Here is a 54,618-nt window from a genome sequence, read left to right on the forward strand (position 1 = left end):
GCTACAACACCCGCAGGAGACACTCCACGCTCAGCTACCTCAGCCCCATCGACTACGAGCAGCAGACCACCGCTAGAGTGCTGCTCGCCGCATGACAGCCGGTGTCCACGCTTCGGGGTGAGCCCCCCGCGAATACAACGTCAAGAAGCTGCGCCGGACGCACAAGGGTCGGATCATCGCGGGTGTCTGCTCCGGTATCGGCGAGTTCGTCGGGATCGATGCCAACCTGGTTCGGATCGCGCTGGCCATCGCGACGCTGTTCGGCGGGGCGGGCGTCGGCGTGTACGCGATCGGCTGGCTCCTCATGCCCGATGAGAACAGCGACACCTCGATCGTCCAGGACCTGATCAACAAGCAGCAGAACCGGACGGACTGGGGCGGCCAGCACAAGCCCCAGTCGTGATCAGGCAGTGGCGGGCACCGGTTTGCGAGACTCGGCCCAGATCAGGGTGAGCACGGCCGCGCTGATCAGACCCGCGATGCCGGCCAGCGCGACCACCGGCTCCGGGCCGAGCCTCTCCGCCGCAAAGCCGCCTGCCAGGATCCCGATCCCCTGTACGGCCATCAACCCCGACTGTACGAGACCGAACGCCTGGGCACGCTGCTCCGGTGGCACCCACTGCACGAAGGCCGCATTGGCCGCAAGCTGGTAGGCACCCCCGATCCCGCACAGGAACCACGCCACCAGCACCACGGCCAGCGGCGGCCGCAACGCGGTCACGACCAGGGGTGCGCAGCTCAGCATGGCCAGCCACCCCATCAGCCGCATCCGCCGCGGCGGCGCCACGAACCTACTGAAAAGGAACGCCCCCACCACCGTCCCGGCCGGCATCGCCGCCATCAGCAGCCCGGTGATCACGGGAATCGGCAGCCCACCCGTGTGGAGCTTGGCCGCGTACGGAACGGCGATCCCCTCCGGCAGGATGTAGAAGCCGCACAACCACGCGAACAGGACAAGTGTCCGCAACTTCCGCGACCCGAACACGAGCCTGGCTCCGGCCCTGGTCATCGTCCACATGGACGGTTTCGAACCGTCGCGGTTCGTGGCCGGGCGCCGGCGTACGCCGGAGATCAGGATCAGCGCGGACGCCAGGAACGTCGCGGCGTCCAGCGCGAGCGCACGATATGGGCCCAGGGTCGCGATCACGGCTCCGCCCGCCGCGAAACCGAGCATCTGCACGGCCTGGTTCGTCATGTTCTGCAGCGCGGAGCCCAGGACGTACAGGTCGTCTTCGAGCACCTCCGGCAGGAGCGCCGCCCGGGCGGCCGAGAACGGCGCGCTCAGCAGCACCACCAGGAACACCAGCGAGCAGAGCGCCCAGAACGGCATGCCCGGCAGGGCCATCGCGCCCACTAGCGCGGCCCGGATGAGGTCGCAGGTCAGCATGACGCCCCTGCGCGCGAACCGGTCCGCCAGGCCCGCCAGCAGCGGCCCGCCGACGATCGAAGGCAGGTAGGTCAGAGCGTAGACGGCCGCGGTGGCCAGGGGCGACCGCGTGCGATCGTAGACGAGGACAGCGAGCGCCACCTGCGCGAGCTGGTCGCCGAGGAGCGAGAGGCCCTGGCCGTACCAGAGCGCCCTGAACTCCCTGATCGCGATGACTTCCCGATATGTGGCTTGGCTTGCGTCGGCCCGGCGATGCCGTCCGTGCGGCCGTTGTGCCCGCATGGCCCCCATTGCACTCCGCTACGCCTGACTGAGTGTGCTCGCTATGTCACCTAAGGTGCCTGATCACCATAGCAAGCCGCAACCGAAAGCAGTTAACCAAAAGCAAAGGGTTACCAGCCCAGCTCGTGAAGCCGCGCGTCGTCGATGCCGAAGTGGTGACCGACCTCATGGACGACCGTGATGCGTACCTCGTCGACCACGTCTTCCTCGGTATCGCAAATCTGGCATATCGGATTGCGGTAGATCTCAATGCGGTCGGGCAAGACAGCCGAGTACCAGTCGCCGCGTTCGGTGAGGGGGACACCGGTGTACAGGCCGAGCAGGCGGGGCTCCGGCGGATCATCGACCACAGTGACCACGACGTTACTCATGGCGCGCGTGAGCTCGGGGGGAATCGTGTCCAATGCCTCGGCCACGAGTTCCTCGAACTTCTCCCGCGATACCTCGATCACCCTTGCCATTCTGCCCCGTCGGTCGGGTAGGCAAGAAACTGTATGAAGTTCGCCCAGAGATCGAAGGCAGTCATCCGGTCGCGGTCCGCGAGGGCCGCGGTGATGGTCGTGGCGGTGCTCGTCGTAGCCGGGGTCGGCGCCTGGATGGGCATCTTCCTCAGCGGCACCGTACGCGCCCAGATCGGCCCGGTGGAGACCGGCATGTCCCTGCGCCCGGCCCTGCACGGCCAGACGGTCGTGGACGCCAGCCCGCTGGGCACGCTCACCTTCCGCACGCACGAGGCGCCGCTCCAGCTCCGCATCACGCTCGACAACATCGACCAGGAACGCGCCAAGGCCCTCATCGAGGACCCGCGCCTGGCCGACCGCCTGCCGGGGCTCATCGAGAGCGACCTGCTCGACGGCGTGCGCGCGCTCGCCATCCGCTCGCTGCTGTGCGCGGGGGCGGGGGCCCTCATCGCCGTCCTGCTGGTGTTCAGGCGGCCTCGGGTGGCCCTCCTGGGCCTGCTGGCGGCCTCCGTGGCCCTGGCCGGCACGGGCGCCCTCGCGGCCGTCACCTTCCGCCCCAGCTCTCTCGTCGAGCCGCGCTACTCCGGACTGGTCGCCGCCGCGCCGTCCCTGGTCGGCAGCGCGGAGTCGATCGTGACGCGCTTCGAGTCGTACCGGTCGCAGCTCACCAAGCTCGTGACGAACGTCTCGAAGCTCTACGAAACCGTGTCCACCCTGCCGCTGTACGACGCCGACCCCAAGTCCATCCGGGTCCTCCACGTCTCCGACATCCACATCAACCCCATCGCCTGGAACGTCATCCGCTCCCTCAAGGACCAGTTCGCCGTGGATTTCATCATCGACACGGGCGATATTTCCGACCACGGGACTAATGCGGAGAACAAGTTCGTGGACGAAATCGGCACCCTCGGCGTCCCATACGTCTACGTCCGCGGCAACCACGACTCCGCGACCACCCAGAAAGCGGTCGAAAAGCAGAAAAACGCCATAGTTCTGGACAACAAGGCACGAAACGTAGCAGGGCTCAATATTTACGGCCTTGGCGACCCCCGCTTCACCCCGGACAAATCCGTAAGTGTCGACTCGGACCCCGCCGCGCTGGCCCAGTTCGCCCGAGACCACCTGCCGCAGGTCAAAAAGCCGGACGTGATCGCCGTACACGACCCCGATGTCGGCAAGGGCTTCAGCGGCGCCGCCCCGCTCATCCTGGCCGGACACACCCATGAGCGCAGGACCACCATGCTCCCCACCCACACCCGCATGCTCGTCCAGGGCTCGACGGGCGGCGCCGGCCTGCGCGCCCTCGAACACGCCCAGCCCACCCCGGTCCAGGCCTCCGTCCTGTATTTCGACAAGGAGACGAAGCGCCTGCGCGCCTGGGACGACGTCACCCTGGGAGGACTCGGCGAGCAGTCGGTGTACATCCAGCGTCACGTGGAGCCCAACCCGCAACGTATGATTTCCCCGGAGCCAACGACCGCCCCGTCGCCAACGGGATCGATCACTGGCACCTCGACGCCGACCGCCGGTTCGCCGCTTTGGCATCAGGGGCAATCGTCCCCTATGCTTCAAAGGTCTCCGACGGAAGGCGACAGGGAATCCTGAGCCCCCATCGTCTAGCGGCCTAGGACACCGCCCTTTCAAGGCGGCGGCACGGGTTCGAATCCCGTTGGGGGCACTGCGAGCACTTAGCGCATCGGCAAAATGGCTGGTCGAAGACCACCGAAGAGCTGATAAACTAAGCGAGCGCAACAGCAAGACAGCAAGGTCCTGTAGAGCAGTTTGGAGTGCTCGCCACCCTGTCAAGGTGGAGGTCGCGGGTTCAAGTCCCGTCAGGACCGCTCTGGGTCAGGTAGCTCAGTTGGTACGAGCGTCCGCCTGAAAAGCGGAAGGTCGGCAGTTCGACCCTGCCCCTGACCACCAGCTTTGAACAGCCAAGATGCCCCGTAGCGATCATCGCTCCGGGGCGTTTTCGTGTCTGTGACAGCAACGTCGCGATGGAGCATCGGGTTGGACCACGACATGAGTCCCGCGCATCTCGCCGTGGAGATGGGTATGTCCAGTTAACGGCTCTGCCCCGTAATCGGTGGTGGCGTTGAGTGATCTTCACTGCAGCGGGATACGGTGACGCAGCAGGTCGAACCCGGCACGGCCGTGCATCTGCCGCATGATCCTCTTCGTCGGGTGTTGACGCCTTCGGTCCGGCTGTTGTGGTGCGGAAGGATGAAGGCGGCGTTCACGGCGTCGCGGTCGAGTTCGAGACCGTTGGCGAAGCCGTGCAGGTAAGGCAGGTCAGCGGCTCGGACGCTGGTGACCCAGGCGGTGAGCTTGGTGTCGTTACCTTCGGCTGGGTGAGGATTCGGCGAAGTCGCGGACATGCCGGGCGAGCTCGGCCAGTTCGAGGCAGGCTGCGGTGAGCTCCTGCCGCAGCTGGATGTCGCTTTCATGCACCCGGTCGAGGTGGGTGAGCAGGAGACGGGCCAGGCAGCGCGGGGTGGTGAACCCGTTCCAACTCACCGGTGATCGCCGCGCGTAGGTAGGGGCCGTGCCGGTCAGCGGCCAGAGTGATCGAGACAGGTCGCTGCGGGGGCAGTCCCTGCCCCCGCGCGGCGCACCGGGCCGCGAACACGTCGGCACCGTCCCTGCCGTCCCAGAAGGTGCTACAACCAGCACTAACGCAGTCCAAGGCAGGGGACAGACCCCCTGGAGGGCTGTCCCTGCGGTCCCTCTGAATGGTGCTTCGCACGCCCTTCCGAGCGCGCTGCGCGCGGAAGACAGGCTGTAACACCCTGGGCAAGCGCCCCGGTGTTACAGCAGGTTGGCCCTGACGGGTCGCCCAGGAGGGACGCCAGGCAGACGATCACGACCGATGGTGGTGCACCATCTTCCGCCCGATACCAGGGGCCAGGGCGGGCCGCTCACCTCCTGCACCCACCAGCAAACTCGCCGGCCTTTCGCCTCGGGAGGGTTGCGCCTTCGGCAAGAAGAGTCGCTAGGCCATCGATTGGGTACTCCTTGCAATCCTCGATCGGACTGGGCACGATCATGTCAGGCCTTGGGCATATGGGAGAATGGCTCTTGCCGCTCGCGGAGCCTGGGGGCTGGCTTCATTGGCACCGTCAGGTCAGTCTGGCACGGTCAAACCCAGATAGGCCCGCGGATGCCGGCCGTAGGGACGCGCTTCAGATGATTTCCTGACAGGAGAAACTCATGGCAGAGTCGAACGACAATCAGAAACGTGTCACCATCGCGCTGGGTTTCGTGAACTGCAATCAATCCCAAGACAAACGGGGATCCGACATGCTCTGCGTCGCGGGCGGAGCGGTCACCGGCCCCCGGTCCGGCTCTAAGAGCATGGCGGTTCTGACCACGCCGGTCCCCCTTAGTAGCGACGATGGAAATGAATTCGATTCTGCCGAGTCTGTAATCTTCGACAACAACATATATATCGATGACTTCATCGAACTCGGCCTTCAATTCCGGCGCGCCAGCGACGACTACAGCAATAATTATTTCGCCGCGAATCGCTCGGCGGTGCTTTCGGCGCTTACCGCAGACATCGGAACTGCGCTCGACTCCCTGTCTACTTCCGTTGAGTACGCGGTCTCCGGAGCGGTTCTTTCCGCCACGTCGCTGGCTCTGGCCAAGGCTCCGGCCTTCAATGAGCATGGCGTCCTAGGGGTGGTGCAAAAGAGACTGAATGTTGCCGATTATCCGGATGATAATAGCGGGCCGTGCATCTGGAAGTTTGCGGATAGGTGTCCAGCCAACTCTGACGGATTGAGGTGGAGTGAGTATGACTACGAGATCGAATACACCATCGAGGTGGGGCCTGCTCGGTGACCTGAACCTCGGACGGCTTCGACCTGTTCGCAATGACCGCGTGACAGACGTCGGCATCGGCTGAGCAGCCCAGCGCGCCGACTGTGCGGGCCTTGCGCGGTCGGCGGCGTGCCACCAGGTCGTGATCATAACTGGTGAGCACGACCGGGTGCCGTCGGGGAGTCACAGACCTCCTCCGTGGGCTCTGTGCCTTTGCCCTTCGGTTTCACGTGATACCGACTTTGACGAGCAGGAGCCGTGACCAGGACCTCGCTTTCGAGCGCTCGCGCCGCCGCCCGGATGTGGCATGACCCCCCTCGCGTTGCAGCGCTTCTCCGTGCGCAGCACGGCTCTTGAGAGCGTGCGAAGCTCCTCTTCGGTGGAGCGACTGCGTGACAAACTGAGTGACAACCACGGCAGACGATCACGGACGTTGACGGACGCTTGGGAAAGGCCGGGCCTGGTCAGCGCCGTCAAGAGCTCGGCGGGAGCGGGTGCTCGGCTTGTCTGAAAGGCGGAAGGCCGGCAGTTCGATCCTGCCCCTGACCACCAGCATTGACCAGCCAAGATACCCCGAAGCGATCATCACTCCGGGGCGTTCCCGTGTCTGTGACAGCAACGTTGACAGCAAGGGCGTCGGGCGATGGAGCATCGATGGGTCAGGGCATGAGTTCCTCGTGATCGGCCCTGCGCCCACCGCACCAGGGCGTATGGTCAAGGCGTTTCTGGTCAGAAGCGCGGGGACACTGGACGCGGACTTCGAGGCTGATGTCGCGGCTGGCCGTGAGGCGATTGACGATGAGATGAGAGGCATGTGGCCCGACGCCTGATCCTGGACAGGGGGGTGCTCATCGCCGCCGAGGAGGCAAAGCACCCGTGGACGCCGCGATCGACGATGCCGATGATGTGGCGATTGCGGCGATCACTGTGGCCGAACTGCTTGTCGGTGTGGAAATGGCCGATGCTGCCCGGCGACCCAATCGGCAGGCCTTCGTGGATGAGGTCCTGGCGTTGATTCCGTCGAGGAGTACACGACAGACGTCGCTCGCGCCTTGATGCGACGGCTTGATCTCTGCGCGTCCCCCGCTTGTGAATCCAGTGCGGCGCGCTTGATGTACATCATCGTGTACACTCATGACATGAAGGTGATGACTATGTCCGAATCGCGGGCCAACTACGCCGCCACCCTCGACGCCGTCATCAACGACCAGGAAGAGGTCCTGATCACCCGCCCCGGTGGAGAAGGCGTCGTCATGGTGTCGCAGCGCGAATACGAATCGATGCGCGAGACGCTCTATCTGATGGCCTCTCCTGTCAACCGCAGACGGCTGTCAGAGGCGGTCGCCCGTCTGGAGGCCGGCGGCGGCACCATCCATGAGCTGGCCGATGAGGACACCACCGCGTGAAGATCCTTTTCGACGAGCTTGCCTGGGAGGACTACTGCTACTGGCAGCGAGAAGATCGACGCATCCTCAAAAGGATCAATCAGCTGATCGCCGACATAGCCCGGAACGAGAACGAAGGCATCGGCAAACCAGAGCCGCTGAAGTACGAATGGTCCGGCTACTGGTCCCGGCGCGTTACCTCAGAACACCGGCTCGTCTACCGCATCAACGACGACGCCATCATGATCGCCGCCTGTCGCTACCGCTATGAGGAGTAGCGACCGTCTGCGTGGTTCGCACCTTGTCGGCACCGGTGAGCCTCTTGTCCCGGGCCGCGTGCCACATCCTCGCCCTCGTTCGGAACGCCCGTTTATCGGCGGCGCAGTTTGGCGAGCTCGGCGAACAAGGCGATCGTGCGGTGCTGGTCCTCGGGAAGTCCGACGGGGAAAATGATCAGCTCGGTGGCGCCGGCGTCGGCGAAGCGGCCTACGGTTTCTTCCACAAGGGTCTCGTCGCCGACGACCAGCGTGTCATCCGGTCCTGTGGAGCCCTGCCGATCGAGCAGGGCGCGGAAGGTGGGAAGTGTCGCGGCTTGCCGGAAGTCGGTGTTGACGCGCTGACGTGTCCCATCCACGTCTGAGGTCACCGCCGCGAGCAGCCCGACGGCGATGCGTGGTGCCGCTCGTCCCGCCGCGGCGGTGGTGACGGTGGGAACCACGACGTCGCCGAGGAAGCGGGGCGTCGTCCACATCGTGAGCGCGCCGTCGGCTCGTTCGCCGGCGAGGGTGAGCATCCAAAAACCATTCGCGGCGAGCAGAAGGGCGGGCGGGGCCACCCCGGGGCTGGCGACGCCGCCGACCGCTGTGATCGATGTACCGCGGATCTCTACCTCCTCGCCCCGCAGGACGGGGCGGAGGACGTCCAGCACCTCTCGCGTGTGCCGTACGGGGGGTTGCCAGGTCAGGCGGTACCTGCTTTCGACGACGGGGGCGTGGCTCGGACCTATGCCGAGCGTGAGTCGCCCACCGGTCGCGGCGTGTGCGGTCAGCGCCTGGGCGGCCAGGGTGAGCGGATGGCGCGGATAGGTGCCCACGACGGACGTGGCCAGTTCGATGCCCGGTGCGCGGTCGCCCAGTGCGGCGAACACCGCGTCAGCGGATCCCATCCGCTGTGCTCACCGAGCCAGAAACGAGAGAAGCCGTTCGCCGCCGCGCGCTCGATCTCGTTCAGGAGCTCCGGGATGGGCGCGGCGCCGTAGCTCGACAGTCCGATTTCCATGCGATCAGCTCCTCAGGCTCGCGAGGCATGACGCAGGGGCCGGGGCAGGTCGGGGTTCGGTTCGTGGCGTTGAGGCATGGTCCCTCCAGATGGATTCGGGGCGTGCGTTCCGGTTATGACTATATCGGAACGAGCGCCCCGGTTAACCAAGGGGCCTGTGCTCCGGCGCTCGCGTCCGTGCAACTTACGGAGACGCGTCGGCCGAGCCCGGCGCTGCCAGCCCGGTCCGGATCACCGGGTAGACGCGGCGCATCAACTCGCTGTCGCCGCGGAAGCGCCGCATCGCCTGCAGGCCGACGATCAGAGTCTTGATGTCGGCCGCATCCAGGTCGGACCGTACGGTCCCCGCGCGCTGAGCCTGGGCGAGGATCTCGGCCATCAGCCCAGTGAACTCCTTCTCGGCGTCGGGCAGGGCCGCCGCCAGGTCGAAGCCGATTCCCGCGAAAGCCTCCGTGAGCCCCAGGTCGGTCGCGCCCTGTTCGGCCATCTGGAACAGGAAGGCGTACAGCCCTTCTCCCGGGTCGGCCGCCACCTGTTCGCGCGCCCGCTCGACGACCTGCCGCAACCGCTCGGCCACGATCGCCTGGAACAACGATTCCTTGGTGGGGAAGTGTCGGTACACCGTGCCCGCGCCCACTCCCGCGCGGCGGGCGATCTCGTCGATCGGGACGCCCGCACCCTCTGCGGCGAACGTCTCGTAGGCGACCTGCAGTACGCGGGCGCGATTGCGGGCGGCGTCCGCGCGCAGTGGCCGGGATTTCTCAGTCACAACGGTCTCCTTGACAACCGGGGCGCTCGTTCCGGTATGTTCCGAAACGGAACGAGCGCCCCGATTATATCTGGAGGAACCATGCCCCGACAGCGGTGGACCACCGCCGACATGCCCGATCAGCGGGGTCGCGTCGCCGTGATCACCGGCGGCAACACCGGCATCGGTTTCGAAACCGCCAAGGCGCTCGCGGCGCGCGGAGCCTCCGTGGTCCTCGCCGTGCGGGACATGAACAAGGGCGAACGGGCATCAGCCGAGATCGCCGCGATCGCCCCGGACGCCGACGTCACGGTGCAACGCCTCGATCTGGCTTCGCTGGCCTCCATTCGCGCGGCCGCCGACGAGCTGCGGGCCACCCGTGACCGCATCGACCTTCTGATCAACAACGCCGGCATCATGTACGCCCCGCGAAAGACCACGGCGGACGGCTTCGAGATGCAGTTCGGCACGAACCACCTGGGCCACTTCGCTCTCACCGGACTACTGCTCGACATGATGCTGCGCATTCCCGGCTCTCGCGTGGTCACCGTGAGCAGTGCGGGGCACCGGCAGGGCGGACCGATCGACTTCGACGACCTCAACTGGAACACCCGTGAGTACAGCCGTGTCGCCGCGTACGGAAACTCCAAACTCGCCAATCTGATGTTCACCTACGAACTCCAGCGCAGGCTGTCAGGAACGGGGGAGACCACCGCCGTCGCGGCTCATCCCGGGGGATCTGACACCGGAGGGTCCAGGACATCGGTGTCGCTTCAGCCCCTGTACTTCCGGGCACTGTTCGCCCTGGTCCGGCCATTGCTGATCCAGCCCGCCGAGATGGGGGCGCTGCCCTCGCTACGCGCCGCGACCGACCCGACCGTCCAGGGCGGCCAGTACCTGGGGCCGGACGGATTCCAGGAAAGCAGGGGACACCCGAAGGTCGTGACGTCGAGCCCACGGTCTTACGACGTGGCCGCCCAGCCCCGGCTGTGGACGATCTCAGAGGAACTGACCCAGGTGAGGTTTTCGGTGTGACTCAAGGCCCCAGCTCACCGGGATGAGAGCCGGCCCGGGAGGTCTGCGGGGTGTCGGGCGGGAAGTCCCGCCGTCACCGCTGCCGTGATCAGGTCCCGTACCGGGAGCGGCGGCGTGTCCAGGAGTGGGGGCAGGTCGCTGTGGGCGGCCTCCAGCAGTCCCGCGTTCACGTTGGCGAACGTCGAGATCGTGTGTCCCGCCTGGTACGCCTCCAGCCCCGCCAGCATTGGCCGCAGGTCGCCCAGTGGTGCCGTGCGGTACTCGACGGGCCGGTCCAGGGCGTCGGCCAGCGCCCTTGCGAGGTCGTGGCCGCCGACCGCGTCGACCCCTTCCAGCTCGTACGTCCGCCCCGCGTGCCGCCGGGGTGCGCCCGCGGTCACGTCGGACCAGGCTTCGGCCGCCACCCGAACGGCGACGGCGGCCAGGTCGGCACGGGCCACCACGGAGAGCCGCCCGTCCCCGAGCGGCGCCGTGAACACGCCGGTCCGCGCTGCCGAGGCCGCGCCCGCCAGTGCCATCCCGGCCGCCAGCTCGGCGTACAGCCCGTTGCGCAGCACGGTCACGTCGAAGGGCGCCTCCGCCAGGCGGGCCTCGGTCCAGCGGTGCGCGAGCGCGATGCTCAGCCGCTCCCCCGAGCCCGCCAGGCTGGTGTAGATCACGTGATCGACGCCGGCCGCGGCCGCCGCCCGCACCACGGCGCCGTGGCGGGCCAGGACGACGTCGTCCTCGGCGTACCCCGCCGACACGAACACCAGCACCCGCACCCCCGCGAACGCCTCCGCCAGCGTCTCGGGCCGGTCGAAGTCGGCGCGGCGTACCGTCTCCCCGGCGCCCTTGCTGCTGGCTCCGATGACCGCCTCGGCCCGCAGCCCGTCGAGAATCGCGCTGCCGAGCGCCCCGGAGACTCCCGTCACCATGATCATTAAAGACACCCCCTACTGTGAAACTCCAGGTGGACCGCGCCCAGCATGGGCCCCGGCCCGTGCTCGCCATAAGGAGGCACTTTCATGTCTGTCGCGCACACGGAGGTAAGCGCCCAGGTCAACGGCCCGTGCGGGGACGACGACTGCGGGATCCGGGACGTGCTCGACCGTATCGGCGACAAGTGGACCGTGCTGGTCCTGGTGGAGCTGAGCAAGGGGGTCAGGCGGTTCAGGGAGCTGCACCGGGCGATCCCCGGGATCTCTCAGCGGATGCTCACGTTGACGACCCGGCGGCTGTGGCGGGACGGGCTGGTCGAACGTACGGCGTACCCGACGATTCCGCCGCAGGTCGAATACCGGCTGACACCGATGGGACGCAGCCTCGCCGAGGCCGTGGAACGGCTGGCGGACTGGTCGCGCGCGTACAAGGACACCATGGCGCACGCCCGCGAGCAGTGGGACGCCGCACACGATGCCTGAAGCCCATCGAACGAGAGAAGGGAAGAGCTCGGTGTCGCCACGTCCTACGTCCCGCTGGACCGCCGATCGCGCGAAGGCGGTCGTGCTGCTCGCCGTACCGGGGGTGATGGTGCTGGCCGGCGGCGTCTCGGCGTGCGGGGCCTCGTCGGCGTCCGCCCCCACGGCGGCGAGTCCCACGGACCTGTAGCGTGGCCGGCTGGCCGATGATCGCGCTGACCGACACGGCCGGCGAGGCGGTGACCGTGCCGACGGAGAACGTCGCCCAGCCGGGCGAGTCGGTGCCCGCCGAGCTGGCCCCGGGGTCGGGGGCGTTCGCCGGGATCAAGTGGACGACCTGCGACAAGGCGGCCACCGATTGCCCGGCCGGGAACACCGTCAAGGTCGGGCTCGCGAAGGGCGGGCCGCTCGTGGCGGCGACGCTGGAGGGCTTCCCTGATCCGGAGCAGTCCGGCATCACCTTCAAGTCGCTGCAAATCGGCACCATCCAGCCCAGCAGGCAGGGCGTCGTCGCCTGGTGAACTTCCAGCCGGCCGAAGCTTCCCCTGATCGATGGCACGCCCTGCGCGCCAGCCCCTCTCCGCTCATGTCGCCGCGTTCGCGGGCCTGCCGGACCTGCAGCAGCTCGGGCGGGCGCGGGAGGGTTCCGACATGCTCGGCGTGGTAGGTCGCGGCATACTTCGTCCTCGATGCCGGGGAAGCGGGGGACGAACGGGGATCCGCGTCAGCCGTGAGGCCAGCGGTCAACCATCACTCTCCGCCGATCTCCGAAGGCCGTCCACCCGGGGTGGCGGGCGAATCTTGCCGGGACCTTGCCGAATTCGTTGCGGGCAGCATCTCACTGTCTGTGCCGGGCCAGGGTGAAATGGGCGATGTCGTGTATCAATGGAAGGCAGGAGGGCCTGAAGTGCTCGATCGGGTCCGTGACGCCGCGGGGAAGGCGCTGGTGGACGATGCCGGCGCGGTCATCGAGGCCGCCGCCGCCATGTCCGAGCGGTTCCGGGACGGCGGCAGGCTGCTGGCCTTGGGCGGGGCCGCGGACGCGGCGCACGTCGCGGTGGAGTTCACCCATCCGGTGATCGTGGGCAAGCGCGCGCTTCCGGCCTTCAGCCTGGGCGGCGAGCCCGCGCTGCTGCCGGTGCTGGGCCGGGCCGGGGACATCGCCGTCGGGATCCGGGCCGCCCGTGGCGACCTCGTCGTCGCCCGCGGGCTCGGCATGCTGACCGTCGCGCTGACGGCGGACGAGGAGTGTCCGGAGGCCGATCACGTCCTGGTCGCGCGAACCGGCGATCCGCTGGTCGCCCGGGAGATCCACATCACGATGTACCACCTGTTGTGGGAGCTGGTCCACGTGTTCCAGGAGGCGGGCGAGTGAGCGGCGGGACGGAGGACGAGGGGGTCTGTGACTCCTGCTTGACGTGCGGGGACATCGCCGTCCACGTGCGGGTCGTGAGCCTGTTGCCGGCCGGGCTGGCCCTGGTGGACACCGGCGCGGGGACCGAGGAGATCAGCGTGGCGCTGGTGGCGGCGCGGGTCGGCGACACCGTGCTCGTGCACGCCGGGGAGGCCATCGCCGTGATCGAGGAGGACGACGTGGTGACGGAGACGTCCCTGTGACCGGGCTGTACCCGTTTCTGCGGCGGGATCCGCTTGATCTGCGGGCCTCCACCGAGGCCAAGGCGCGTACGAGCCTGGAGCTGCGGCGGCGGGTGCTCGATGAGATGTCGGCCGCGCTGACGGCGGCCGCGGCGGCGATGGCCGCCGCCTTCCGGGGCGGCGGGCGGCTGTTCGCCTTCGGCAACGGGGGCAGCAGCACGGACGCGCAGTCGCTGGCCGCGCTGTTCACCGCGCGTGGCCTGCCGGCGGTGTCGCTGGCCGGCGACTCGGCGCTGATGACGGCGCTGGGCAACGACGTCGGGTTCGACGTGGTGTTCGCCCGGCAGCTCGCCGCGCTGGGCGGGGCGGGCGACATCGCCTGCGCCCTGTCCACCAGCGGCGGGTCGCCGAATGTGGCGCGTGGCCTGGCTCAGGCCCGGGCCCGGCGGATGGTGACGGTGGGGTTCGCCGGCTCGGGGGGTGGGCGGATGGCCGCGGATGGGCTGGCCGAGCACCTGTTCGTGGTCCCGTCCGCGTCGGTGCACCGCATCCAGGAGGCGCAGGCGACTCTCTACCACGTGCTGGCCGACCTGGTGACGGCAGAGACCGGGAGAAGCGGGTAGCGGCTCGCCCGACGGCGGAGGCCGGGGGAAGCGGGTGGCGGCTCGCCGGGCCGGCGGCCGGGCCGAGGTCAGCAGATGCGTGGCAGGGGGTCGCCGACCAGGACGTCCACCACCCGGGTGCCGCCGAACGCGGTGCGCAGCAGGACCAGGCCGGGCGGGTCGGATGTGACGGTGCCGACGATCGCGGCCTCCGCGCCCAGCGGGTGCCCGCGCAGCGTGTCGAGGGCCTGGTCGGCGTGCTCGCCGTCGACGATCGTCACGAAGCGGCCCTCGCAGGCGACGTAGAGCGGGTCCAGGCCGAGGAGCTCGCAGACGCCGGTGACCTCGGGGCGTACCGGGATCTTCTCCTCCTGCAGCACCACGGCCACCTCCGAGGCGACGGCCACCTCGTTGAGGACCGTGGCGACGCCGCCCCTGGTGGCGTCGCGCAGGGCTCTGACGTGCCGCGGGAGCGCCCGCAGCAGGTCCGCGACGATGCCGTGCAGCGGCGCGGTGTCGGAGGAGATCGGCGCCTCGATGTCGAAGTCGCCCCTGGCCAGCATGATGGCGGCGCCGTGCGCGCCGATCGGGCCGGAGACGATGACGGCGTCGCCCGGCCGCGCGCCCGCGGCCGACAGGGTCACCGGCTGCTCGATCAGCCCGACCCCGGCCGTGGTGATGTAGCAGCCGTCGCCCTTGCCGCGCGGGACGACCTTGGTGTCGCCGGTGACGATCGTCACCTCCGCGGCGGCCGCGGCGGCGGCCATCGAGGCGGTGACGCGCCGCAGGTCGGCGATCGGGAACCCCTCCTCCAGGATGAAGCCCGCCGACAGGTGGCAGGGCCGGGCGCCGCACATGGCCAGGTCGTTCACGGTGCCGTTGACGGCCAGGTCACCGATGTCCCCGCCGGGGAAGAACAGCGGCGAGACCACGAACGAGTCGGTGGTGAAGGCCGCCCGCGCGTTCTCCAGCCGCAGGGTCGCGCCGTCGTCCAGGGGCGCGAGCAGCGGGTTGCGGAACGCCTCCAGGAAGACCGCCTCGATCAGGGTGTGCGTGGCCTTGCCGCCGGCCCCGTGCGCGAGCGTGATGCGCTCCTCCCTGACCACGGGCTTGCGCCGCCGGATCCGCTCGATGCGGTCGAGCACCTGCTGTTCGCGGCTCATGCCCGGCTCGCCTCCCCCGCCAGCGGCTCGTCGGCCGCCGTACGCATCCGTTCTCGGGTGAAACGCCCGAAGTTGTAGTACGCGGCGCAGGCCCCCTCGGAGGAGACCATGCAGGTGCCGATCGGCGTCTCGGGCGTGCAGGCGGTGCCGAACACCTTGCACTCCCACGGCTTGAGCACCCCCTTCAGCACCTCGCCGCACTGGCACGACCTCGGGTCGGCGACGCGTACGCCGGGTAGGTCGAAGATGCGCTCGGCGTCGAAGGCCGCGTAGTCCTCCGTCATGCCCAGGGCGGAGTGCGCGATGAACCCGAGCCCGCGCCACTCGAAGTGCGGGCGCAGCCGCATCACCTGGCCGATGGCCGACAGCGCGACGCGGTTGCCGTGCCAGGGCACCACGCGGGCGTACTGGTTCTCCACCTGGCAGCGGCCCTCGGCGAGCTGGGCGAGCAGCATGTGCACCGAGGTGAGGATGTCCAGCGGCTCGAACCCGGCGACCACCATCGGCTTGCCGTAGTCGTGGGCGATGAACTCGTACGGCTGGCAGCCGATCACCGCCGAGACGTGGCCGGGACCGATGAACCCGTCCAGGCGCAGGTCCGGCGAGTCCAGGATGGCCTTGATCGCCGGGATGATCAGGACGTGGTTGCAGAAGACGGAGAAGTTCGACAGGCCCTCCGCCGCCGCCCGCAGCACGGTCACGGCGGTGGACGGCGCGGTGGTCTCGAAGCCGATGGCCATGAACACGACCCGCCGGTCCGGATTGGCCCGCGCGATCTTGAGCGCGTCCAGCGGGGAGTAGACCATCCGGATGTCGGCCCCCTCCGCCTTGGCGTCCAGGAAGCTGCCCGACCCGCCGGGCACCCGCATCATGTCGCCGAACGACGTCATGATCACGTCCGGCTGGCGGGCGATGTGGATGGCGTCCTCCACCCGGCCCATCGGGATCACGCAGACCGGGCAGCCCGGGCCGTGCACGAGGTTCACCTCGGGCGGCAGGTGGTCCTCCAGGCCGTGCTTGTAGATCGTGTGGGTGTGGCCACCGCACACCTCCATGAACGTGTACCGGCTCCCCGGCCGGCAGGCGGCGGCGATCCGCGCGGCCAGCGCCCGCGCCCGGCCGGCGTCGCGATACTCATCGACGAAACGCATCCGTCCCCCTCATGCGCCGTCCGAGGCGCGCAACGCCTCCAGCTCGTCGGCGTACGGCTGCCCGAGACCCTTCAGGTAGTCGAGCACCGCCTGTGCCTCCCGTTCGGAGATCTTGGACAGCGCGAACCCGACGTGCACGAGCACCCAGTCGCCCGGCTGGAGCCGCTCGTCGGCGAGCAGGCCCACGTTGATGCGCCGGCGCACCCCGCCGACGTCCACCACGGCCAGGTCGCTCGGCTCCTGAACGAACTCCACCAGCTCACCGGGGATGCCGAGACACACCGGGCACCTCCTCGCTGAAGGTGACCGACTCCAGGACCAGTTCGTCCCCGCCGCTGAGGTCCACGGCATCGTCGCCGCAGTGCGGGCAGGCGGCCAGCACGTCCACCGACCGGGAACGGCCGCCGCACGCGCGGCAGCCGACCGTCATCGGAGTGACGACCAGCTCCACCTTCGCATCCTGGACGAGGGTGCCGGCCGCGGCGAGCGCGAACGCCTGCTCGAACGCGGCGTCCACGACGGCGTGCCGGGCGCCGACGCGCACCCGGGCGGTCGTGACCCGCCTGCCTGCCCCCTGCTGCTGGATCAGCTCGACGAGGCCCTCACACAGCCCGATCTCATGCATGCTGCCCCTACATCCGCTCCATCTTCAGGTACCGGTGAATCTGCGGCCACTGGTGGGCGACGAGCGCCGCCAGCCCGCTGAGCACGAGCAATGCCACAACGCGTGACTTCCACATCTCACATCACCTCCGCTGCGGGGCCCGAGCGCTCGGGCCGGTGTTTTCCGCAATCATGTCCATAACCAGGGACTTCACTAGGTTCGCCGCTTCGCCGATCATCGCGCGTACCGGCTCGCTCAGCTCGAACAGCGCCTCCTCGACCGTCGCCGGCTCGCAGCAGACCACCCTGACCTGGGCGGGCAGGCGGCCGAGCGTCCTGGCCAGGCGCAGCACCCGGACGGGGTCCATGCCGTGCGTCTCCACCGGCGCGCCGCCGCCCTCGCCGTCGTCCGGGAGGTCGGGCTCAAGCACGGTGAGCGTGCCTGGGGCGTGGCCGCGCGCCGCCGCGTCCACGAAGATCACGGCCGCGTAGTCGCGTTGCAGGGCGTAGGCCAGGTCCATGCCGCGGATGCCGAAATCGACGACGTCCACGCCCGGGAGGCCGGGCTGCCCGGCCAGGTGGCGGACCACCTCCACGCCGAAGCCGTCGTCCCCGAGGAAGACGTTGCCGATGCCGGCGACCAGGATCCTGCCGGGCGGGCGAGCGCCGGGCTCGCCCAGCGGCTCGATCTCCTCGACGGAGTAGAAGAAGCGGTGGCCGGGCAGGCGGGCCTCGCCCAGGTCGCGGCCGGGGTCCTCGTCCAGGGTGACGGCGACGTGCAGGGCGCCCTCGTCGTCCTGCTCGACGCTCTCGACGATCGCCACGCGGCCGTCGAGCACGAGGTCGAAGATGTCGCCCCTGCCCGTCGGGCGCGGTCCCCTCGGGTGCTCTCCCGCCGGATGCGGGGCCGGCTCGAACGGCTCGAACGGGTCGGCCGGGTGCGGGGCTGCCGGGGGGCCGGTTTTGGGGCGCAGGCGGACCCGGCTGCCCGGGCCGACCAGCACTCCGGCCACCAGCACCTCGCCGGGGCCGCGGTCGGCCATCCGTGTCCAGAATCCGCTCATGGGTGTGCTCCCGTCCTGCGCATGAGGCCGTGCAGCCGCATCAGCTCCTCCGGTGTGAGCGCCGTGCAGCGGTCGAGGATCTCGCGGCCCCGGGGGTCGCCGGCGCGGATCTCCTGCTGCTCCTGGTCGCTGAGGGCGAGCACGCTCAGCGTGAGGAGCTGGTCGATCTCGGTGGCGTCGAACAGGTCGCCGGGGCTCTCCGGGGAGATCCGCGGGTGGTCGTAGAGGATGATCGGCGAGGCGAGCACGGTGTGCCGGTCGCCGTCCGGGCCGGCCAGCACCGGCCAGGAACCGACGTTGTGGCAGGCCCCGGTGTGGACGCGCAGCTCCGGCGGCGGGTCCATGAGCGAGACGAACCTGGCGTGCGGCGCGTGCAGCACGGTGTGCGCGGAGACCAGCGTGCGCTGCAGGGCCTCGTCGCGGGTGCCGCCGTCCCAGGGCGTGGTGTTGACCACCTCGGCGGTGAGCCTGAACAGGCCGGGGCCCAACTGCTGCGCGCCCGCCTCGATCCGGCCGCACAGCGCCTGCCAGGAGTGCGTCTCCTCCCCCGCCCGTTCGGCCGGGTCGTCCCGCCCGGCCGGAATGTCGATCTCCGTGCCTGCGGGGGCCCGCAGCAGGTCTTCCAGGACGAGTCCCGGCAGCTCCACCTCGCGCTCCCGCGCCTCCTGCTCGGGCGTGCCGCCGCAGGCGCGGGTGACCACCTGCAGGAAGCGCACGCGTACGTCCACGGTGTCGTGCGGTTCGGCCTCGACGAGACATTCGGTACGCATCAGCCACGGGTTCCCGTCGTGGGCCCGCCCGTACGCCTCGGGGTGCACGCCGCCGATCGTCCATCGGTGCCGGTTCTTCAGCGCCGAGGCCCGGTACGGCCACAGCAGGTAGCCCTCGTACAGCACGGCCTGCGCGATCTGCCTGACCTGGTCCATGGGTCGTCAGCCTCCGCTCGTCTCCAGCAGGGACCGCACCGCGTCGTCCCAGCCGAGCAGCGTGTGCCGGACCCGGTGCGCGTACAGGCGGTCGAACGTGTCGCGTTCCAGGCGGATCCAGGCGGTACGCGGGAAGTGGCGCTCCATCAGGTCCTGCCACACGGTCACCGGCATGCGGAAGTCCGCCTCGGTGTCCCACGGCAGGTGGGCCGCCTGCAGCCGGTCCCCGTCCAGGTAGAAGACGGTGCCGGTGAACAGGAAGCGCAGCGGCACCTCGCCGTCGGGCAGGTTGTGCAGGTATTTGGCCGCGGCCACGTCGAAGTCATAAGTGCAGGGGACGATGATCGGCGCCACGGTGCTGCCGGTGAAGGCGGGGACGTGGGTGACCGTCTGCGTCCACAGCAGGCTGGACAGGTTGCGGCTCCAGCTCTCCGGCTCGCCGAACAGCTCCTTGAGCCGACGCTGGGCGTCCTCGTCGTAGGCGCGGGCGGGCGCTTCGATGCGGAGCTGCGTGGACAGCGTGAGCGCGCGGATCCGCGCTCCCGGGGTGGCCTCGATGCTCAGCGGGAAGCTCAGGGCCGGCGCGGCGGCGGGCTCGGTCGCCGCCACCCCGCGGACTTCGATCCTCAGCTCGGGTGATGTCGGTGGCATCGCGATCAGGCGGGCGACAGGTTGGGCATGTCAGGGTCGATCGGGTCGTGTTTGCGGGGGTTGATTCCGGTCGAACGCTCGGCCGTGGAGCGGCCGTCCGGCAGGTGCCCGGGCTGCTCGGCGTAGTTGCCGTCGGCGTTGCCCTCCTTGACGCCTTTGACGTGCGCGGACGCGTCGGGGCGGACGTCACGGTGGCCCGTCCTGATCGGCTGTTTCCTGGTCACGCTGGGCTCCTGTCGTTGCCGGCGGCCGGTACGGTGACGCACCGGGCGTCGAGGTCGGTGAAGAATCGGCTGATGTGCTCGCGGACGTCCGGGCCGCCCGTCAGGCCCCGCCAGTGGGCCCGGATCGTGCCGGCGAGCGCGTAGCAGTCGTCCACGGGGACGATCCAGGCGCCCCGGTCGCGGTCGAGCAGCAGGGCCTCCACGTCCGGGAGCAACCCCGCGATCTCCGGGTGGGCGCTCCGCAGCAGGTCCCAGGCCGACCGGTCGACGGTGGCCCGCACCGGTCCGGCGGGACTCGGGTAGAACTGGACGATCTCTCCGGAGGTCGCGTCGTGCACCAGGAACACCATGCGTACCGGGGTGCGCAACCGGGCCCAGGTGGGATCGTCCACTGTGAACCCGCTCAGCCGCAGGCGGCGGTCGGGCAGCAGGCGGTAGTGGCCCGCGCCGGTCGCCGCGTGGTCGAAGAGCACCTGGCAGGCGCGGCAGGCGCAGCGCGGCTCGCGGGCGGGCAGCTCCAGCAGGTGGCGGTGGTCGGCGGGCAGCGGCTCGCCGCACAGCTCGCACCGCGGCCGGCGGGCCTCCTCCCGCTCGCGCGCCTGGGCCTGCTCCCGCTCGCGGGCCTGGGCGGCGAGCAGGCGCAACCGGCCGCTCACGGGGCCGACGCCCGCGGGCCGGGGCGCGCGGCCGGGCTCGGGAGCACCGTCTGGCCGGGGCCCGCGGTCGCGCCGCGGCGCACGGTGAGGCTTTCGATCGGGATCAGGGTGGGCTCCTTGGCCTCGATCTGGATCTCGACGTGCTCGATCTCCGGGGCCGCGTTCCGGACCGCCTCGCGCAGCGCCGACTCGGCCGGGGCGGAGCCGCAGCCGGTCGGGCGCAGCCGCAGGCGCACCCAGTCCTCCTCGACGACGAGCACCTCGGCGGAGGTGCCGGCCAGCGCCGACTCCACCCGGGCGCGGGTGTCCAGCGGGTGCAGGTCGTGCAGCAGGAGCAGGGACGAGACCAGCTCGTCGGCGGCCAGCCGGGCCGCCTGCTCCTCCCCCACGGCCGCCATCACCCGCGCCAGGCCGTCGCCGTACAGGTCGAGCAGCTCCTTGACGAGCTCGCTCGCCGCCGGACCCGCCTGTTCGAGCATGGACTCGATCCTGCTGATGCGCTCGTTCATTCGCCCGTCCCCTCAGCCGGAGACGCCCGCGCCGAACGTGGGCGAGTGCACCTGCTTGAGCTCCTTGCCGTCGCCCAGGTACATGTGGACGCCGCAGGGCAGGCAGGGGTCGAAGCTGCGCACCGTACGCATGATGTCGATGCCCTTGAACGAGTCCGGGCCGTTCTCCTCGAAGATCGGCAGGCCCTGCACCGCGTCCTCGTACGGCCCCGGCACGCCGTGCACGTCGCGCGGGCTGGCGTTCCACGGGGTCGGCGGGTACGGATGGTAGTTGGCGATCTTGCCGTCCCTGATCACCATGTGGTGCGACAGCACCCCGCGTACCGCCTCGTGGAAGCCGCAGCCGATCGCGTCGTCCGGCACCTCGAAGTCGGTGAACACCTGCGTGCGCCCGGCCCTGATCTCGGCCATGGCCTGCTCGACGAAGTAGACCGCCATCGCGGCCGCGTACGCGACGAAGTAGGCGCGGGCGCGGTTGCGCTCGATGGTGTTGGACCAGCGCGGAACGTTCCACGTCAACTGCATCTCGGGGAAGGTCGCGCTCTTGGGCAGGTTGATCTCCACGCCGTCGCCGGTCGCCCGCACCGTACCGGTGTCGACGACGCCGGCCAGCGCCGTGGCCCACAGCCGGGCCAGCGGGCCGCCGCCGGTGTCGAGGGCCAGGTGGTCGCCGGAGCGGGAGTCGTACCAGCGGGGGCTCATGACCCAGCTGTAGTTGCCGTGCTCCAGGTCGCGCTTCTGTGGTTTGGGGAGCGTCGTCTGGTTCCACGGGTGGCGCTGGTCGACCGGGTTGCCGAGCGGGTCGTGGGTGACGAAGGTCTCCTCGGACTGCCAGTCGTCGTAGTAGGAGCTGCCCAACAGGATCCTGATGCCGAGGTTGATGTCCACCAGTTTCGTGGTCAGCAGCTCGCCGTCCAGGACGATGCCGGGCGTGACGAACATCCGCCGGCCCCACTCGTTCATGTTCCGGTAGTCGTAGTCGACGGCCGCCGGGTCCTGGAAGGCGCCCCAGCAGCCGAGCATCACCCGCCGCCGGCCGACCTCCTCGTAGCCGGGCAGCGCCTCGTAGAAGAAGTCGAAGAGGTCGTCGTTCATCGGGACGGCCTTCTTGACGAAGTCGAGCACCCTCAGCAGGCGCGCCAGGTAGTCGGTGAACACCTGGGGCGTCGCCACGGTGCCCACGCCGCCCGGGTAGAGCGTCGAGGGATGCACGTGTCTGCCCTCCATCAGGCAGCACATCTCCCTGGTGACCCTGCTCACCTGGAGCGCCTCGCGGTAGACCGCGCCGCTGAACGGGTTGAACGCGCGCATGATGTCGGCGATCGTGCGGTAGCCGTGGATCGCGGCGTGGGGTGCCTCGGCCGTCTCCGCCCGCCGCAGCAGGTTCGGGTTGGTCTCTTTGACCATCTGCTCGCAGTAGTCGACGAAGACCAGGTTGTCCTGGAAGAGGGTGTGGTCGAACATGTACTCGGCGGCCTCGCCGAGGTTGATGATCCATTCGGCCAGCGGCGGCGGTTTGACGCCGTAGGCCATGTTCTGGGCGTAGATCGAGCAGGTCGCGTGGTTGTCGCCGCAGATGCCGCAGATGCGGCTGGTGATGAAGTGCGCGTCACGCGGGTCCTTGCCCTTCATGAACACGCTGTAGCCGCGGAACAGCGACGAGGTGCTCCTGCACTCGACCACCTCGCGGTTCTTGAAGTCGATCTTGGTGTAGATGCCGAGGTTCCCGATGATCCTGGTGATCGGATCCCAGGACATCTCCACCAGCTCGCGCGTGGTCTCCGCCTTCTGGCGCCGTCCCGTGGTACGCGTTGCCACCTTGCCGCTCTCCCTAGTTTCCCCAGCGCGGGTCGTACCCGCTGGTCAGTCTGCGGCGGTTGTGGCGCCACTTCGGCTCCTTGTTGGCCGCGTTGTTGGTGATCGCGCGCAGGCGCCGGATCAGCGAGCCGTACGCGCCGCTGAGCGCGACGGACACCGACGCACCGGGGGGTTCGTCCATGAACGGCATGAACTTGTCGGGGAAGCCGGGCATCGTGCAGGCGATGCAGATGCCGCCCACGTTGGGACAGCCGCCGACGCCGTCCATCCAGCCGCGCTTGGTGACGTTGCAGTTGGCCACCGGTCCCCAGCAGCCGACGCGCACCAGGCACTTGGGCGAGTTGTAGTCGCGGGCGAAGTCGCCCTGCTCGTAGTAGCCGGCCCGGTCGCAGCCCTCGTGCACGGTCTTGCCGAACAGCCAGGTCGGCCGCAGCATCTCGTCCAGCGGGATGGTCGGGGCCAGGCCCGCCGCCTGGTAGAGCAGCCAGGTCAGCGTCTCCATGAAGTTGTCCGGCTGCACCGGGCAGCCGGGCACGTTGACGATGGGCAGGCCGCCGGCGGAGCGGAAATCCTTGCCCAGATAGTCGGCCAGGCCCATGCAGCCGGTCGGGTTGCCGGCCATCGCGTGGATGCCGCCGTAGGTCGCGCAGGTGCCGATCGCGACGACGGCCCACGCCTTGGGCGCGAGCCGGTCGATCCATCTGTTGACGGTGATGGGCTCGCCGGTGATCGGGTCGTTGCCCATGGAGGTCCAGTAGCCCTCGCCGTTGATCCGCTCGTTCGGGATCGAGCCCTCGACCACGAGGATGTACGGCCCGAGCTCGTCCCGGTCGGCCTGGTGGAAGGCGGCCATGAAGGCGTCGCCCACCTCGGTGGCCAGGACCTTGTTGTGCAGGTGCACCTTGGGCAGCCCTGGCACCAGCCCGAGCAGGACGTCCTCGATGCTCGGCAGCGTGGCCGCGGTGACCGACACGGTGTCGCCATCGCAGCTCATGCCCTCCGATGTCCACAGGATGTGGATTTCATCCAGGGCAGTCTGAGTTCGCGTGGTTGTCATGGCCCAAGCCCCCTTCTTGGCCCGCTGTAGAGGTTTGAGACCGGCGCCTTTCGGTAGCCGTTCTGCATCTCTACGTAGCGGACATACCGCGCTGACGAAGGTTGCAAACCATGACGCAGACGCTCCCAACCCATCCCGCCCACCAGGATGAACAGCGAAAACGCCCACCCACTCGGCCTCGCCGGTCCCTGCCGAAGGCCGCCACGCGGGGTGCGATCGGCTCCATGGCGATGTCCGGTCTGCGGCAGTTCACCACGGCGTTGGGAGTAGTGCGGAAGGTGCCGCCGGAGGCTCTGCTCGAACGTACCGCTCCTGAGGTCCTCCGCGAGCTGCCCGTCGAGCGCCGACCGGCGGCGGTCGAGCTGGTCCACTGGGGGGTCGGGGCGGTCGGCGGGGCGGTGTTCGGGCTGCTGCCGGGGGCGGTGCGCGGCCGCGCCTGGGCCGGGCCGGTCTACGGAGTGGCGTTCTGGGCCTTCTTCCAGACGGTCGTCGCCCCGGCACTCGGCCTGCCGCACCGCCACCACACCGTGTCGGAACGCCTGGCGCTGCTGGCCGACCACATCCTGTACGGGGTCGTGGTCGGCGCCTCACCGTGGCCACACCAGGACCAGCCTGACTGATCGCTGTTCCGGCTCGCCGTGGCCGATCAGCGTCGAGGCGCACCCGCGGGCGCGTCACGTTCGGGTGGGCTGGTCGCCGTACAGGTCACGGGCGGCGGCGACGGCCACCTGGCCGAGGCTGATGCCGCCGTCGTTGGGTGGCACCCGGGTGTGGGTGAGCACCCGGAAACCGGCCTCGCCGAGCAGATCGACCGTGCGCCGTGCCAGCAGCAGGTTCTGGAAGACGCCGCCGGACAGCGCCACCGCGGAAAGGCCCGTCTCCTCGCGCAACCGGCGGCAGCAGCCCACGATGAGGTCGCTCACGCCGTTGTGGAAGCGGGCGGAGATGATGGCGGGGCCGGTGCCCGCCCGCAGGTCCGCCGCGGCAGCCCGCACCAGGTCCGCGCCGGCCACCACGAAGGGGCCCGCTCCGTCCGACACGGCCGCCGGGTAGGAGCCCCGCTCGGCGGGGTCGGCGAGCTGCTCCAGCTCGATCGCGGCCTGCCCCTCGTAGGCGACCGTGTCCCGCACGCCGACCAGCGCCGCCACGGCGTCGAACAGGCGGCCGGCACTCGACGTCAGCGGCGCGTCGGCGCTGCGCGCCAGTGAGGTCACGCCGGCCCACCAGCGCTCGTTGCGCCGGGCCACGGCCAGCGCGTCGCCCTCCCCGTCCAGGTAGGCGGCGGCCATCCGCCACGGCTGGCGGATCGCCGCCTCGCCGCCCGGCATCGGCACCGGGGCCAGGTGCCCGGCCCGCTCGAACGAGGCCAGGTCGGCCAGCAGGAACTCGCCGCCCCACAGCGTGCCGTCGAGGCCGTAGCCGAGCCCGTCGAACGCGACGCCGATCACCCGGCCGGACTCGCCGTTGTCGGCCAGGCAGGAGGCGATGTGCGCGTGGTGGTGCTGCACCCCGACCGGCGCCACGTCCGGCAGCAGCTCCATGGCGTACTTGGTGGCGGGGTATTCCGGGTGCAGGTCGTGCGCGACGACCTCGGGCCGCACGCCGAACAGGGTCTGGAGGCGGGCGATGCCCTCGGTGTACGCGCGCAGGGTGGCATAGTCGGCCAGGTCCCCGAGGTGCGGGGAGACGATCGCACGCCGCCCCTTGGCCAGGCAGAACGTGCTCTTCTGCGCGGCTCCGCAGCCGAGGATCTGCCGGGGCGCCCGGCCGGGCAGCATGATCGGGCGCGGGGCGTGGCCGCGCGAGCGCCGCAGCGGCATCGCCTGCCCCCGGAAGGAGCACACCACCGAGTCGTCGGCGGGCTGGTGGATGGGGCGGTCGTAGGTGAGGAACGCGTCCGCGATGCCGGCCAGGCGTTCGAACGCGTCGCGGTCGTCGTACGCGATGGGCTCGTCGGCGGTGTTGGCGCTGGTCAGCACGATCGGCGCGGCGACCTCGGCGAGCAGCAGGTGGTGCAGCGCCGTGTACGGCAGCATCACCCCGAGCCGCCGGTTGCCCGGCGCGACCGCGTCGGCCACATGCGCGTCCGCGCGCCGGGGCAGCAGCACGATAGGCCGGGCCCGGTCGGTGAGCAGGTCGGCGGCCACCGGGTCCACCTCGCACAGCCGCCGGGCCTCGTCCAGGTCTGCCACCATGACCGCGAACGGCTTGTCCGTCCGCCGCTTGCGCCGCCGCAGTGTGGCGGCGGCGGTCTGGTCGGTGGCCGGCACCGCCAGGTGGTAGCCGCCGACGCCCTTGACCGCCAGCACCCCGCCCGCGCGCAGCACCTCGGCGGCACCGGCCAGGACCTCGGCGGTGCCCGCCAGCACCCCCGCGATGCCCGCCAGGGCCCCGGCGGCGCCTGCCGGTGGCTCGCCCGGCGCGCCGACCAGGCTGAGGCGGGGGCCGCACGCCGGGCAGCAGATGGGCTGGGCGTGGAAGCGCCGATCCGCCGGATCGTGGTATTCGGCCCGGCAGTCGGCGCACATCGCGAAGCCCGCCATCGTGGTCAGCGGCCGGTCGTACGGCAGCCCGCGCACGATCGTCAGCCGAGGCCCGCAGTTGACGCAGTTGACGAAGGGGTAACGGTAGCGCCGGTCGGCCGGGTCGGCCAGCTCGGCCAGGCAGTCGGCGCAGGTGGCGATGTCGGGCGACACCAGTGCGCGGGACAGGCCCGAGGGGTCGCTCTCGACGATCAGGAACCCGCCCTCCGGCCGCGCCGCCCGTACGCCGGAGGTGACGGTCACGCGGTCGATGGCGGCCAGCGGCGGCGCGTCGCGTTCCAGCCGCAGCAGGAACTCCTCGATCTCCCGCCGGCCGCCCTCCAGCTCGACGAAGACGCCGCGGGCGTCATTGCCCACCAGCCCCGCCAACCCCAGCCCGGTCGCGAGCCCGTGCACGAACGGCCGGAAGCCCACCCCCTGCACGACGCCTTCGACCCTGACCCGCACCCCCATCGAGCCAGTGTGCAACGAAAGGCGCGGAAATCCCGGCTGGCACACCGGTACCACATGACAAGCACCATGACTGGCAGTCACCAGGGCATCCCGAGACCCCTCGGATGCCGCCGACAGGGCGTTTACCGACACACCCCAAGGATTCTTTACCGAGCCCACAACCCCTACGGATCCGGGGTTTCCGCACGTTACCCACCGCAGCCGCATTTGACCTACTTGCCACCTTTAAGTATCGATATATACCTTTTGGCAAGCGCGGCCGATGCTTTGACAAGCGTTCGTCGTAGTGTTGCCAGTTCGTTGACCAGGCCTAATCCGCACTCGGTGCGGGGCCGGGGACCCATCTTCGGGGGTGAATCGCCCGCCGGCTCAGACCGGCGGGCGTAGGGCACTTCCAGGCCCGAACCCGTCAGCTAACCCGGTAGGCGCGTGGAAGCAAGGAGTCACCGCCCTCATGCTGAACCCAAGCAAACGCTTCAGCCTCGCCATCGCCGGCGTTCTCCTGGCCGGCACGACCGCCGCCGCGGCCGGCACCGCGCTCGCGTCCGTCACCGACAACGACGAGCCGCTGGTGCCCGCGGCCCAGGCGCAGCCAGGGCAGCTCACCTACGGCCAGGACATCTCCAACCACCAGCCGCTGTACAACTGGACCACGAGCTCCGCCCAGTTCGGCATCATCAAGGCCACCGAGGGCCTCGACTTCCGCGACGCCTCCTTCGCCCGGCACTGGCAGGAGCTGGGCAAGAAGGGCATCGTCCGCGGGGCGTACCACTACGGTCACCCGCGCAACAACCCGATCGCCGAGGCGAACTTCTTCCTGGCCACGGTGAACGCCCAGCCCGCCAAGCGCGGCGACCTGCTGGTCCTGGACCTGGAGACCACCGACGGCAAGACCGTCTCCGAGGTCAACGACTGGGCCAGGACCTGGCTGTCGTACGTGAAGGACAAGACCGGCGTCGCCCCGATGTTCTACAGCAGTTGGCGCTTCGCCGACACCTACGGCCACGGCCTGTCGGAGTACCCGCTGTGGGTCGCCCACTACGGCAAGCAGAGGGGGACGGTCACCCCGCCCGCCGACTGGAAGTCCTGGACCATCCACCAGTACTCCGAGTCGCCCATCGACCAGGATGTCTCGACGCTGACTCCCAGCCAGCTGCGCGGCCTGGGCCGCCAGACGGCCTGACCGCCGACCGCTCAGTCCGGCGCCTGGTAGCGCTCCTCCAGGGTGGCGTGCTCGTCCAGGCCGATGAGCTTGTTGAAGTCGTCGAAGCCGAGCATGTTCGCGCATGGAGCGGGTGTCACCCTGGGCGGCGAGCGCTGGACCGCGCGGCGTACGTTGAGCGGTCTACACCCCCTGAACCGCCGCGCACCCCTGGGCTCCTTGTGGAGTCCGGGGGTGGGGCCGCGTATCGACTGGCCGGCGGCGTGCTCCCATGCACGCCCGAACTAGCCGCTTTCATGGTGGTGACGGGCCCGATCGCCCCCGCGATCACCAGGTACCGCCACCGTTGCGCCATCGCCCGTAGTCGCCCGTGATGAGCAGGTCCGCCGTCAGTGATGTCCGGAGCGGCGTCAAGGTCGCGTACGTCCTGGCGTCGCTCCGCCAAGGTGTCATGGTCATCGCCGTGACGTCAGGTCCACCCGCGGATCAGCGGCGGCGCCGCCGGCGGCGGGCGCTTCTGCTGTAGGCGCCCCTGTCCCTCGGGTTCGGGTAGGGACCTGTGACGACGATCGCAGCCGCCAGATAGTGCTGGACAGACATGACGTCCTCCTTGGTGTGAGTGCCGGGCGGGTGTGTTTTTCCCGGCACTCACACGTCCAACTGATCGAATACCCCCAAACTTCCCATTGAGTCGATTTATGGGATATTTATCCCGTAGGTTTTACCACTTCTGGACCGAGCCATGCCGTACCCGAACGGCCGAGACCGATAGTTGCCCCATCATGGGGGTACGCGTGGCAGCGGTGAGGCGCTCTACCGCATCGCCGGCTCCTGCACCAACGCCCTCACGCCGATGAGCCCCTACTTCCTGTTGGTGCTCGGCTTCGTCCAGCGCTACCGCAGGTCCGCCGGCATCGGCACGCTGATCGCCCTCACCCTGCCCCCTCAGCCTGGTGATGCCGGTGGCCTGGACGCTGTTCTTCCTGGCGTGGCGGGCCCTCGGCATTCCCCTCGGACCGGGCGCTCCCGTCCGGTGACCACCCCGTAGATCAGGGAACCTTCTGTGCCATCGGCTCCCGCGTGGACCGGCGTGGAGCTGCGCGAGGCGGGTGCCGGGGTGGGCGGGGGCGCGGTGGCGGGATGAAAGGATCGAAAGCCTTGGTACGACTGAAAGGCACTTGAGATGGCTCCGAACATCGCTACCGCACGCCGCGTCGAACTGCCCGAACTGCTCGACTTCCTTCGTCCCAGGCACCACGGGCTGCTGTCGACCACCCGCGCGGACGGCCGGCCGCAGCTCTCGCCCGTCGCCTGCGGGGTCGACGACGGCGGCCGCATCGTGGTCTCCACCTATCCCGACCGCGTCAAGGCGATCAACGCCCGGCGCGACGAGCGGGCCTCGATCTGCGTGCTGTCCGACGACTGGAACGGCCCGTACGTGCAGGTCGACGGGCGCGCCGAGGTGCTCGACATGCCCGAGGCCCTGGAGGCGCTGGTGGACTACTACCGGTGCATCGCGGGCGAGCACCCCGACTGGGACGACTACCGCGCCGCCATGGTCCGGCAGGACAAGTCGCTGATCCGGCTGCACATCGACCGCTGGGGCCCGATCGCCACCGGCGGCTTCCCGGCACGCCTGGCACAGTGACTCAGGGCCACGCGCGCAGGCCCTCGTGGCGGACCGTCCAGGATTCCGGGAAACCGGGTGCCCGCGGCGGGCCGCCGTCCCAGCCCTTGGCCATGAGCGCGACGGCCGCCAGCAGGCCGCCGTTGCCCGGCAGGTAGGCGGGCAGGGCGGCGGACGAGCGGCTGCGCGAGCTCGGCGCCAGGCCCGCGCCCTTCGTGCTGGTCTACCGGGAGGTGGCCGGCTGCGGCGCGCGCTTCGCCTTCGACGCCTGCGACCGGCGTGAGCCGCTCGCCGAGGTGATCCGCACCCACCTGGGCAGGGATTGAGCCATGGAGTCCGTGCTCACCTACGGCGCCCCCGCGCTGAAGTTCGCCCCCGGCGCCCCGGCCGGGGGACGCGGACGCCGTAACGGAGCTGCTCGGCTCGATCGAGAACTGGTGATCCGGCCCGAGCTGCGCGCGAGTGCTATTTCACATCTTTCCGCGTGCGCCAGCTTTGGATCACCCCCCCAAATCCGACAAATGACGAGAAGCCATATGACAGGTGATTTCCCTCCCACCGGTCGCGCGCGCCCGCCCCGGATCGACACTTCGATGCCGCACACCGCACGCATGTGGAATTACTGGCTCGGCGGCAAGGATTATTACGACATCGACCGCGAAGTAGGTGACCATTTCAGTCAATCATTCCCGGATATTGTGCATATTGCCCGCCTGTCCAGGCATCTGCTGGCCCGCATCGTGCGTTATCTGGTCGACGAGGCGGGCGTGAGCCAGTTCCTCGACGTCGGCACCGGCCTGCCCACGGTGGACAACACCCACGAGGTAGCCCAGCGGGCCGACCCGTCCTGCCGGGTGGTGTACGTGGACAACGACCCCCTCGTGCTCGCCCACGCCCGCGCCCTGCTGGTCAGCACGCCGGAAGGAGCCACCGACTACGTCGAGGCCGACCTGCGCGACCCTGGCGCGATCATCGCCGCCGCGGCCAGGACCCTGGACCTCACCCGGCCCGTGGGGCTCATGCTGATGGGGGTCGTGGGGTTCCTGTCCGACGACGAGGGGGCACACGCGATCGTGGCACGGCTGATGGACGCCCTGCCACCCGGCAGCCACCTGGCCCTGTGGGACGGCGTCAACGTGGTCACCGGTGAGGCCCTCGACCAGGCCCAGGAGGCCTACAACCGGGGGCCGGGGGCGCCGTACAACCTGCGGACCCGAGAGGAGTTCACCGCGTTCTTCGACGGGCTGCGACTGGCCCCGCCGGGCGTGGTGTCCCTCCCGCTGTGGCGCCCCGACCCCGACCCCCTCTCCCCGCTCGCGGAGGTGGACGCGCTGTGCGGCGTCGCCCGCAAGCCCTGAGCCCGCAAGCCCTGAGCCCACAAGCCCTGAGCCCACACGCCCAGAGCCCACACGCCCAGAGCCCACACGCCCAGAGCCCGCGGGCTTCGACCCCCTACAGCGCCGCCATTGCCTGGCGCAGGATCTCCCCGGTCGCCGCCGGGGGCGGCGCCTGCACGATGAGTTCGTTCATCAGTTGCTGGTAGGGGCTGACCTCGGAGGGCTTGGTGAGGTACTGCGCACTGGCGAAGTGTTCGAGATAGACCACGTCGTCCAGGTCCGCCTGGGCGAACCGCAGGATGGTGACCGGCCCGACGCCACCGATCGCGCCCTCGGCGCTGAACGGCATCACCTGCAGCGTGATGTGCGGCGACTCCGCCAGTTCACCGAGATGGCGGAGCTGATCACGCATGATCGCCCCGCCGCCGACCCGGCGGCGCAGCGCGGCCTCGTCCAGCACCGCCCAGAGCTTGCGCGACGTGGAGGCGGCCAGGATCCGCTGGCGGCGCATGCGCACCTCGACGCGGCGCTCGATGAGCTCCGCGGACTCGTGCCTGAGCCCCTGGGCGATGAGCGCGCGGGCGTAGTCCTCGGTCTGCAGCAACCCCGGGACGAACTGGATCTCATGGGTACGGATCAGCGCCGCGTCCTGCTCCAGCCCGAGATACGGCTCGGACCAGTCGGGGATCGCGTCGCGGTAGTCCTGCCACCAGCCGGGCGCGTTGGCCTGCTCGGTCAGGGCCAGCAAGGCGGAGCGCTCGGCGCCGTCGGCCATGTCGTAGAGAGTGAGCAGGTCGGCCACGTCGCGGAGCTTGAAGCTGCAGCGCCCGCATTCCATCCGGCTGATCTTGGAATGTGATGCTCGGATGGTGTATCCAGCTTTTTCCCGGCTGATCCCCCGGGATTCCCTCAGCCGCCGCAGGTGCGCCCCCACCAGTATGCGTAGCGCCGTCGGTCCCGGCTGCCGTAAGTCACCACCTAGGATTTCGGTCAGATCGCCCATATCACGCGTAATCGACATTGACCCCCCTCAACCGCACATACCACCGACCGGCCCGCAGCCATCCCGCCCCGCCGCTCAACACAAACACCATATTTCGCAACGAGCGGTGAACGCACCGCCATTGCCTCGATACGGAGTATGACGTTTCAGAATCGGAAGATGTTTCTACGCCCCCGGCGGCGAATTCCGGCTGTTCGAGCGGCGAATTCCGGCCCTTCGGCGTCCGTGCCGCGAAAAGGGGGCCGGAGCGCGCCCCCTGCGGCTCCGGCCCCCAGACCTCTCAATCCCTGGCGCCGATCACCCCTTGATCTCGACGCGGCGGGAGCGGCCCTGCTCGGTCTTGGGCACGCGGATGGTCAGTATGCCGTCCCGCAGCTCGCCGTCGATGTGCTCGACATCGGCGTCGTTCGGCAGGATGGTCCGGTAGACGAACCTGCCGGTGCGCCGCCGGAGGGCCTTGCCCTCCTTGTCGTGCTCGTCGACCTCGCCGTGCACGCTCAACTGGTTGCCGTCGATGTCGACGTGGATGTCGTCCCGCCTGAGCCCGGGCAGCTCGGCCCGTACGACGTAGGCGTCCGGCGTCTCCTCGGTCTCGGCCAGCGGCCGCCAGGCGGTGACGGCGCTCTCCCCGCCCTGCTCGAACAGCCGGCCCAGTTGGTCCCACAGCTCCTGGAACTCGGTGAAGGGATCCAGGGAGCGGCCCATCCAGTGGCCGCCGGGCCGTTGCTCCGGCACCCGATTACGCCTGATGGGCAAAGCCATCACCACTCACCTCCATGACACGAGGACGTGGTCCCCCTCGATGCCCCTTTACCCCTGGCCGCGGCCACAAACGCGAGCGGCCTACCACCCCTGGACCAGGCGCATCCCGTCCGGCAGGCCCGTGACGGTGGCGGTGCCGTCGTGGGCGACGCTCACCTCCACCTCGTCGCCCGCCACCCGCAGGCCGCCCACGGTCAGCGCGCCCAGGGGTGCCCCGGCCGGCGGCCGCAGGATGGCCTCCCCCGCCGGCACGTCCGGGTGGAGCCCGAGCGCCGCGTGGACGATGGCGATCGCGGCGGCGGCCGACCACGCCTGGGGGCGGCAGGCCGCGGGGTAGGCCACCGGGCGGCCCACGCGGTGGCGGGCGTCGCCCCCGTACAGCTCGGGGAGCCGGTAGCCGAACGACTCGGCGGCGGCGAGCAGTCCTTCGGCGAGCGTGGCCGCCTGCGTGTCGAAGCCCTCGCGGGCGAGCCCGGCCAGGACGATGGCCGTGTCGTGCGGCCAGATGGAGCCGCAGTGGTAGGACAGCGGGCTGAAGCCCGCCTCGCGGGCCGACATCGTACGCAGCCCGAAGCCCTCCGCCATGCTCGGCGCGGCCAGCAGGCCGGCGACCTCGGCGGACTCTTCCGGCGTCAGCAGCCCGGTGCCGAGCAGGTGGCCGACGTTGCTGGTGAGGACGTCCACCGGGCGCTTGTCCCGGTCGAGCGCGAGCGCGGGGAACCGGCCCTCGGCGCCCTCCACCCAGAAGGCCGCGCGGAACCGGCCGGCCAGGGTGGCCGCGTACTCGCGCCAGCGGTCGGCGCCCGGGCGGCCGAAGGCGTCCAGGAGCGCGGCCCCGTGCAGGGCGGCCTGATGGGCGTACCCCTGCACCTCGGCCAGCGCGATCGGCGGCGCCGCCAGGCTGCCGTCGTGGAAGCGGATCGAGTCGCCGGAGTCCTTCCAGCCCTGGTTGGCCAGACCCTGGCCGGTGGCGTCGATGTACTCCAGGAATCCGTCCCGGTCGGGGTCGGCGTGGTCGGCGAGCCAGCCCAGCGCGGCCTCCAGGTTGGGCAGCAGCGGCTCGACCTCGTGCTCGGGCAGGCCCCAGCGCCAGGCGTCGTGCAGCAGGCTGATCCACAGGGGCGTCGCGTCGATGGTGCCGTAGTAGGCGGCCGGCAGCCGGTTCCCCCTGCTCAGGACGGTGGCGTGCCGGCGCAGCTCGTGCATGATCTTGCCGGGCGCCTCGCCGGAGCGTGGGTCGAGGCGCTCGCCCTGGCGCCGGGCCAGGACCCGCAGGGTGCCCGCGGCCAGCCCGGTGCCCAGCGGGAGGAGCATCCTGGCGGCCCAGATGCTGTCCCGGCCGAACAACGTGAGGAACCAGGGCACGCCCGCGCCGAGGAAGGTGTCGTCCGGCGCGTCCGGAGTGGCCAGGCGGAGCGAGCGCAGGTCGGCCAGCGCCTGGTCCAGCAGCCGGGTGAGGCGCCGGTCGGCTGCGGTCACGCGCGGCAGGCTCCATTCGGGCGCCCCCGTGGCGGGCACGACGACGGCGCCGTCCGGGTCCTGGACGGTGAGCCCCCAGGACAGGGTCGTCCGGCCGCGCGGGGGCAGGTCGATCTTCCAGGTCAGACGGGGTTCGTCGCCCGGGCGCACCTCGGCCCCATGGCCCGTGACGATCACGTGGGCGCCCGCCGACCGCCAGGTCAGCCGCCCCCGCCCGGCCGGCGCCGCGGGGGCGGGGAACCCGGTGACGCGGCCGGTCTTGACCGTGTCGATGGCGGCGAAGTCGCAGGCCAGCTCCACCGTCACGGTCGCGCTCACCGGCACCGAGGCGGTGGAGCTGATCTCCACGTGCTCGCTCATCCCGTACGGCGTGAGCTCCCGCACCCGGTCCAGCCGGACCGTGGGGTCGGGCCCGGGATCGCCGAGCCACCGGGCCAGGGACACGAACCTGGCGCGGCCCGCTCCGTCCGGGGCGTGCCCGACGGCCTCCGGTTCGACGTCGTCCACGAGGAGCCGGGCCTGGGACAGCACGCGGCGGTCCGCGTGGAAGAGCCCCTGCACCCCGGCCGGTCGCAACTGGCCGTCGGCACCGCTCAGCGCTCCGGTCGGCGCCATGACCGTGCTGACCAGGTCGTGCAGCAACGGTTGAAGCACTACGACTCCCCCTTGACACAACCAGGTCCGGAGTGCAAATTTCGAACCACCCCGGCAATTTGAACGATCAAATCATGCCTTATCAGACTTTGAACGTTCAACCCTCAGGAAGGCGCTCCATTGGCGGACAAGGTGACGATCACCGATGTGGCCCGCGCCGCGGGCGTGTCCCGCCAGACGGTGTCGAACACGCTCAACAGCCCCGAGGTCGTCCGCGAGGAGACCCGCCGCCACGTCCTGGACGTGATCGCGCGGCTCGGCTATCGCGCCAACCAGGCCGCCCGCCAGATGCGCACCGGCCGCTCCCGCCTGATCGCCATCCGCATCGACCCCGGCGGTGACGGCATCAACGGCTCGGTGCTCGACCGGTTCCTGCACGGCCTGACCGAGTCCGCGGCGCGCGCGGGCTATCGGATCCTGCTCTACACCGCCCACGACGACCGCTCCGAGATCGCGACCTTCGAGGACCTGATCGCCTCGTACGAGCCGGACGCCTTCGTACTGACCGCCACGCACCACGACGACCTGCGCACCTCCTGGCTGCTGGAGCGCCGGGTGCCGTTCGTCGCGTTCGGCCGGCCGTGGAGCGATCTGCGTGATCACGTCGCCCGCCATCCGTGGGTGGACGTGGACGGGGCCGCGGGCACCGAGGCGGCCACCCGCCGCCTGCTGGCGGCCGGTCACCGGCGTGTCGGCTTCATCGGCTGGCCGCCCGGCTCGGGGGTGGGCGACGACCGGCGGGCCGGCTGGGAGCGTACGCTCGCCGAGCACGGCCTGCGGCCCGACGGCCTGCACCGGGCGGGCGAGGACGGCGTTGCCACCGGCGAGAGCGCGGCCCTCGACCTGCTCGACGCCGGAGCGACCGCGCTGGTGTGCGCGAGCGACTCGCTCGCCCTGGGGGCGCTCAACGTGGCCGGCCCCGGCGTCGCCGTCACCGGCTTCGACGACACGCCGGTGGCCGGGGCGGTCGGCCTGACCAGCGTGCACCAGCCGCTCGGGGATGCCGCGGCCGCCTGCGTCGCGCTGCTCACGCGCGCCCTGGACAGCGCCGCCCCGCCGGCCACCCACGTGCTGCTCCCGCCCTCCCTGACCGTCAGGCGGTCGGCGTGAACTCCAGCCCTCCTTGAACTCCCGTCCCCAACGCGAGAACAGGATCCTCCCGATGACCCCGACCATCCGCCGAGCCACGGCTCTCACCGGCATCGCCTGCGTATCGACGCTGCTGGCGACGGCCTGCGGCAGCGGCTTCGACGACAACCCCGGCCAGCCGGCCCAGCAGACCAGCGGCCCCGTCACGCTGCAGATCCTCATCGGCTCCTCCGGCGAGGCGGAGACCGCCGCCGTCAAGCAGGCCGCCCAGACCTGGTCCACCACGGCCGGGGCAGGCGCCACGGTGACCCCCGCCCAGGACCTGACGCAGCAGCTCGGCCAGGCGTTCGCCGGCGACACCCCGCCGGACGTCTTCTACGTGGACGCCGTGCGCTTCGCCGACTACGCCAGCCTCGGCGCGCTCGAACCGTACGCCGGCAAGATCAGCCGGCCGGACGACTTCTACCCCACCCTGCGCGCGGCCTTCACCTACAACGGCACGTTCTACTGCGCGCCCAAGGACTTCTCCACCCTGGCCCTGATCATCAACCAGGACCTGTGGGCCAAAGCCGGGCTCGGCGACTCCGACGTGCCGACGACCTGGGAGCAGCTCACCTCGGTCAGCGAGAAGCTCAAGGCGGCCGGGGTCACCCCGCTGGCGCTCGGCGACACGCGCGACCGCATCGGCGCGTTCATGGTCCAGGCCGGCGGCTGGATCACCAGCACCGACGGCAAGCAGGCCACCGCCGACAGCCCGCAGAACCTCGCGGCGCTCGACTACGTACGCAAGCTGCTGGCCGGCAAGCTGGCCCAGTCCCCGAGCCAGCTCGACGCGGGCTGGAGCGGTGAGGCGTTCGGCGCGGGCAAGGTCGCCATGACCATCGAGGGCAACTGGATCAAGGGCGCGCTCCAGGCCGACTATCCCGATGTCAAGTACGCCGCGTACGAGCTGCCCGCCGGACCCGAGGGCAAGGGCACCCTGTCGTTCACCACCTGCTGGGGCATCGCGGCCAAGAGCCGCCACAAGGAGCAGGCCATCTCGTTCGTCGAGGCGATGACCAAGGCCGACCAGCAGATGGCCTTCGCCAGGGCGTTCGGCGTCATGCCCTCGCGGCAGTCCGCCAAGGGCACCTACATCGGCGAGTTCCCCGCCGACGCGCCCTTCGTCAACAGCGCCGACTACGCCCAGGGCCCGGTCAACGCGCCCAAGATGGACAGCGTGCTGGCCGACTTCGACACCGGCCTGCAGCAGCTGACCTCCACCGCACCCAAGACGCTGCTGGAGCGCGTACAGAAGAACACGCAAGCAGCGCTCGGCACGTCATGATCTGGCGCCGACCCCGGGAGCGGCCCACAGAGCGGCCCCAAAAACGGCACGGTGCGGCGGCGCGGGAGACCGTCGCGGGCTGGCTGTTCGTGGCGCCCGTCGTGGTCATTCTGAGCCTGTTCATGCTGGCGCCGATCCTCATGGCGATGTGGGTGAGCCTGACCGACTGGAACGGGCAGGGCAGCCCGTTCCGCGCCGGCGTGCCCTTCGTGGGCCTGGACAACTACACGCGCCTGTTCGCCGAGGAAGGGCTCGCCCGGCAGAACTTCATGACCAGCGTGCGCAACAACATCTACTACGTGGCCATCGTGGTGCCCACCCAGACCGCCCTGGCCCTCGGGCTGGCGCTGATCGTCAACGGGCGGCTGCTGCGGGGCAGGACGTTCTTCCGCGCCGCGTTCTTCTTCCCCTCGGTCACCAGCTCGGTCGCGATCAGCGTGGTGTTCCTGTTCGTGTTCGCCAACTCGGGGGCCGTGAACGGGCTGCTCGACCTGTTCGGCCTGGACGGCCCCCAGTGGTTCGCCGACTCGCGCGGCACCCTGCACCTGCTGCTGGGCGGGCTCGGGGTGGTCGATCCCGAGGCGCCGCCGGCGGCGCTAACCAGCGACGGGCCGTTCGGGCTGTCGTGGTGGGAGTGGCTGTCGGGGCCGAGCGTGGCCATGACGACCATCATCGTGCTGGTCGTCTGGACGACCTCGGGGACGTTCATGCTCATGTTCCTGGCGGCGCTGCAGGACATCCCGTTGACCCTGGAGGAGGCCGCCCGGCTGGACGGGGCGGGCCGCCGCCAGGTCTTCAGGCACGTGACGTTGCCGCAGCTCAAGCCCACCATGTTCCTGGTGCTCACGCTCGGCATGATCGCGACCTGGCAGGTCTTCGACCAGGTGTACGTGATGAGTCAGGGCAATCCCGCCAAGACCACGCTCACCCCGGCCTTCCTGTCGTACCAGACCGCCTTCGACGGCTTCGAGTACGGCTCCGGCACCGCGATCTCGTTCGTGCTCTTCGCGATCATCGTGGTGCTGACGCTGGTCCAGCGGTGGGTCATGCGCGATCGGAGGGCCTGACATGCCGGACAGGGCGCGTTCGCTGGCCTCTACCTTCGCCGGCTACTTCGTACTGGTCTTCTTCGCGCTGGTCTTCCTCTACCCGTTCGTCATCCAGATCGCCATCTCCTTCAAGACCGAGCCCGACGCGGCGGCCAACCCGCTGTCACCCATCCCCGACCCGCCGTCCCTCGGCGGCTACGAGCGCGTCTTCAGCACTGACCTGCCGCTGTGGCTGGGCAACTCGCTGCTGGTGACCGTGGCCCTCACCACCGGGCGGGTGCTGCTGGACTCCATGGCCGGTTACGCGCTGGCCCGGCTGCGCTTCCGGGGGCGGCGGGCGCTCTTCGCGACGATCGTGGCGACCATCGCGGTGCCGGGGGTGGTGCTGTTCATCCCGAAGTTCCTGGTGCTGAACCAGCTCGGCATCTACGACAGCTACACGGCGCTGATCCTGCCGGTGATCGTGGACGCCACCGGGGTGTTCATCATGAAGCAGTTCTTCGAGTCCGTCCCGGTCACCGTCGAGGAGGCCGCCCGCATCGACGGGGCCGGCGTGTTCCGCACGTTCTGGTCCGTGGTGCTGCCGATGGCCCGGCCCGCGCTGCTGACGCTCACGATCATCTCCGTCCAGGGCACGTGGAACGAGTTCGCGCACACCCTGGTGGCGGTGCGGGACCCGGCGCTGTTCACGCTGCCGCGCGGGCTGGCCGACCTGGTGTCGGGGTCGCTGGGCAAGGGCACGCAGTATCCGCTCAAGCTCGGGGCGGCGGTGCTGGCCACCGTGCCGGTGGCGATCGTCTTCGTGGTGTTCCAGCGCTACTTCGTCCGGGGGGCCAACGAGGGCGCCGACAAGGGCTGATCGTTCGCGCCCGCGGTCAGCCGCCCAGGTCGCGGGCGATGTTGTCCAGGCAGTGTGCCAGCGCGTCCAGGGTCTCGTCGGTCACGGGGCCCGCGGGCACGTAGGGCGCGATGTCGTCGCGGCTGGCGATGATCAGCCCCTTGTGCGCGTCGTCCACCTCGGTGGCGGGCACGACGACGCAGTCGCCGCGGACGAAGACCAGCGTGGCGTCGGAGTGCGACGACTGCAGCAGCTCGCGGACGCATTCTCGGTCGATGAGTGACATCGCGGCTCCTCGTCTCGCGGGCCGTGCTCCCCCGGCGAAGCACTCTCAGCAGCCCGCTTACCCCGCCGACGCGACCGAAACCCGGACGTGGCGGGGCAGGTGATCGACTCCTGGCGCGGCGACGGATAGTAGTTGTCCCATCGCCATACGTGCCATCGACCCGATGGGAGAGACCCGTGCCCGAACCGCTCCGCCGTACCGCCCTCGCCCTGGCCGTCGCCACGGCCGGCCTGGTCCTGCCCGCGACCGCCGCGCGCGCCGACCCGCCGCTGCCGTGCCCCCGCATCGAGGGGGTGTGCGTCTGGATGGGCAAGGCCGGGCGCGGCGAGCTGTGGATCCTGCACGAGGCCCGGCACGCCCTCCTCCCGCCCGTGCTCAGCGCGCAGAACCAGACCGGCTCCCCGTGGTGCTTCTTCGAGCAGCCGATCTACAAGGGCAGGACCCGCACAGTGGCCGCGGGGGAGACCGTGCACCGCCTCGGCTTCCACAGCGCCTCCGCCCGCCCGGGCGCCTGCGGCGTGGCCCTGTAGCCGCCATTTGCCGCCAGGGCCGTCGTTTCCACACGACGGCCCCAGCCTGATCATCAACGGCCCCGACCAGGACTTTTACGGAAGACGCGCCACTCCCCTCAGTACTCGGACAATTACCAAAAGTGACCTTAGGGTGTTGTCAGTGGGCCAGGAGCCCCTCAGCGAGGGAGAGGATCAGCATGGCGCGGGAACCGAGAATAGACGTCGAGATCGCGGCCAAGGACGCGGCGTCCGGCCTGAAACCGGACCTGGCACAGCGGGTCGCCGACGCGCTCGGGCGGCAGGGGGTGTGGTTCGCCGCTCCGCCCGTCCGCGAGGGTCAGGCGCCCAGGCCCGACCACGTCTGGGAGCTGGTCGGGGACCGCCCGCACCTGGGATACACGGCCACCGGCCGGGCCAACGTCTACCTGGCCGAGGGCCACGCGGCGCTGACCAGGCCGCTGATCTTCGCCGACGGCTTCAACTACGGGCCGAGCGACCTGGACGGGCTGTGGCGGCACATCAACGCGCCCTACGACAAGGACAAGCCCGGCTTCTTCGACCAACTGCGCTCGATGGGCATCGACGTCGTGCTGCTGGGCTTCGACCAGCGACAGACCTACATCCAGGCCAACGCGGCCGTGGCGGTGAGCTGCGTCCAGCGCGTCATCGCGGAGCGGCAGAGCGACAACCCGCTGGTCGTCGGCGGCGTCAGCATGGGCGGCATGATCACCCGCTACGCGCTGGCCCGCATGGAGAGCGACCGTATCGACCACCAGACCGACAAATACTTCTCTCTCGACACTCCGCACCTGGGCGCCTGGATCCCGCTGGTCCTACAGCAGCTCGCCTACCTGCACGAGTCGCTCCAGCAGCGCTCCGACGGGCCGGGACAGGCCGAGCTGATCCGCAGCCCGGCCGCGCAGCAGCTCCTGTGGGCCTGGGTGGAGAACGAGCACTACTCGGGTCCGGTGACCACGGCCAGCACGCTGCGTGCGGACTTCCTGGACGACCTGCGCGGGGTCGGCTGGTTCCCGATGCGCCCGTACAAGCTGGGCCTGGCCAACGGCACCGGCAACGGCACGGGGCTCGACCTGCCGCCCGGCGCGCCGGTCTTCGACCTCGAGGTCGACCCGTTCCAGCTCGTCGCCCGCATCCAGCCGGACCTGGGCGAGCTGCAGAACGTCGGCAGCATCCGCTTCGGCGCGCCCGTGTGGTCGAGCGCCACCTCTCACGTGCCCGCGTTCGACGGCGCGCCCGGTGGCACGCTGGACTCGTGGGGCCGGATCGCCGACGCGATGGGCCTGCCCATCGAGGACCGGTTCCGCAGCAGCTCCTTCGTGCCCGCGGTCAGCGCCATCGCGCTGGCCAGGGACCCGTTCCAGTGGCAGTCGGAGCTCTATCTCGACCTGCGGGACCTGCCGAAGGACGAGACGTTCCTGGACGCGTTCTGCTGTGACGGGCGCAACTCCGCGCATGGCACCGTCACCAAGGCTCTGGCCGGATGGTTCCTGGAGCAGCTCGCCGGGTGGTGACGCCGCCCGCCGACCGACGATCAGGTGCCGGCCCGCGCGTGCGAGCCGGCACCTGGCATGTCAGCGCTCGTCCCGGTAGAGGCACAGGAGCTGGTCGCGGGTGGCGTTCTTGTCACGGAAGGCGATGACGGCGGGGCTCTCGCCGCTGTAGTGGTCGGGCAGCCGCTCGTCGGCGCTCCACTTCGTGCCGTCGAAGCTGGTCCACCACAGGCTCCGGTCGAGGGCGCCGCGGTGCACGCAGTAGAGCCGGTCCTTGTAGACGGCCAGCGCCGGGCCCTCCGAGGAGAAGTGCTTGGGGAGCTGCCGGCCGGGGGTCCACTCGGAGCCGTCCCAGCGGGTCCACCACAGGCAGGTGTCCTCGCCGTCGCCGCGGTAGACGCAGTAGAGGTGCCCCCCGTACGTCGCCAGCGCCGGGCTGGAGCGGCTGGCGTGGTCCGGGAACCGCTGGTCGGGGCTCCAGGCCGTGCCGTCCCAGCGGGTCCACCACAGCCATGAGTCGGCGTGGCCGCGGTGCACGCAGTAGAGCCGCCCGTCATAGGCGGCCAGAGCCGGCGCCGCGCCGCTGGAGTGCCGGGGCAGGCGGGCGTCCGGGGTCCACTTCACGCCGTTCCAGCGGGTCCACCACAGCGAGCCGTCGTCGCCGGTGCCGGCGTGCACGCAGTAGAGATGCCCGTCGTACGCGGCCACCGCCGGACCGTGGGAGCCGAAGTGCCTGGGAAGCTTGCGCTCCCCGCTCCACCCCTCGTCGGCGTCGTAGACGGTCCACCACAGGCCGATGTCGTCGTCGCTGCCGCGGTGGGCGAGGTAGAGCCGGTCCCGGTATTCCGCGACGGCCGGGCTCGACACGTTGATGTGGTCGACGAACCGCTGGTCCGCGCTCCACCCCTCGCCAGGTTCGTAGACCGACCAGTGCAGCTGGGATTCGGCCTGGGGCGCGCCGGCCTCGCGGGCCGGGACGAGCATCGCGGGCGCGACCCAGGGCGAGACCAGCTTGACGCCGTACGGCTTGGCGATCGAGGCGATCCAGCCGGCCTTGGCCCGCACCGACCCCTCGACGATCGGGCCGAGCCAGGTGCCCAGCACGGCGCCGGCGGTCTCCCCGATGAGCTGGGCGAGCTTGCCGGCCCCCAGGGCCGCGGCCTCGTTCAGGTGGATCTCGAACCCCCACCACCTGGCGACCGGCCACGCCTCGGCCTGGTGCTCGTGCAACTCCTTCTGGAGCCGGCGTACGCGGTCCAGGCCCCGGGAGTCGAGCTCGGCGATCTGACGCTCGCTCTCCCGTCTGGCCACCAGCCACTCCGACTCGGCGGCCGCACGGGTCGCGAGGTCGTCGGCGCCCTCCAGCAGCTCGGTCTCGACGGCGGCGTCGACCGCGGCGCTGGCCGCCGGGTCGTCCTGGGCGTGCAGCAGCACGTCCTCGTCGGCCAGCGTGGTCTCCGTATTGTCGGTCCGGGTCTCGTCAGTCATTTCCAGCCCCCCTGGAGTGCCGCACGATCCCGCCCAGGGCAGGACCGTACGATGCGGACACGTACGAACCTGGCCATAGTAACCTTGAGTAGTTGACCGGCTACTTCTGGGTCATCGCTTCCTGGCGGCACCCGCCATCAGGTAGGCGGGCAGGCCCTGATCGCCGATCAGGCCGGGCACGTCCGGCCGCCACTCGGACACGTGTACGAGCCCGGGCTGGACCAGCTCGAAGTCGCCGAAGAACGCGCTGATCTCCGCCATGGTCCGGCCCGTCGCCCCGCCGGTGGAGGAGCCGCGGTAGACGTCACGCACCTTCTCCTCCGCCTGCTCCTCGCCGATGCCCTCGACGGCGTGGGTGAGCACGAGATAGCTGCCGGGCGCCACGGCGTCGCGCAGCACCTTGACCATGCCGGCCGGGTCGTCGGCGTCCTGGACGAAGTGCAGGATCGACACCAGCAGCACGGCGACGGGCTCGTCCAGGTCGAGGAAGTCCGTGACCTCGGGTGTGGTCAGGAGCTCGGCCGGCCGCAGCAGGTCGGCCAGCACGAAGACGACCTTCCCCTCCTCCTCCAGCAGCGCGCGGGCGTGGGAGGCGACGACCGGATCGTGGTCGACGTAGACCACCTTGGCGTCGGGGGCCACGTCCCGGACGACCTCGTGCACGTTGCCCCCGGTGGGCAGGCCGCTGCCCAGGTCGAGGAACTGCCGCACGCCCGCCGCCGCCAACTGGCGCACGGCGCGCTGCAGGAAGGCACGATTGGCCCTGGCCAGCGGCACGGCCGCGGGAATGTGTGCGGCGATCTGGTCGACCGCCGCCCGGTCCACGGCGAGATTGTCCTTCCCGCCGAGCATGTAGTCGTACATCCGAGCGAGATTTGGCGTACTGGGGTCGAAGGCCACAGGGCGATCGTAGGGCTGTCGGGTTTTCCGATCTCTAGTTACCGTGCGATTTATGGATTCATTTGACAATTACCCGTTCATGTCCGGACCGCGGGGCGTGCCCGCCGGTACGTACGACACCCGCCGCGACCGGGAGCCGCTCGGAAAGGTACGCCTGCCCAGCGGCGACACGGCCTACCTGACCACGACGTACGAGGACGCGATCACCGTGCTGAGCGACCCGCGTTTCAGCCGCGAACTGGGTTATCCGGACGCGCCGCGGATGTTCGGGGGATTCACCGTCGCCGAGGCCCCGGGAATTCTCACCAGCATGGATCCGCCGGAGCACACTCGGTTACGCCGGCTGCTTTCCGGGGTCTTCATGCCACGGCAGGTCAACGGCTGGCGGCCCCGGTTGCGCGCGCTCACCGGTGAACTGATCGACGCGCTTCCCGAGGAATTCGATTTTCTGCACGATTTCGCCTTTCCGCTGCCGGTGCAGGTGGTCTGCGACATCATGGGCGTGCCCGGGATCGATGCCGCCCGCGTACGGGTCTGGTCGGATGCCATGTTGTCCACCTCCGGCCTGTCGGAGGAGGCGAAGCTGGCCGCGGCCATGGAGTTCCACGCGTACATGGCGGAGGTGGTCGCGGCGCACCGGGCCGATCCCGGCGACGGGCTGCTGGCCTCGATGATCCACGCCCGTGACGGCGAGGACCGGCTGACCGAGCAGGAGCTCGTCAGCAACGCGCTCGGCCTGTTCCTGGCCGGGCACGAGACGACCGGCTCGGTGCTGGCCCGCTCGATCGTCCGGCTGCTCGACCCGCGTGACGCCTACGACCGGCTGGCCACCAAGCCGGATCTGGTGCCGGGCACCGTGGAGGAGCTGCTCCGGCTGGAGCAGCCGGGGGACAGCCCGCTGATCCGGGTGGCCACCGAGGACGTCGAGCTGCCCTCGGGCACGGTACGCAAGGGCGAAGGCGTGATCGCCTCCTTCGCCGGGGCCAACTTCGACCCGTCGGTCTTCCCGGACCCCCACGCGGTTGACCTGAGCCGGGAGGCGACGCACCTGGCGTTCGGCCGGGGCCCGCACTACTGCCTGGGCGCGAACCTGGCCAGGATGGAGCTGCAGGAGATCCTCGGCGTGCTGGTGCGCCGTCTCCCCGGCCTGGAGCTCGCGCGGCCGGCCGAGGAGGTGGAGTGGACGGTGGGCAGCATCATGGTCCGCCCGGTCCGGGTGCCCGTCCGCAAGCGGGGGCGGTGGCACTCATGAGCCGTCGCGCCTCCTGCGGGCGGCCTGGGCACCGGTCAGCCCGGCCGCGAACCGGTCCAGAACGCGGGCCCGCTACCAAGCCACCTCCAGGGAGCTCAGGCCGTACAGGACGCTGAACGAGCGGAACCGCGGCTCGCCGGACACCCGCAACCCGGGGAAGCGCCGCAGCAGCGCGGGGAAGGCGATGCGCAGCTCCATGCGGGCCAGCGGGGCGCCCAGGCAGTGGTGTACGCCGTGGCCGAAGGCGACATGGCCGGGCGCGCCGCGTTCGAGGTCGAGGGTGTCCGCGTCGGCCATGAAGCCCGGGTCGCGGTTGGCGGCGGGCAGGGTGCAGATCACCAGCTCCCCCGCCTCGATGACCTGGCCGCCGATCTCCACCTCGGCGGTCGTGATCTTCGTGGTGCCGGAGTTCACGATGCTGAGCCAGCGCAGCAGCTCCTCGACGGCGGCGTCGACGCGCTCGGGTTCGTTCCTGAGCAGTTCGAGCTGGCCGGGGTGGCGGAGGAGGGCGAGCGTGCCCAGGGAGAGCATGTTCGAGGTGGTCTCGTGCCCGGCGAACAGCAGCAGGCCGCCGATGCCGACCAGCTCGTCGGTGGTCAGGTCGCCGCCGTGCTCGCGTACGAGCATGCCGAGCAGCTCCTCGCCCGGGTCCGCCTGGATGCGGGCGACCAGCTCCTCCATGTACGCGCGCTGCTCGAACTGGGCCTTCAGCCGCTCCTCGCCGGGCACCGTCATGTCCAGCATCCGGTTGGTACGGAGCTGGAAACCGTCCCGATCCTCGTACGGGACGCCGAGCAGCTCGCAGATGACCAGCGACGGCACCGGCAGCGCGAACGACGGCACCAGGTCGGCGGGCGATCCCGCGGCCTCCATGGCGTCCAGGTGGTCCTCGACGATGCGCTCGACCCGCGGCTCCAGCCTGCGCATCCGCCGGAGGGTGAACTCGGCGGCCAGCATCTTGCGCAGCCGTGTGTGCTCGGGCGGGTCGAGGCCGAGCAGGTTGCCCGCGCGTGCCTTGGCGAGCTGCTCCTCGGTCATCTTCGGCGTCCCGGGAAGCCGGGCGATGCCCTGCGGCGCCACCTGGAACCGCTCCGCGTCGCCCAGCACCTCGCGCACGTCCGCATAGCGGGTCACGAGCCAGGCGGGGTCGCCGTGTGCCGTGGTGACCCGTTTGACCCGTTCCTCGTCCCGTGCCGCCGCCAGCTCGGGCGCCGGGTCGAAGCCCACCCGCCGCATGTGCAGCGGCATCGTCGTGGACTCGCTCATGCCACTCCCCTGGAATGATCGCCGTTGTGGAGTAAAACCGTAACAATCACGGACCTCCACCCTTTGGCGGGGTGATTCCACGCCGTTGGACCGGATCATAGAGGGCGGGACGCGGATGGTGCCGCGGATCTCCACGGCCGCGGTGCCGCCGTGGCGGGAGCCCCATGCTCCTCAAGCGTATTGAAGGTCCGCGGTGGCGATCTTCCCGTCGGATACGGTGAAGTCGTAATGGGCGCGCCACCCGGACGAACCGGCGGGGGCCCAGTGAACCAGCAGCCGCTGGCCGTCGGCCCGCCGCCGGTCGGCCGACAGGACCCGCAGCGTGCCGCCGATGACCTCGCCATCGGCCCAGGTACGGATGGCATCGTGACCGGTGATGGTCCGCTGTACGTCGATGATCTCGCCGTTCTCGGCGAACGAGTTCACCAGAGCGTCAAGATCCTTCCTGTTCACGGCATCCACGTAGGCCCGCGCCTCGGCTATGACGTCGGCCGCTCTACCGGATTCGGCCGCTCCAGCGGACTCGACGGGGCCCGGCGGCGGGTCACCGGCGCAGCCCGCGGTCGCCAGTGCGAGGGTCAGGGCAGCGACGACAGCCCGTAGCACGTCTCGTCCGCGGTTGCGGTGACGTCGAGAAGCCGGGCCGCTGACCGGTCGATGCCCGCCGCTCTCGGGTCGCCGGTGAAATACGTGACCTGCGGCCGCCATGGATGGACGACGGCGGGTGCGAAGTGCACTCATGCTCGAAAGGATCTCCGGCATGCCTCATGGTCGTCCAATGCGCGTTGGCATAACCAATGGCTATGGGCACCTCGCCGTTCCCGCCGTCCCGCGACAACCCGCCCATGCCGACCAGGTAACCGATCACGGCAACGGACACCAGCACGACGAACGCCGCAACAACCCCCGACAAGCTCCAACCTCCGGATTTGGACATTCGGAGCGTATCGGCGTCCACGCAACCGCCGGAGACCGGCTACCTGGGTCTTTCGGGCCTGACCGAAACACCTTTCTTGAGCGATCGCACTTCGCCGACCATGGACGCGTCAGCAGTTCGTACGCGATGGAGACGGAATGCCCGGCAGGAAGCAGCACGAGGCGGTCAGCGCCACTCCCGGCTCGCCGCCCGCGTCCGCGACCCGCAGCCGCCTTGTGTCGCACGTGACGCTCGCGGGGGCGGCATGCCTGATGTTCCTGGCCGGGTGTACGGCGGAGCGTGAGCCGCCGCTGGACACGAGCTTCCGCCTCACCGGGCGGCCCCTGGTTCTCCCCCTCGACTCCTACCAGGCCTCCCCAGCGGATCAGGCCCTCGTCGAGCAGGCCCATGCCGAGCTTTTTCGCAGGTGCATGGCGGGAATGGGCTTCGCGGTGCCCTCGCGGAGCTCCGTCGGGCCGGTCGCCTTCGATCCCCACCGCGAGCGTTACCTGCTCGCCGACGAGCAGGCCGCGCGAACCCGCGGCTATCACCCGCCGGCGGCACTGCGGACCGCGGCAGGGCGAGGCGTCAGCGACGCACAGACCACCAGCCCGGGCTACGCCGCCGCGGCCAACGGCACAGGACGCGCCGGCGGCGGCCGTGACGCCGCCGTCCCTCCGGGTGGGTGCGCGGGAGACGCTTACGCCAAGCTCACTCCTTCGAGCGTCACCGAGGCCATGGAACGGGTCGCCGCGCTGAGGGACTGGAGCTGGGACCGCTCGCAGCACGACAGCCGGGTGGTCGCCGCCTTCACGGCATGGTCGTCCTGCATGGCCGCACTGGGGTACGACTATCCAACGCCGAGAGCGGCCAACAACGACGTCGCGTTCAAAACCGGTGAGCCGACCCCCCGCGAGATCGCCACCGCCGTCGCCGACGTCCGATGCAAGCGGCGGACGAAGGTCGTCGAGACCTGGGCGGCCGTCGAAGCGGCGTACCAGAACCAGGCGATCGCCGAGCATCGCGCGGACCTGCAGAAAACGAAGAACGTGGTCGCGGCCCAGGTGGCCGCCGCCCGAATGGTCGTGCGGGGGAGATGACGCCACCCCTGTCCACCGCTGTTCCGGATCGGGGTCTTCCCGCTCCGGCCCTCACAAACGGAAGGCATCCATCACATGAACCGTGTCCTGCGCTCTGTCGCCGCCCTGGCCGTGCTCAGCGCCGCCGCCACGCTCACGACCACCACGTCGGCCTCGGCGGCGGCCTGCACCGACACTATCTGCGTATATGAGGGCGCGTGGGGAGCCGGTACGGTCGCCGGCTTCACCACCGCCGACAACAACTTCTCGAACAACAGATTTCTCGACGGAAGCGCCGTCAACGACCGCATCTCGTCCATCAGCATGACCGGCGGCGGTCAGGCGCTGTTCTACACCGACTCCTTCTGGCGCGGCAACGCGGCCCGGATCAACGGCAACGGCCGCGTGCAGAGTGCCGCCTGGGACAACGCGTTCAGCTCCTTCCGGTTCGTCGCCTTCGGGGACTAGGGCTAACGGTTGCCGGTCGCGGACGAGCGACCGCGACCGGCTCCGGACGTCCTTCTCCCGCACCCGTCGAGGCGGAAGGGGATCGCTCCGGGTGGCCTCCCGTCTGGGTGCTGGAGGTGAGGCGGTCGGCCCGGTGGTGCCACCGCCTGGCTCCGCTCATGAATAACGGGAAACCACTCGTACACGCTCAAGCTCGTGCCTACTCTGGTCTCCACAATCGGTCGTGGAGGAACGCGTTCCCATGGGCAGAGCTCGCCGGAACAAGCGCACGTCGGCCGGCCGCGACGCCGTGACCCCGCAACAGGCGGGCGCCGAAACGTCCGATCCCGCCCGGCCGAAAGGGCTGCTGGCGTGGCTGGCGGGGATCGCCGGCGCCGTGATTCTGGCCGCGTTCGGCACCATGTTCACTGAGTGGTACAACGCGGACGGCTCCGACACGCTCGAGCGGGTACGCGACGCCCCCCCGATCACCGTCGGCCACGTGGCCGTCGATTACTCCGAGCGCGATACGGTCCTGCGCGAACCGGTGACCGACCCCGGGGACCGGGCGGTCATGCTGGCCGCCAATGCGGGCAAGCGGCGTGACGCGGTGCTGGCGCGCCACCGGATGTCCCTGATCGACAGCATGGATGTCACCGTCGCGCTGACCGGGAGCCGCAGCAGCCTGCGCATCGTGGACATCGAGCCGCGGGTCCTCGGCCGCGGGCCGGTGTCGGAGGGCGCCCGCCTGATCGCCATCACCGGCGGCGGCGAGGTGGACACCGTTGAGATGGCCGCCGACCTCGACCGCCCCGCGCCCCGGTTCACGACCGACGGGGACACCGCGTACTTCCGGAAGAAGCAGATCGACCTGAAACGGGACGAGCGGATCACGCTCAGCCTGAGCTTCACCGGCAAGAAGGCATACTACGAATTCGACCTCCTGGTCACGGTGCTCGCGGACGACCGTACTGAAGAGGTCGTGATCAAAGGGCCGGACGGAGGGCCGTTCCGGTTGACCGGCGAGGCCGCCCGTTACCGGGCCTACTACCGGGAGACGCCGCAGGGAGGATGGCGGCCGGTCTCCTGCAAGGGACGCCAGAGGTGCTGATCACCCGTTGGCTCCGAGCCCTGACAACGCTCTCGGTGGCTGCCGCGGTCACGGTCGCCGACGACCCGCGGCCTTCGCTGGAACTCATCGGGTGGAAGGCGGCGTGGTCGGTCCCCGCCGGGGATACGGCCTCGCTCTCCTCCCTGTCCGGCGAGGACCTGATCACGGCGACGCCGGAGGGGACCGTGATCGTACGCGATCACCGCACCGGCACGATCCGGCGCACCTTCCCCACCGCCGCCACGTCCCCCGTCCGTGTCTCGGCCACGGCCGGGATCCTCTTCGTCACAGAGTCGGTGAAGGGAGCGAGCACCTGGGTCGTGCACGCATACGACCTCGCCTCCGGCAACCCGTTGTGGCGGCATGCGGTGCCCGCGTCGGAGGGCGGCGGTCTCCCGCAGATCGAGGTGATCGAGCGCGGCGTCGTCCTCTACCAGCGGAGATCCGGGCTGCTCTCGCTCGACGCGCGAACAGGTGGCGTCCAGGCGCGTGCCGCCGACCTGCCGGGCTGCGACGTGGTGATCAGCGGCACATCCCGGTCTGTGATGCTCCTGACCCGCTGTGAGCACGGCCGCATGCGGCTCGCCTCCTTGGATGCGCGCACGCTGCGGAGTAACTGGACACGCCCGATCACCACCCAGCACACCACGGCGGACGACGGCGTGCGGTTCGGGTACGGGCAGGCGCCGGAGGGCTTCGTCATCGCGGAGGTGTACGACGAGCGGTTCCTCTTCACCGAGGACGGCACACCGCTGCCCATCTCTCGCCTGCCCGCCGGTGACGGCCGCTGGAGCCCGCCGCTGGAGGTCGGCGATCACCCCGACGCCGAGGACCCCTCCGGGTTCGACTGGAACAACGCGTGGCCGCTGCCCGGTTACCTCATCACGCGTGATCAAAACACCGGGCGCCTCGGCGCGTTCCCCCTCGACAGGCCGCTCACCCACGTCACCAATCTCGTGGGGGCGACCTCGCACCTGGCCTTCCTCCACAGTGACGCCCAGGTCACCGCGTTCCGTCCGGTCTACGGACGTCCCACCGGCCCCGCAGCGCTCGGTGGCGTCCCGCCGGGCGATTGGCCGGACGCGTGCTCGCTGCTCACCCCGCGCGACGTCGGCCCCGGCGACCGCGTCGTTCCCGGGAACAGGTCCCTGGGCGACCTCACGCTGCCCCGGCCCGTGACCTGCGACTGGGTGCCGCCCGAGGACGACGGCGGCGATGTCGTCTCACTCTCCGTGAGTTGGGTGTCCCCGGACGCCGGCGCCCTCTTCGCTGCCGCGGTCGGGCAGACCAAGCCTCACGAGAGCTTCGACTACGACCCCACGATCGAGGGCGACGGCATCTTCTCCTACACGGCCCACGGCCCCGGCGGGACCTTCGGGGCGACGCTCGTCAATGTGGGGCCGGTCATCGTCCGGCTGACGTCGCCGTCCCGGCTGCTCCAGCGCCTGACCGCGGTCCGGGTGCGTGACAACCTGATGGCCCGCTACCGGCCGGGGGAGCACGTCCGTCCTCCGGAGCGGACGGGCGGCTGGACCCACCTCGCCGACGGGAGCGCCAGTGCCGACCCGGTGGTGGACGGCGGTGTCGTGTACGCCGGCGCCGACGACGGGCTGTACGCTCTGGACGCCGTCGACGGCCGAGCACGATGGAGATCCTGGCCCGCCAATCCCATGCTGGTGGACGGCATGCTCTACGGCGCGAGGAGCGACGGAGTGGCGGCCATCGACGCCGCCACCGGCCGGATGTGGTGGAACCGCGACTTCGACGCCGGAGACATCGTCATCAAGGACGGCGGCGTATACGCGGGCGTCGGCTTCACCCACGTCATCGCGCTGGACGCCGCCACCGGCAAGCGGCAATGGCGCTTCCGCGTCCCCGGCCACTTGGGCAACGTGGTCGTGGCCGCCGGCACCGTCTACGTGAGCAGCCAGGAAGGTCATGTGGGCAACGAGCAAGGCCTGCTGTCCGCCCTCGACGCCAGGACAGGTGCCCTCCGCTGGCGCTCTCGTCTGGGCGCCGCCAACTTCACCCCGGCCGGTTACCTCACCGCGACCGGCGAGGCCGTCTTCGCGGTCACCGGCACGAAGGTGTCCGCGCTCGACCCCGCCACCGGGAAGGCGCGATGGCGCGCCCGCTTCGGCCACATCATCCGGTACGACCCCATCGTGATCGCTGACACCGTCTACCTCAGCGACCTCGCCGGGCGCACGTACGCGTTGAACACCGCCTCCGGAAAGAAGCGATGGCGGCTCACCACCGCAGGCGACAGCGGCCTCTGGAGCGTCGCCGAGTCACGAGGGAAGGTCTACGTCGGCGGCCGTGACCTGCACGCCCTCGACCCCGAAACCGGGCAAGAAAGGTGGAGCAGGCCGCTCACCGCCAAGGTGTCGGTCCACGAAGACACCGTCTTCGCCCAGGATGAGAGCGGCACGCTGCACGCGCTGGACGCTGCCACCGGCGCGTCCCGCTGGCGCTTCCAGACCGGTAGCAGGTTCCAGTCCCAGCCGGTCGTGGCCGGCGGCCTTGTCTACGTCGGCAGCTCGAACGGCAATCTGTACGCGCTGCGCGCCACGGACGGGCTCCCCGGGCCGAACCCGGCGGAGCTTGACCGACGCACCCGGTGACTACGGTTCGTTCGGCGCGAATCGCCGGTGAGCTACGTGGTATGGCGGAGGAAGCCCGCGCGCGGGGCAAGCACCTTGCCGCCACCCGCGAGTCAGCCACCCGGCTCGCACTGCCGGAAGCCTGCCCGCCGCTGACGAGATCACCCATGATCTTCCCACATGGCGTGGCTCTCCGGTCGCTTCCTACCCGGTCGGTCTTGCCCGGCGGTCACCGCGACGGTGCCGAGAATGCCGCGGCAGTCGACCAGGCCCAGCTGGCGGGAGTCCTGTGAGCGTGTGTTGTCCCCGGCCACCGCGACATGCCCCGCCGGCACATGTGACACGTCCGGCAGCGCCGGGACGAGCCAGTCCGGCAGCGGGTCGCCGGCGATCGCGACGATCCGCTTGATCCGGTGCGGCAGTTGCTCGTCCGCGACCCGGAACACGACCACCTCGCCGCGCCTGGGCTCTCGGCGCAGCCGCCGCGCGAGCAAGCGCTGGCCGTCTCGCAGGGTGGGCGACATGCTGTTGCCCCGCACGATCACCCTGATCCACCCGATCATCGCACCCTCGCATCCTGGTAGCTGCCGGCCTGGAGGCGGAAGAGCCGGGCGTACTCGCCGCCCGCGTCCATCAGCTCGTCGTGACTGCCCTGCTCGGCGATCCGGCCGTCGACGAGCGTGACGATCAGTTCGGCGCCACGCAGCGCGGACATCCGGTGGGAGATCAGCAGCCGGGTACGACCCTTCGCGTGCCGGCGTAGGGTGCTGTGCACGCGCTGCTCACCTTCGGCGTCCAGCCCCGAGGTCGGCTCGTCGAGCACGATCAGCTCGGCGTCGGTGCGCATCAGGCAGCGGGCCAGGGCCACTCGCTGCCACTGCCCGCCGGACAGCGTCACGCCTGCCCGCTCGCCGTCGTCCGTGTGCGTCCTGGACAGCACCGTGTCATAGCCGTTGGGCAGTGCCGCCACCGTGTCGTCGGCACGTGCCGCCCGTGCGGCAGCGACGATCCGTGACCGGTCGTCGAGGTGCGGGACTTGCCCGATGCCGATGTTCTCGGCCGCGGTCAGGTCGTAGGTCATGAACTCCTGGAACACCACACCGATCCGCGCGCGCAGTGCCGCGACGTCCAGCTCGCGGATGTCCACGCCTCCCCAGGTGATCGTGCCGCGCTGCGGGTCGTAGAACCGGCACAGCAGTTTCACCAACGTGCTCTTGCCCGCGCCGTTGACGCCGACGAGTCCCACGGCGGAGGCGGCGGGGATGGTCAGGTTCACCCCACGCAGCACCCAGGAACCATCCTCGCTGTATCGGAACCAGACGTCCCGCAGCTCGATGGTCGCCGGCGGAGGTGGCGTGCCCGTGCCCGCCGGCAGGTCGTCGCCGGTGTCGAGGACGTCGAGGTAGTGCCCGAACAGCCGCACCGCGCGGCCGGCCTCACCGAGTTGGAGCACCACGGCGGACAGCCCGGTCTGCACGCCGGCCACCGCACCGAGGAATAGCACCAGGTCGCCGACCGGCGAGCCTCCGGTGACGACGTTCGTGGCGACGACGACCGTGCCTACCCCGGTGACGGCGGCGCCGAGCAGCGCGAGCCCGCTCTGCACCAGCACGCCCCGGCGTGCCGCGGACAGCCGTGCGTGCGAGACCGTTGCCAGCGAGTCGATCATCCTGGTGTGCAGCAGCGTGCCGAGGCCGAACAGCCGGATCTCCTTGGCGGCACGCACATCGGTGAGCAGTGCGCGGTAGAACAGGCGGCGCCGGTCGGTGGCCACCCACGCCTCCTCGCCGGCCGCCTCGCGCCGCGCGGTCGCCAGCCTGGCGAGCACGGCGGTCACCATCGATGCGAGCAGCAGCAGGGTCATCGGCGGCCACACCACCAGCAGCGCACCGGCGAAGCTGGTGAGCAGTACCACTGAGCGGACCAGCTCCTGCGCGAACTGCGAGACCGTGCCGGGCGCTTCCTGCGCGGCCTGCTCGGCGAGCCGCAGCCGGTCGTGGAACGCGGGATCCTCGATGTGCCGCAGTCCCGGTAGAGTGGCGACCCGCTGGAACAGCCGGCTCTCCACGGTCATTGTGACCCGGTGCCGGACCACTTCGCTGAGGT

The 54,618-nt window shown here is 70.2% G+C and carries 56 protein-coding genes, 4 tRNA genes, 3 pseudogenes and 1 riboswitch (1 of these 64 only partly in view); of the genes and pseudogenes, 33 read left to right on the top strand and 30 right to left on the bottom strand.

Annotation, left to right across the window (positions count from 1 at the left end; genetic code table 11):
* Positions 1-148: 148 nt before the first annotated feature.
* Positions 149-304 (top strand): annotated as a pseudogene (locus ABGB18_RS36380) (PspC domain-containing protein); the annotation flags it as partial.
* 99 nt (positions 305-403) lie between these two features.
* On the opposite strand, the gene ABGB18_RS36385 reads toward ABGB18_RS36380, so the two are convergent.
* Together ABGB18_RS36385 and ABGB18_RS36390 are read right to left on the bottom strand one after the other, a co-directional pair.
* Positions 404-1,669 carry an MFS transporter gene (locus ABGB18_RS36385; protein ID WP_347700208.1) on the bottom strand — a complete coding sequence of 422 codons (1,266 nt, stop codon included), beginning with the start codon at positions 1,667-1,669 and terminating at the stop codon, positions 404-406.
* Positions 1,670-1,779: 110 nt separating this feature from the next.
* The gene (locus ABGB18_RS36390) at positions 1,780-2,121 is read right to left on the bottom strand and encodes a metallopeptidase family protein (protein WP_347700209.1); all 342 of its coding nucleotides are present in this window, start codon (positions 2,119-2,121) and stop codon (positions 1,780-1,782) included.
* A gap of 114 nt (positions 2,122-2,235) precedes the next feature.
* Here ABGB18_RS36390 and ABGB18_RS36395 point away from each other — a divergent pair, with 114 nt between their 5' ends.
* From ABGB18_RS36395 to ABGB18_RS36410, 4 genes are all read left to right on the top strand, one after another.
* Positions 2,236-3,735: a metallophosphoesterase gene (locus ABGB18_RS36395; protein WP_347700210.1), complete on the top strand. Its 1,500-nt coding sequence runs from the start codon at positions 2,236-2,238 to the stop codon at positions 3,733-3,735.
* Positions 3,736-3,808, top strand: a tRNA-Glu gene (locus ABGB18_RS36400).
* A gap of 88 nt (positions 3,809-3,896) precedes the next feature.
* Positions 3,897-3,971, top strand: a tRNA-Asp gene (locus tag ABGB18_RS36405).
* A gap of 5 nt (positions 3,972-3,976) precedes the next feature.
* Positions 3,977-4,053 (top strand) — tRNA-Phe (locus tag ABGB18_RS36410).
* Positions 4,054-4,236: 183 nt separating this feature from the next.
* Here ABGB18_RS36410 and ABGB18_RS36415 read toward each other — a convergent pair.
* A pseudogene (locus tag ABGB18_RS36415) lies at positions 4,237-4,626 on the bottom strand (transposase); the annotation flags it as partial.
* A 714-nt stretch (positions 4,627-5,340) separates the two neighbouring features.
* On the opposite strand from ABGB18_RS36415, the gene ABGB18_RS36420 reads away from it, so the two are divergent.
* The 5 genes from ABGB18_RS36420 to ABGB18_RS36440 all read left to right on the top strand — a co-directional run bounded on the left by ABGB18_RS36420 (position 5,341) and on the right by ABGB18_RS36440 (position 7,615).
* Entirely contained in the window at positions 5,341-5,973 is a 633-nt protein-coding gene (locus ABGB18_RS36420; RefSeq protein ID WP_347700211.1) for a hypothetical protein, read from the top strand.
* Between the two features lie 457 nt (positions 5,974-6,430).
* Positions 6,431-6,504 (top strand) — tRNA-Phe (locus ABGB18_RS36425).
* Positions 6,505-6,828: 324 nt separating this feature from the next.
* Complete coding sequence (locus ABGB18_RS36430; RefSeq protein WP_347700212.1) at positions 6,829-7,008, top strand: hypothetical protein; 180 nt, start codon at positions 6,829-6,831, stop codon at positions 7,006-7,008.
* Positions 7,009-7,091: 83 nt separating this feature from the next.
* Positions 7,092-7,358 carry a type II toxin-antitoxin system prevent-host-death family antitoxin gene (locus ABGB18_RS36435; RefSeq protein WP_347700213.1) on the top strand — a complete coding sequence of 89 codons (267 nt, stop codon included), beginning with the start codon at positions 7,092-7,094 and terminating at the stop codon, positions 7,356-7,358.
* Positions 7,355-7,615 carry a Txe/YoeB family addiction module toxin gene (locus ABGB18_RS36440; protein ID WP_347700214.1) on the top strand — a complete coding sequence of 87 codons (261 nt, stop codon included), beginning with the start codon at positions 7,355-7,357 and terminating at the stop codon, positions 7,613-7,615. The genes ABGB18_RS36435 and ABGB18_RS36440 overlap by 4 nt, the downstream gene beginning before the upstream one ends.
* Before the next feature lie 92 nt (positions 7,616-7,707).
* Here ABGB18_RS36440 and ABGB18_RS36445 read toward each other — a convergent pair whose 3' ends face one another.
* Complete coding sequence (locus ABGB18_RS36445) at positions 7,708-8,502, bottom strand: TIGR03564 family F420-dependent LLM class oxidoreductase (protein WP_347700215.1); 795 nt, start codon at positions 8,500-8,502, stop codon at positions 7,708-7,710.
* A 297-nt stretch (positions 8,503-8,799) separates the two neighbouring features.
* A complete protein-coding gene (locus ABGB18_RS36450) occupies positions 8,800-9,384 on the bottom strand; it encodes a helix-turn-helix domain-containing protein (RefSeq protein ID WP_347700216.1) in 585 nt (194 codons plus the stop codon).
* A gap of 36 nt (positions 9,385-9,420) precedes the next feature.
* On the opposite strand from ABGB18_RS36450, the gene ABGB18_RS36455 reads away from it, so the two are divergent.
* Positions 9,421-10,398: an SDR family NAD(P)-dependent oxidoreductase gene (locus tag ABGB18_RS36455; RefSeq protein ID WP_347700217.1), complete on the top strand. Its 978-nt coding sequence runs from the start codon at positions 9,421-9,423 to the stop codon at positions 10,396-10,398.
* Positions 10,399-10,412: 14 nt separating this feature from the next.
* Here ABGB18_RS36455 and ABGB18_RS36460 read toward each other — a convergent pair whose 3' ends face one another.
* On the bottom strand, positions 10,413-11,321 hold the full coding sequence (locus ABGB18_RS36460; RefSeq protein WP_347700218.1) for an NAD(P)H-binding protein: 909 nt from the start codon (positions 11,319-11,321) through the stop codon (positions 10,413-10,415).
* An 84-nt stretch (positions 11,322-11,405) separates the two neighbouring features.
* Here ABGB18_RS36460 and ABGB18_RS36465 point away from each other — a divergent pair, with 84 nt between their 5' ends.
* The 6 genes from ABGB18_RS36465 to ABGB18_RS36490 all read left to right on the top strand — a co-directional run bounded on the left by ABGB18_RS36465 (position 11,406) and on the right by ABGB18_RS36490 (position 14,017).
* Positions 11,406-11,801: a helix-turn-helix domain-containing protein gene (locus ABGB18_RS36465; RefSeq protein ID WP_347700219.1), complete on the top strand. Its 396-nt coding sequence runs from the start codon at positions 11,406-11,408 to the stop codon at positions 11,799-11,801.
* A 31-nt stretch (positions 11,802-11,832) separates the two neighbouring features.
* On the top strand, positions 11,833-11,988 hold the full coding sequence (locus tag ABGB18_RS36470; RefSeq protein ID WP_347700220.1) for a hypothetical protein: 156 nt from the start codon (positions 11,833-11,835) through the stop codon (positions 11,986-11,988).
* Between the two features lies 1 nt (position 11,989).
* Entirely contained in the window at positions 11,990-12,319 is a 330-nt protein-coding gene (locus ABGB18_RS36475; RefSeq protein WP_347700221.1) for a DUF4232 domain-containing protein, read from the top strand.
* Positions 12,320-12,705: 386 nt separating this feature from the next.
* Positions 12,706-13,173, top strand: a complete 468-nt coding sequence (locus ABGB18_RS36480) for a phosphoheptose isomerase (RefSeq protein WP_347700222.1) — start codon at positions 12,706-12,708, stop codon at positions 13,171-13,173.
* Positions 13,170-13,415: a HypC/HybG/HupF family hydrogenase formation chaperone gene (locus ABGB18_RS36485; RefSeq protein WP_347700223.1), complete on the top strand. Its 246-nt coding sequence runs from the start codon at positions 13,170-13,172 to the stop codon at positions 13,413-13,415. Before ABGB18_RS36480 ends, ABGB18_RS36485 begins: the two co-directional genes overlap by 4 nt.
* Positions 13,412-14,017 carry an SIS domain-containing protein gene (locus ABGB18_RS36490; protein ID WP_347700224.1) on the top strand — a complete coding sequence of 202 codons (606 nt, stop codon included), beginning with the start codon at positions 13,412-13,414 and terminating at the stop codon, positions 14,015-14,017. Before ABGB18_RS36485 ends, ABGB18_RS36490 begins: the two co-directional genes overlap by 4 nt.
* Positions 14,018-14,085: 68 nt before the next feature.
* On the opposite strand, the gene hypE is transcribed toward ABGB18_RS36490, so the two are convergent.
* The 12 genes from hypE to ABGB18_RS36550 form a co-directional block, all read right to left on the bottom strand.
* Positions 14,086-15,159: a hydrogenase expression/formation protein HypE gene (hypE, locus tag ABGB18_RS36495; protein ID WP_347700225.1), complete on the bottom strand. Its 1,074-nt coding sequence runs from the start codon at positions 15,157-15,159 to the stop codon at positions 14,086-14,088.
* Positions 15,156-16,310: a hydrogenase formation protein HypD gene (gene hypD, locus ABGB18_RS36500; RefSeq protein ID WP_347700226.1), complete on the bottom strand. Its 1,155-nt coding sequence runs from the start codon at positions 16,308-16,310 to the stop codon at positions 15,156-15,158. Before hypD ends, hypE begins: the two co-directional genes overlap by 4 nt.
* 9 nt (positions 16,311-16,319) lie before the next feature.
* Positions 16,320-16,592 (bottom strand): HypC/HybG/HupF family hydrogenase formation chaperone, encoded by a 273-nt coding sequence (locus tag ABGB18_RS36505; protein WP_347700227.1) that lies wholly within the window; start codon positions 16,590-16,592, stop codon positions 16,320-16,322.
* Positions 16,570-16,935: a hydrogenase maturation nickel metallochaperone HypA gene (locus ABGB18_RS36510; RefSeq protein ID WP_347700228.1), complete on the bottom strand. Its 366-nt coding sequence runs from the start codon at positions 16,933-16,935 to the stop codon at positions 16,570-16,572. Before ABGB18_RS36510 ends, ABGB18_RS36505 begins: the two co-directional genes overlap by 23 nt.
* A 121-nt stretch (positions 16,936-17,056) precedes the next feature.
* Complete coding sequence (locus ABGB18_RS36515; RefSeq protein ID WP_347700229.1) at positions 17,057-17,977, bottom strand: hydrogenase maturation protease; 921 nt, start codon at positions 17,975-17,977, stop codon at positions 17,057-17,059.
* Complete coding sequence (locus ABGB18_RS36520; protein ID WP_347700230.1) at positions 17,974-18,903, bottom strand: hypothetical protein; 930 nt, start codon at positions 18,901-18,903, stop codon at positions 17,974-17,976. Before ABGB18_RS36520 ends, ABGB18_RS36515 begins: the two co-directional genes overlap by 4 nt.
* A 6-nt stretch (positions 18,904-18,909) precedes the next feature.
* Positions 18,910-19,554 carry a DUF6084 family protein gene (locus tag ABGB18_RS36525; RefSeq protein WP_347700231.1) on the bottom strand — a complete coding sequence of 215 codons (645 nt, stop codon included), beginning with the start codon at positions 19,552-19,554 and terminating at the stop codon, positions 18,910-18,912.
* A 5-nt stretch (positions 19,555-19,559) separates the two neighbouring features.
* Positions 19,560-19,778, bottom strand: coding sequence for a hypothetical protein (locus ABGB18_RS36530; RefSeq protein WP_347700232.1), 219 nt, complete (start codon positions 19,776-19,778; stop codon positions 19,560-19,562).
* A complete protein-coding gene (locus tag ABGB18_RS36535) occupies positions 19,775-20,434 on the bottom strand; it encodes a DUF5947 family protein (protein WP_347700233.1) in 660 nt (219 codons plus the stop codon). Before ABGB18_RS36535 ends, ABGB18_RS36530 begins: the two co-directional genes overlap by 4 nt.
* The gene (locus ABGB18_RS36540) at positions 20,431-20,943 is read right to left on the bottom strand and encodes a hypothetical protein (protein WP_347700234.1); all 513 of its coding nucleotides are present in this window, start codon (positions 20,941-20,943) and stop codon (positions 20,431-20,433) included. The genes ABGB18_RS36535 and ABGB18_RS36540 overlap by 4 nt, the downstream gene beginning before the upstream one ends.
* 12 nt (positions 20,944-20,955) lie before the next feature.
* Entirely contained in the window at positions 20,956-22,761 is a 1,806-nt protein-coding gene (locus ABGB18_RS36545; RefSeq protein WP_347700235.1) for a nickel-dependent hydrogenase large subunit, read from the bottom strand.
* A 13-nt stretch (positions 22,762-22,774) separates the two neighbouring features.
* On the bottom strand, positions 22,775-23,755 hold the full coding sequence (locus ABGB18_RS36550; RefSeq protein ID WP_347700236.1) for a hydrogenase expression protein HypE: 981 nt from the start codon (positions 23,753-23,755) through the stop codon (positions 22,775-22,777).
* Positions 23,756-23,928: 173 nt separating this feature from the next.
* Between ABGB18_RS36550 and ABGB18_RS36555 the strand changes: the two genes are divergently transcribed.
* Positions 23,929-24,438 (top strand): DUF6789 family protein, encoded by a 510-nt coding sequence (locus ABGB18_RS36555; RefSeq protein WP_347700237.1) that lies wholly within the window; start codon positions 23,929-23,931, stop codon positions 24,436-24,438.
* 54 nt (positions 24,439-24,492) lie between these two features.
* Here the strand turns inward: ABGB18_RS36555 and hypF are convergent, their stop codons facing one another.
* Positions 24,493-26,814 (bottom strand): carbamoyltransferase HypF, encoded by a 2,322-nt coding sequence (hypF, locus tag ABGB18_RS36560; protein WP_347700238.1) that lies wholly within the window; start codon positions 26,812-26,814, stop codon positions 24,493-24,495.
* Between the two features lie 297 nt (positions 26,815-27,111).
* A riboswitch (cyclic di-AMP (ydaO/yuaA leader) is annotated at positions 27,112-27,259 on the top strand.
* A gap of 9 nt (positions 27,260-27,268) precedes the next feature.
* On the opposite strand from hypF, the gene ABGB18_RS36565 reads away from it, so the two are divergent.
* The 4 genes and pseudogenes from ABGB18_RS36565 to ABGB18_RS36580 all read left to right on the top strand — a co-directional run bounded on the left by ABGB18_RS36565 (position 27,269) and on the right by ABGB18_RS36580 (position 30,961).
* Positions 27,269-27,997, top strand: a complete 729-nt coding sequence (locus tag ABGB18_RS36565; protein ID WP_347700239.1) for a GH25 family lysozyme — start codon at positions 27,269-27,271, stop codon at positions 27,995-27,997.
* A 778-nt stretch (positions 27,998-28,775) separates the two neighbouring features.
* Positions 28,776-29,013 (top strand): annotated as a pseudogene (locus tag ABGB18_RS36570) (AbgT family transporter); the annotation flags it as partial.
* A 146-nt stretch (positions 29,014-29,159) separates the two neighbouring features.
* On the top strand, positions 29,160-29,624 hold the full coding sequence (locus ABGB18_RS36575) for a PPOX class F420-dependent oxidoreductase (RefSeq protein WP_347700240.1): 465 nt from the start codon (positions 29,160-29,162) through the stop codon (positions 29,622-29,624).
* 515 nt (positions 29,625-30,139) lie between these two features.
* Positions 30,140-30,961 carry an SAM-dependent methyltransferase gene (locus ABGB18_RS36580; RefSeq protein WP_347700241.1) on the top strand — a complete coding sequence of 274 codons (822 nt, stop codon included), beginning with the start codon at positions 30,140-30,142 and terminating at the stop codon, positions 30,959-30,961.
* Between the two features lie 94 nt (positions 30,962-31,055).
* Here ABGB18_RS36580 and ABGB18_RS36585 read toward each other — a convergent pair whose 3' ends face one another.
* The 3 genes from ABGB18_RS36585 to ABGB18_RS36595 form a co-directional block, all read right to left on the bottom strand.
* Positions 31,056-31,961 (bottom strand): helix-turn-helix transcriptional regulator, encoded by a 906-nt coding sequence (locus ABGB18_RS36585; protein WP_347700242.1) that lies wholly within the window; start codon positions 31,959-31,961, stop codon positions 31,056-31,058.
* A gap of 279 nt (positions 31,962-32,240) precedes the next feature.
* Positions 32,241-32,705 (bottom strand): Hsp20/alpha crystallin family protein, encoded by a 465-nt coding sequence (locus ABGB18_RS36590; protein WP_347700243.1) that lies wholly within the window; start codon positions 32,703-32,705, stop codon positions 32,241-32,243.
* A gap of 81 nt (positions 32,706-32,786) precedes the next feature.
* The gene (locus tag ABGB18_RS36595) at positions 32,787-34,838 is read right to left on the bottom strand and encodes a glycogen debranching N-terminal domain-containing protein (protein ID WP_347700244.1); all 2,052 of its coding nucleotides are present in this window, start codon (positions 34,836-34,838) and stop codon (positions 32,787-32,789) included.
* A 120-nt stretch (positions 34,839-34,958) separates the two neighbouring features.
* On the opposite strand from ABGB18_RS36595, the gene ABGB18_RS36600 reads away from it, so the two are divergent.
* Genes ABGB18_RS36600 through ABGB18_RS36615 form a run of 4 tightly spaced genes read left to right on the top strand, consistent with a single transcriptional unit; the run spans position 34,959 to position 39,162 of the window.
* Positions 34,959-35,948, top strand: coding sequence for a substrate-binding domain-containing protein (locus tag ABGB18_RS36600; RefSeq protein ID WP_347700245.1), 990 nt, complete (start codon positions 34,959-34,961; stop codon positions 35,946-35,948).
* Between the two features lie 52 nt (positions 35,949-36,000).
* A complete protein-coding gene (locus ABGB18_RS36605; RefSeq protein WP_347700246.1) occupies positions 36,001-37,254 on the top strand; it encodes an extracellular solute-binding protein in 1,254 nt (417 codons plus the stop codon).
* Positions 37,251-38,321: a sugar ABC transporter permease gene (locus ABGB18_RS36610; RefSeq protein ID WP_347700247.1), complete on the top strand. Its 1,071-nt coding sequence runs from the start codon at positions 37,251-37,253 to the stop codon at positions 38,319-38,321. The genes ABGB18_RS36605 and ABGB18_RS36610 overlap by 4 nt, the downstream gene beginning before the upstream one ends.
* 1 nt (position 38,322) lies before the next feature.
* The gene (locus tag ABGB18_RS36615; protein WP_347700248.1) at positions 38,323-39,162 is read left to right on the top strand and encodes a carbohydrate ABC transporter permease; all 840 of its coding nucleotides are present in this window, start codon (positions 38,323-38,325) and stop codon (positions 39,160-39,162) included.
* Positions 39,163-39,178: 16 nt separating this feature from the next.
* On the opposite strand, the gene ABGB18_RS36620 is transcribed toward ABGB18_RS36615, so the two are convergent.
* On the bottom strand, positions 39,179-39,427 hold the full coding sequence (locus ABGB18_RS36620; protein ID WP_347700249.1) for a hypothetical protein: 249 nt from the start codon (positions 39,425-39,427) through the stop codon (positions 39,179-39,181).
* 176 nt (positions 39,428-39,603) lie between these two features.
* Between ABGB18_RS36620 and ABGB18_RS36625 the strand changes: the two genes are divergently transcribed.
* Together ABGB18_RS36625 and ABGB18_RS36630 are read left to right on the top strand one after the other, a co-directional pair.
* Positions 39,604-39,957, top strand: a complete 354-nt coding sequence (locus tag ABGB18_RS36625; protein WP_347700250.1) for a peptidase inhibitor family I36 protein — start codon at positions 39,604-39,606, stop codon at positions 39,955-39,957.
* A gap of 179 nt (positions 39,958-40,136) precedes the next feature.
* Positions 40,137-41,471: a hypothetical protein gene (locus tag ABGB18_RS36630; RefSeq protein WP_347700251.1), complete on the top strand. Its 1,335-nt coding sequence runs from the start codon at positions 40,137-40,139 to the stop codon at positions 41,469-41,471.
* A 60-nt stretch (positions 41,472-41,531) separates the two neighbouring features.
* Here the strand turns inward: ABGB18_RS36630 and ABGB18_RS36635 are convergent, their stop codons facing one another.
* Entirely contained in the window at positions 41,532-42,938 is a 1,407-nt protein-coding gene (locus ABGB18_RS36635) for a hypothetical protein (protein WP_347700252.1), read from the bottom strand.
* 111 nt (positions 42,939-43,049) lie between these two features.
* Positions 43,050-43,838 (bottom strand): SAM-dependent methyltransferase, encoded by a 789-nt coding sequence (locus tag ABGB18_RS36640; RefSeq protein ID WP_347700253.1) that lies wholly within the window; start codon positions 43,836-43,838, stop codon positions 43,050-43,052.
* 52 nt (positions 43,839-43,890) lie between these two features.
* Between ABGB18_RS36640 and ABGB18_RS36645 the strand changes: the two genes are divergently transcribed.
* Positions 43,891-45,090 (top strand): cytochrome P450, encoded by a 1,200-nt coding sequence (locus tag ABGB18_RS36645; protein ID WP_347700254.1) that lies wholly within the window; start codon positions 43,891-43,893, stop codon positions 45,088-45,090.
* A 72-nt stretch (positions 45,091-45,162) separates the two neighbouring features.
* Here the strand turns inward: ABGB18_RS36645 and ABGB18_RS36650 are convergent, their stop codons facing one another.
* The 3 genes from ABGB18_RS36650 to ABGB18_RS36660 form a co-directional block, all read right to left on the bottom strand.
* Positions 45,163-46,356: a cytochrome P450 gene (locus ABGB18_RS36650; protein ID WP_347700255.1), complete on the bottom strand. Its 1,194-nt coding sequence runs from the start codon at positions 46,354-46,356 to the stop codon at positions 45,163-45,165.
* A gap of 171 nt (positions 46,357-46,527) precedes the next feature.
* Positions 46,528-46,962, bottom strand: coding sequence for a nuclear transport factor 2 family protein (locus ABGB18_RS36655; RefSeq protein ID WP_347700256.1), 435 nt, complete (start codon positions 46,960-46,962; stop codon positions 46,528-46,530).
* Positions 46,935-47,093: a hypothetical protein gene (locus ABGB18_RS36660; protein ID WP_347700257.1), complete on the bottom strand. Its 159-nt coding sequence runs from the start codon at positions 47,091-47,093 to the stop codon at positions 46,935-46,937. Before ABGB18_RS36660 ends, ABGB18_RS36655 begins: the two co-directional genes overlap by 28 nt.
* Positions 47,094-47,430: 337 nt before the next feature.
* Here ABGB18_RS36660 and ABGB18_RS36665 point away from each other — a divergent pair, with 337 nt between their 5' ends.
* The 4 genes from ABGB18_RS36665 (at position 47,431) to ABGB18_RS36680 (ending at position 52,533) form a co-directional block, all read left to right on the top strand.
* Complete coding sequence (locus ABGB18_RS36665; RefSeq protein ID WP_347700258.1) at positions 47,431-48,372, top strand: hypothetical protein; 942 nt, start codon at positions 47,431-47,433, stop codon at positions 48,370-48,372.
* Between the two features lie 75 nt (positions 48,373-48,447).
* Complete coding sequence (locus ABGB18_RS36670; protein ID WP_347700259.1) at positions 48,448-48,819, top strand: peptidase inhibitor family I36 protein; 372 nt, start codon at positions 48,448-48,450, stop codon at positions 48,817-48,819.
* 241 nt (positions 48,820-49,060) lie between these two features.
* Positions 49,061-49,909: a hypothetical protein gene (locus ABGB18_RS36675; protein ID WP_347700260.1), complete on the top strand. Its 849-nt coding sequence runs from the start codon at positions 49,061-49,063 to the stop codon at positions 49,907-49,909.
* Positions 49,910-49,944: 35 nt separating this feature from the next.
* Complete coding sequence (locus ABGB18_RS36680) at positions 49,945-52,533, top strand: PQQ-binding-like beta-propeller repeat protein (protein WP_347700261.1); 2,589 nt, start codon at positions 49,945-49,947, stop codon at positions 52,531-52,533.
* Positions 52,534-52,673: 140 nt separating this feature from the next.
* Here ABGB18_RS36680 and lepB read toward each other — a convergent pair whose 3' ends face one another.
* Positions 52,674-53,075, bottom strand: a complete 402-nt coding sequence (gene lepB, locus ABGB18_RS36685; RefSeq protein WP_347700262.1) for a signal peptidase I — start codon at positions 53,073-53,075, stop codon at positions 52,674-52,676.
* Positions 53,072-54,618 carry the 3' portion of an ABC transporter ATP-binding protein gene (locus tag ABGB18_RS36690; protein WP_347700263.1) on the bottom strand. It continues 253 nt past the right edge of the window, so 1,547 of the gene's 1,800 nt are visible here — the last part of the coding sequence; its start codon lies beyond the right edge, outside the window — the gene reads right to left on this strand; the stop codon is at positions 53,072-53,074. The genes lepB and ABGB18_RS36690 overlap by 4 nt, the downstream gene beginning before the upstream one ends.

This window comes from Nonomuraea sp. B12E4, assembly GCF_039871825.1.
Lineage (GTDB): Bacteria > Actinomycetota > Actinomycetes > Streptosporangiales > Streptosporangiaceae > Nonomuraea.

Coding starts and splice junctions, on each gene's coding strand:
- ABGB18_RS36385 (WP_347700208.1), bottom strand. CDS start 1,669: ATGCGGGCACAACGGCCGCACGGACGGCATCGCCGGGCCGACGCAAGC.
- ABGB18_RS36420 (WP_347700211.1), top strand. CDS start 5,341: ATGGCAGAGTCGAACGACAATCAGAAACGTGTCACCATCGCGCTGGGT.
- ABGB18_RS36435 (WP_347700213.1), top strand. CDS start 7,092: ATGAAGGTGATGACTATGTCCGAATCGCGGGCCAACTACGCCGCCACC.
- ABGB18_RS36445 (WP_347700215.1), bottom strand. CDS start 8,502: ATGGGATCCGCTGACGCGGTGTTCGCCGCACTGGGCGACCGCGCACCG.
- ABGB18_RS36455 (WP_347700217.1), top strand. CDS start 9,421: ATGTTCCGAAACGGAACGAGCGCCCCGATTATATCTGGAGGAACCATG.
- ABGB18_RS36460 (WP_347700218.1), bottom strand. CDS start 11,321: ATGATCATGGTGACGGGAGTCTCCGGGGCGCTCGGCAGCGCGATTCTC.
- ABGB18_RS36465 (WP_347700219.1), top strand. CDS start 11,406: ATGTCTGTCGCGCACACGGAGGTAAGCGCCCAGGTCAACGGCCCGTGC.
- hypE (WP_347700225.1), bottom strand. CDS start 15,159: ATGAGCCGCGAACAGCAGGTGCTCGACCGCATCGAGCGGATCCGGCGG.
- hypD (WP_347700226.1), bottom strand. CDS start 16,310: ATGCGTTTCGTCGATGAGTATCGCGACGCCGGCCGGGCGCGGGCGCTG.
- ABGB18_RS36510 (WP_347700228.1), bottom strand. CDS start 16,935: ATGCATGAGATCGGGCTGTGTGAGGGCCTCGTCGAGCTGATCCAGCAG.
- ABGB18_RS36515 (WP_347700229.1), bottom strand. CDS start 17,977: ATGAGCGGATTCTGGACACGGATGGCCGACCGCGGCCCCGGCGAGGTG.
- ABGB18_RS36520 (WP_347700230.1), bottom strand. CDS start 18,903: ATGGACCAGGTCAGGCAGATCGCGCAGGCCGTGCTGTACGAGGGCTAC.
- ABGB18_RS36525 (WP_347700231.1), bottom strand. CDS start 19,554: ATGCCACCGACATCACCCGAGCTGAGGATCGAAGTCCGCGGGGTGGCG.
- ABGB18_RS36540 (WP_347700234.1), bottom strand. CDS start 20,943: ATGAACGAGCGCATCAGCAGGATCGAGTCCATGCTCGAACAGGCGGGT.
- ABGB18_RS36550 (WP_347700236.1), bottom strand. CDS start 23,755: ATGAGCTGCGATGGCGACACCGTGTCGGTCACCGCGGCCACGCTGCCG.
- ABGB18_RS36555 (WP_347700237.1), top strand. CDS start 23,929: ATGACGCAGACGCTCCCAACCCATCCCGCCCACCAGGATGAACAGCGA.
- hypF (WP_347700238.1), bottom strand. CDS start 26,814: ATGGGGGTGCGGGTCAGGGTCGAAGGCGTCGTGCAGGGGGTGGGCTTC.
- ABGB18_RS36565 (WP_347700239.1), top strand. CDS start 27,269: ATGCTGAACCCAAGCAAACGCTTCAGCCTCGCCATCGCCGGCGTTCTC.
- ABGB18_RS36575 (WP_347700240.1), top strand. CDS start 29,160: ATGGCTCCGAACATCGCTACCGCACGCCGCGTCGAACTGCCCGAACTG.
- ABGB18_RS36580 (WP_347700241.1), top strand. CDS start 30,140: ATGACAGGTGATTTCCCTCCCACCGGTCGCGCGCGCCCGCCCCGGATC.
- ABGB18_RS36585 (WP_347700242.1), bottom strand. CDS start 31,961: ATGTCGATTACGCGTGATATGGGCGATCTGACCGAAATCCTAGGTGGT.
- ABGB18_RS36590 (WP_347700243.1), bottom strand. CDS start 32,705: ATGGCTTTGCCCATCAGGCGTAATCGGGTGCCGGAGCAACGGCCCGGC.
- ABGB18_RS36605 (WP_347700246.1), top strand. CDS start 36,001: ATGACCCCGACCATCCGCCGAGCCACGGCTCTCACCGGCATCGCCTGC.
- ABGB18_RS36610 (WP_347700247.1), top strand. CDS start 37,251: ATGATCTGGCGCCGACCCCGGGAGCGGCCCACAGAGCGGCCCCAAAAA.
- ABGB18_RS36615 (WP_347700248.1), top strand. CDS start 38,323: ATGCCGGACAGGGCGCGTTCGCTGGCCTCTACCTTCGCCGGCTACTTC.
- ABGB18_RS36620 (WP_347700249.1), bottom strand. CDS start 39,427: ATGTCACTCATCGACCGAGAATGCGTCCGCGAGCTGCTGCAGTCGTCG.
- ABGB18_RS36630 (WP_347700251.1), top strand. CDS start 40,137: ATGGCGCGGGAACCGAGAATAGACGTCGAGATCGCGGCCAAGGACGCG.
- ABGB18_RS36635 (WP_347700252.1), bottom strand. CDS start 42,938: ATGACTGACGAGACCCGGACCGACAATACGGAGACCACGCTGGCCGAC.
- ABGB18_RS36645 (WP_347700254.1), top strand. CDS start 43,891: ATGGATTCATTTGACAATTACCCGTTCATGTCCGGACCGCGGGGCGTG.
- ABGB18_RS36650 (WP_347700255.1), bottom strand. CDS start 46,356: ATGAGCGAGTCCACGACGATGCCGCTGCACATGCGGCGGGTGGGCTTC.
- ABGB18_RS36665 (WP_347700258.1), top strand. CDS start 47,431: ATGCCCGGCAGGAAGCAGCACGAGGCGGTCAGCGCCACTCCCGGCTCG.
- ABGB18_RS36670 (WP_347700259.1), top strand. CDS start 48,448: ATGAACCGTGTCCTGCGCTCTGTCGCCGCCCTGGCCGTGCTCAGCGCC.
- ABGB18_RS36675 (WP_347700260.1), top strand. CDS start 49,061: ATGGGCAGAGCTCGCCGGAACAAGCGCACGTCGGCCGGCCGCGACGCC.
- lepB (WP_347700262.1), bottom strand. CDS start 53,075: ATGATCGGGTGGATCAGGGTGATCGTGCGGGGCAACAGCATGTCGCCC.